The 57,671-nt window shown below is 41.3% G+C and carries 56 protein-coding genes, 1 tRNA gene and 3 pseudogenes (1 of these 60 only partly in view); 31 read left to right on the forward strand and 29 right to left on the reverse strand.

Going from position 1 to position 57,671, the window contains the following annotated elements; translation table 11 throughout:
- Positions 1-153: 153 nt before the first annotated feature.
- Positions 154-309, reverse strand: a complete 156-nt coding sequence (locus U2718_RS04400) for a hypothetical protein (protein ID WP_341995429.1) — start codon at positions 307-309, stop codon at positions 154-156.
- Positions 310-337: 28 nt separating this feature from the next.
- On the opposite strand from U2718_RS04400, the pseudogene U2718_RS04405 reads away from it, so the two are divergent.
- Positions 338-619, forward strand: a pseudogene (locus U2718_RS04405) (hypothetical protein); the annotation flags it as partial.
- Between the two features lie 395 nt (positions 620-1,014).
- On the opposite strand, the gene U2718_RS04410 reads toward U2718_RS04405, so the two are convergent.
- From U2718_RS04410 to U2718_RS04420, 3 genes are all read right to left on the reverse strand, one after another.
- Positions 1,015-1,087, reverse strand: a tRNA-Ala gene (locus U2718_RS04410).
- A 31-nt stretch (positions 1,088-1,118) separates the two neighbouring features.
- On the reverse strand, positions 1,119-1,847 hold the full coding sequence (locus U2718_RS04415; RefSeq protein WP_341995431.1) for an HAD family phosphatase: 729 nt from the start codon (positions 1,845-1,847) through the stop codon (positions 1,119-1,121).
- A complete protein-coding gene (locus tag U2718_RS04420; protein WP_341995433.1) occupies positions 1,844-2,761 on the reverse strand; it encodes a class I SAM-dependent methyltransferase in 918 nt (305 codons plus the stop codon). The genes U2718_RS04415 and U2718_RS04420 overlap by 4 nt, the downstream gene beginning before the upstream one ends.
- A 233-nt stretch (positions 2,762-2,994) precedes the next feature.
- Here U2718_RS04420 and U2718_RS04425 point away from each other — a divergent pair.
- From U2718_RS04425 to U2718_RS04440, 4 genes and pseudogenes are all read left to right on the forward strand, one after another.
- Positions 2,995-3,456: pseudogene (locus U2718_RS04425) on the forward strand (RtcB family protein); the annotation flags it as partial.
- A gap of 393 nt (positions 3,457-3,849) precedes the next feature.
- A pseudogene (locus tag U2718_RS04430) lies at positions 3,850-4,569 on the forward strand (RtcB family protein); the annotation flags it as partial.
- Between the two features lie 120 nt (positions 4,570-4,689).
- Entirely contained in the window at positions 4,690-5,451 is a 762-nt protein-coding gene (locus U2718_RS04435) for a class I SAM-dependent methyltransferase (protein WP_341995435.1), read from the forward strand.
- A 303-nt stretch (positions 5,452-5,754) separates the two neighbouring features.
- Positions 5,755-7,908 (forward strand): acylase, encoded by a 2,154-nt coding sequence (locus U2718_RS04440; protein ID WP_341995437.1) that lies wholly within the window; start codon positions 5,755-5,757, stop codon positions 7,906-7,908.
- A 49-nt stretch (positions 7,909-7,957) separates the two neighbouring features.
- Here U2718_RS04440 and U2718_RS04445 read toward each other — a convergent pair whose 3' ends face one another.
- Together U2718_RS04445 and U2718_RS04450 are read right to left on the reverse strand one after the other, a co-directional pair.
- The gene (locus tag U2718_RS04445; protein WP_341995439.1) at positions 7,958-8,098 is read right to left on the reverse strand and encodes a hypothetical protein; all 141 of its coding nucleotides are present in this window, start codon (positions 8,096-8,098) and stop codon (positions 7,958-7,960) included.
- A gap of 10 nt (positions 8,099-8,108) precedes the next feature.
- Complete coding sequence (locus U2718_RS04450; RefSeq protein ID WP_341995443.1) at positions 8,109-8,864, reverse strand: glucose 1-dehydrogenase; 756 nt, start codon at positions 8,862-8,864, stop codon at positions 8,109-8,111.
- Positions 8,865-8,953: 89 nt separating this feature from the next.
- Here U2718_RS04450 and U2718_RS04455 point away from each other — a divergent pair, with 89 nt between their 5' ends.
- On the forward strand, positions 8,954-9,328 hold the full coding sequence (locus U2718_RS04455) for a helix-turn-helix domain-containing protein (RefSeq protein WP_341995446.1): 375 nt from the start codon (positions 8,954-8,956) through the stop codon (positions 9,326-9,328).
- A gap of 470 nt (positions 9,329-9,798) precedes the next feature.
- Positions 9,799-10,194, forward strand: coding sequence for a hypothetical protein (locus tag U2718_RS04460; protein WP_341995448.1), 396 nt, complete (start codon positions 9,799-9,801; stop codon positions 10,192-10,194).
- Positions 10,195-10,308: 114 nt separating this feature from the next.
- On the opposite strand, the gene U2718_RS04465 is transcribed toward U2718_RS04460, so the two are convergent.
- From U2718_RS04465 to speB, 4 genes are all read right to left on the reverse strand, one after another.
- Positions 10,309-10,740 carry an ester cyclase gene (locus U2718_RS04465; RefSeq protein WP_341995449.1) on the reverse strand — a complete coding sequence of 144 codons (432 nt, stop codon included), beginning with the start codon at positions 10,738-10,740 and terminating at the stop codon, positions 10,309-10,311.
- A 102-nt stretch (positions 10,741-10,842) separates the two neighbouring features.
- The gene (locus tag U2718_RS04470; protein WP_341995451.1) at positions 10,843-11,904 is read right to left on the reverse strand and encodes a hypothetical protein; all 1,062 of its coding nucleotides are present in this window, start codon (positions 11,902-11,904) and stop codon (positions 10,843-10,845) included.
- A complete protein-coding gene (locus tag U2718_RS04475) occupies positions 11,888-13,165 on the reverse strand; it encodes a hypothetical protein (RefSeq protein ID WP_341995452.1) in 1,278 nt (425 codons plus the stop codon). The genes U2718_RS04470 and U2718_RS04475 overlap by 17 nt, the downstream gene beginning before the upstream one ends.
- Before the next feature lie 292 nt (positions 13,166-13,457).
- Positions 13,458-14,492 carry an agmatinase SpeB gene (speB, locus tag U2718_RS04480; protein ID WP_341995454.1) on the reverse strand — a complete coding sequence of 345 codons (1,035 nt, stop codon included), beginning with the start codon at positions 14,490-14,492 and terminating at the stop codon, positions 13,458-13,460.
- Positions 14,493-14,572: 80 nt separating this feature from the next.
- Here speB and U2718_RS04485 point away from each other — a divergent pair, with 80 nt between their 5' ends.
- Complete coding sequence (locus U2718_RS04485) at positions 14,573-14,746, forward strand: hypothetical protein (protein WP_341995455.1); 174 nt, start codon at positions 14,573-14,575, stop codon at positions 14,744-14,746.
- 182 nt (positions 14,747-14,928) lie between these two features.
- Here U2718_RS04485 and U2718_RS04490 read toward each other — a convergent pair whose 3' ends face one another.
- A complete protein-coding gene (locus U2718_RS04490) occupies positions 14,929-15,057 on the reverse strand; it encodes a hypothetical protein (protein ID WP_411813225.1) in 129 nt (42 codons plus the stop codon).
- Positions 15,058-15,182: 125 nt separating this feature from the next.
- Here U2718_RS04490 and U2718_RS04495 point away from each other — a divergent pair, with 125 nt between their 5' ends.
- From U2718_RS04495 to U2718_RS04505, 3 genes are all read left to right on the forward strand, one after another.
- Positions 15,183-17,216 carry an FAD-dependent oxidoreductase gene (locus tag U2718_RS04495; protein ID WP_341995458.1) on the forward strand — a complete coding sequence of 678 codons (2,034 nt, stop codon included), beginning with the start codon at positions 15,183-15,185 and terminating at the stop codon, positions 17,214-17,216.
- A gap of 203 nt (positions 17,217-17,419) precedes the next feature.
- Positions 17,420-17,746, forward strand: a complete 327-nt coding sequence (clpS, locus tag U2718_RS04500) for an ATP-dependent Clp protease adapter ClpS (RefSeq protein ID WP_341995460.1) — start codon at positions 17,420-17,422, stop codon at positions 17,744-17,746.
- 14 nt (positions 17,747-17,760) lie between these two features.
- Complete coding sequence (locus U2718_RS04505; protein ID WP_341995461.1) at positions 17,761-18,081, forward strand: DUF2103 domain-containing protein; 321 nt, start codon at positions 17,761-17,763, stop codon at positions 18,079-18,081.
- A 67-nt stretch (positions 18,082-18,148) separates the two neighbouring features.
- Here U2718_RS04505 and U2718_RS04510 read toward each other — a convergent pair whose 3' ends face one another.
- The 7 genes from U2718_RS04510 to U2718_RS04540 form a co-directional block, all read right to left on the reverse strand.
- Complete coding sequence (locus U2718_RS04510; RefSeq protein ID WP_341995462.1) at positions 18,149-18,469, reverse strand: hypothetical protein; 321 nt, start codon at positions 18,467-18,469, stop codon at positions 18,149-18,151.
- 189 nt (positions 18,470-18,658) lie between these two features.
- Positions 18,659-18,778: a hypothetical protein gene (locus U2718_RS04515; RefSeq protein ID WP_341995464.1), complete on the reverse strand. Its 120-nt coding sequence runs from the start codon at positions 18,776-18,778 to the stop codon at positions 18,659-18,661.
- A 92-nt stretch (positions 18,779-18,870) separates the two neighbouring features.
- Positions 18,871-21,228 (reverse strand): response regulator, encoded by a 2,358-nt coding sequence (locus U2718_RS04520; protein ID WP_341995465.1) that lies wholly within the window; start codon positions 21,226-21,228, stop codon positions 18,871-18,873.
- Positions 21,229-21,494: 266 nt separating this feature from the next.
- The gene (locus tag U2718_RS04525; RefSeq protein ID WP_341995467.1) at positions 21,495-22,457 is read right to left on the reverse strand and encodes a TIGR03885 family FMN-dependent LLM class oxidoreductase; all 963 of its coding nucleotides are present in this window, start codon (positions 22,455-22,457) and stop codon (positions 21,495-21,497) included.
- Positions 22,458-22,512: 55 nt separating this feature from the next.
- Entirely contained in the window at positions 22,513-23,910 is a 1,398-nt protein-coding gene (locus tag U2718_RS04530) for an Nramp family divalent metal transporter (RefSeq protein WP_341995737.1), read from the reverse strand.
- 212 nt (positions 23,911-24,122) lie between these two features.
- Positions 24,123-24,767, reverse strand: coding sequence for a pentapeptide repeat-containing protein (locus U2718_RS04535; protein WP_341995468.1), 645 nt, complete (start codon positions 24,765-24,767; stop codon positions 24,123-24,125).
- A gap of 146 nt (positions 24,768-24,913) precedes the next feature.
- Positions 24,914-25,219: a YkvA family protein gene (locus U2718_RS04540; protein WP_411813226.1), complete on the reverse strand. Its 306-nt coding sequence runs from the start codon at positions 25,217-25,219 to the stop codon at positions 24,914-24,916.
- A 487-nt stretch (positions 25,220-25,706) separates the two neighbouring features.
- Between U2718_RS04540 and U2718_RS04545 the strand changes: the two genes are divergently transcribed.
- Positions 25,707-27,395, forward strand: coding sequence for a phosphoenolpyruvate carboxykinase (locus U2718_RS04545; RefSeq protein ID WP_341995471.1), 1,689 nt, complete (start codon positions 25,707-25,709; stop codon positions 27,393-27,395).
- 611 nt (positions 27,396-28,006) lie between these two features.
- Complete coding sequence (locus tag U2718_RS04550; protein WP_341995472.1) at positions 28,007-28,615, forward strand: MBL fold metallo-hydrolase; 609 nt, start codon at positions 28,007-28,009, stop codon at positions 28,613-28,615.
- 150 nt (positions 28,616-28,765) lie between these two features.
- Here U2718_RS04550 and U2718_RS04555 read toward each other — a convergent pair whose 3' ends face one another.
- Together U2718_RS04555 and U2718_RS04560 are read right to left on the reverse strand one after the other, a co-directional pair.
- Entirely contained in the window at positions 28,766-30,043 is a 1,278-nt protein-coding gene (locus U2718_RS04555) for an MFS transporter (RefSeq protein WP_341995474.1), read from the reverse strand.
- Positions 30,044-30,130: 87 nt separating this feature from the next.
- On the reverse strand, positions 30,131-31,072 hold the full coding sequence (locus tag U2718_RS04560; protein ID WP_341995475.1) for a serine hydrolase: 942 nt from the start codon (positions 31,070-31,072) through the stop codon (positions 30,131-30,133).
- Positions 31,073-31,087: 15 nt separating this feature from the next.
- Here U2718_RS04560 and U2718_RS04565 point away from each other — a divergent pair, with 15 nt between their 5' ends.
- The 4 genes from U2718_RS04565 (at position 31,088) to galK (ending at position 35,401) form a co-directional block, all read left to right on the forward strand.
- Positions 31,088-31,831, forward strand: a complete 744-nt coding sequence (locus U2718_RS04565) for a C40 family peptidase (protein ID WP_341995477.1) — start codon at positions 31,088-31,090, stop codon at positions 31,829-31,831.
- Between the two features lie 123 nt (positions 31,832-31,954).
- A complete protein-coding gene (locus U2718_RS04570; protein WP_341995478.1) occupies positions 31,955-32,980 on the forward strand; it encodes a glycosyltransferase family 2 protein in 1,026 nt (341 codons plus the stop codon).
- Positions 32,981-33,190: 210 nt separating this feature from the next.
- On the forward strand, positions 33,191-33,802 hold the full coding sequence (ndhI, locus tag U2718_RS04575) for an NAD(P)H-quinone oxidoreductase subunit I (protein ID WP_341995480.1): 612 nt from the start codon (positions 33,191-33,193) through the stop codon (positions 33,800-33,802).
- 531 nt (positions 33,803-34,333) lie between these two features.
- Positions 34,334-35,401 carry a galactokinase gene (gene galK / locus U2718_RS04580; RefSeq protein ID WP_341995482.1) on the forward strand — a complete coding sequence of 356 codons (1,068 nt, stop codon included), beginning with the start codon at positions 34,334-34,336 and terminating at the stop codon, positions 35,399-35,401.
- A 41-nt stretch (positions 35,402-35,442) separates the two neighbouring features.
- Here the strand turns inward: galK and U2718_RS04585 are convergent, their stop codons facing one another.
- Positions 35,443-37,116, reverse strand: a complete 1,674-nt coding sequence (locus U2718_RS04585) for a glycosyltransferase family 39 protein (protein ID WP_341995484.1) — start codon at positions 37,114-37,116, stop codon at positions 35,443-35,445.
- Between the two features lie 559 nt (positions 37,117-37,675).
- On the opposite strand from U2718_RS04585, the gene U2718_RS04590 reads away from it, so the two are divergent.
- From U2718_RS04590 to U2718_RS04600, 3 genes are all read left to right on the forward strand, one after another.
- Positions 37,676-38,317 (forward strand): class I SAM-dependent methyltransferase, encoded by a 642-nt coding sequence (locus U2718_RS04590; RefSeq protein ID WP_341995485.1) that lies wholly within the window; start codon positions 37,676-37,678, stop codon positions 38,315-38,317.
- 258 nt (positions 38,318-38,575) lie between these two features.
- Positions 38,576-39,088 carry a hypothetical protein gene (locus U2718_RS04595; protein ID WP_341995486.1) on the forward strand — a complete coding sequence of 171 codons (513 nt, stop codon included), beginning with the start codon at positions 38,576-38,578 and terminating at the stop codon, positions 39,086-39,088.
- 94 nt (positions 39,089-39,182) lie between these two features.
- Positions 39,183-40,070, forward strand: coding sequence for a hypothetical protein (locus tag U2718_RS04600; RefSeq protein WP_341995488.1), 888 nt, complete (start codon positions 39,183-39,185; stop codon positions 40,068-40,070).
- A 166-nt stretch (positions 40,071-40,236) separates the two neighbouring features.
- Here U2718_RS04600 and U2718_RS04605 read toward each other — a convergent pair whose 3' ends face one another.
- The 4 genes from U2718_RS04605 to U2718_RS04620 all read right to left on the reverse strand — a co-directional run bounded on the left by U2718_RS04605 (position 40,237) and on the right by U2718_RS04620 (position 43,522).
- Positions 40,237-40,962 carry a hypothetical protein gene (locus U2718_RS04605; protein WP_341995489.1) on the reverse strand — a complete coding sequence of 242 codons (726 nt, stop codon included), beginning with the start codon at positions 40,960-40,962 and terminating at the stop codon, positions 40,237-40,239.
- A gap of 138 nt (positions 40,963-41,100) precedes the next feature.
- Positions 41,101-41,295, reverse strand: a complete 195-nt coding sequence (gene rpsU, locus U2718_RS04610; protein ID WP_341995490.1) for a 30S ribosomal protein S21 — start codon at positions 41,293-41,295, stop codon at positions 41,101-41,103.
- A gap of 128 nt (positions 41,296-41,423) precedes the next feature.
- On the reverse strand, positions 41,424-41,735 hold the full coding sequence (locus tag U2718_RS04615; RefSeq protein WP_341995491.1) for an RNA-binding protein: 312 nt from the start codon (positions 41,733-41,735) through the stop codon (positions 41,424-41,426).
- A gap of 164 nt (positions 41,736-41,899) precedes the next feature.
- Positions 41,900-43,522 (reverse strand): hypothetical protein, encoded by a 1,623-nt coding sequence (locus tag U2718_RS04620; protein WP_341995493.1) that lies wholly within the window; start codon positions 43,520-43,522, stop codon positions 41,900-41,902.
- Between the two features lie 376 nt (positions 43,523-43,898).
- Here U2718_RS04620 and phnC point away from each other — a divergent pair, with 376 nt between their 5' ends.
- The 6 genes from phnC (at position 43,899) to U2718_RS04650 (ending at position 49,191) form a co-directional block, all read left to right on the forward strand.
- Positions 43,899-44,669, forward strand: coding sequence for a phosphonate ABC transporter ATP-binding protein (gene phnC, locus U2718_RS04625; protein WP_341995497.1), 771 nt, complete (start codon positions 43,899-43,901; stop codon positions 44,667-44,669).
- Positions 44,670-44,716: 47 nt separating this feature from the next.
- On the forward strand, positions 44,717-45,655 hold the full coding sequence (phnD, locus tag U2718_RS04630; RefSeq protein ID WP_341995498.1) for a phosphate/phosphite/phosphonate ABC transporter substrate-binding protein: 939 nt from the start codon (positions 44,717-44,719) through the stop codon (positions 45,653-45,655).
- A 190-nt stretch (positions 45,656-45,845) separates the two neighbouring features.
- Positions 45,846-46,649 (forward strand): phosphonate ABC transporter, permease protein PhnE, encoded by an 804-nt coding sequence (phnE, locus tag U2718_RS04635; RefSeq protein WP_411813231.1) that lies wholly within the window; start codon positions 45,846-45,848, stop codon positions 46,647-46,649.
- Between the two features lie 9 nt (positions 46,650-46,658).
- Positions 46,659-47,660: a phosphonate dehydrogenase gene (locus U2718_RS04640; RefSeq protein ID WP_341995502.1), complete on the forward strand. Its 1,002-nt coding sequence runs from the start codon at positions 46,659-46,661 to the stop codon at positions 47,658-47,660.
- A gap of 17 nt (positions 47,661-47,677) precedes the next feature.
- On the forward strand, positions 47,678-48,565 hold the full coding sequence (locus tag U2718_RS04645; RefSeq protein ID WP_341995503.1) for a LysR family transcriptional regulator: 888 nt from the start codon (positions 47,678-47,680) through the stop codon (positions 48,563-48,565).
- Complete coding sequence (locus tag U2718_RS04650) at positions 48,562-49,191, forward strand: class I SAM-dependent methyltransferase (RefSeq protein WP_341995505.1); 630 nt, start codon at positions 48,562-48,564, stop codon at positions 49,189-49,191. The genes U2718_RS04645 and U2718_RS04650 overlap by 4 nt, the downstream gene beginning before the upstream one ends.
- A 3-nt stretch (positions 49,192-49,194) precedes the next feature.
- On the opposite strand, the gene U2718_RS04655 is transcribed toward U2718_RS04650, so the two are convergent.
- From U2718_RS04655 to U2718_RS04670, 4 genes are all read right to left on the reverse strand, one after another.
- Entirely contained in the window at positions 49,195-49,977 is a 783-nt protein-coding gene (locus U2718_RS04655) for a class I SAM-dependent methyltransferase (RefSeq protein ID WP_341995507.1), read from the reverse strand.
- A gap of 140 nt (positions 49,978-50,117) precedes the next feature.
- Positions 50,118-50,393 carry a hypothetical protein gene (locus U2718_RS04660; RefSeq protein ID WP_341995509.1) on the reverse strand — a complete coding sequence of 92 codons (276 nt, stop codon included), beginning with the start codon at positions 50,391-50,393 and terminating at the stop codon, positions 50,118-50,120.
- Between the two features lie 1,064 nt (positions 50,394-51,457).
- Entirely contained in the window at positions 51,458-52,297 is an 840-nt protein-coding gene (locus U2718_RS04665; RefSeq protein WP_341995511.1) for a phytanoyl-CoA dioxygenase, read from the reverse strand.
- Between the two features lie 30 nt (positions 52,298-52,327).
- A complete protein-coding gene (locus U2718_RS04670) occupies positions 52,328-53,395 on the reverse strand; it encodes a glycosyltransferase family 2 protein (protein WP_341995514.1) in 1,068 nt (355 codons plus the stop codon).
- A gap of 437 nt (positions 53,396-53,832) precedes the next feature.
- On the opposite strand from U2718_RS04670, the gene U2718_RS04675 reads away from it, so the two are divergent.
- From U2718_RS04675 to U2718_RS04695, 5 genes are all read left to right on the forward strand, one after another.
- On the forward strand, positions 53,833-54,546 hold the full coding sequence (locus U2718_RS04675) for a response regulator transcription factor (RefSeq protein WP_341995739.1): 714 nt from the start codon (positions 53,833-53,835) through the stop codon (positions 54,544-54,546).
- 54 nt (positions 54,547-54,600) lie between these two features.
- A complete protein-coding gene (locus U2718_RS04680) occupies positions 54,601-55,641 on the forward strand; it encodes a HAMP domain-containing sensor histidine kinase (RefSeq protein WP_341995741.1) in 1,041 nt (346 codons plus the stop codon).
- A 131-nt stretch (positions 55,642-55,772) separates the two neighbouring features.
- Complete coding sequence (locus tag U2718_RS04685) at positions 55,773-56,678, forward strand: S1C family serine protease (protein WP_341995516.1); 906 nt, start codon at positions 55,773-55,775, stop codon at positions 56,676-56,678.
- A gap of 121 nt (positions 56,679-56,799) precedes the next feature.
- Complete coding sequence (locus U2718_RS04690) at positions 56,800-57,408, forward strand: S1C family serine protease (protein ID WP_341995518.1); 609 nt, start codon at positions 56,800-56,802, stop codon at positions 57,406-57,408.
- Positions 57,405-57,671, forward strand: the 5' end (the start) of a protein-coding gene (locus U2718_RS04695) for a response regulator transcription factor (protein WP_341995519.1). It continues 381 nt past the right edge of the window; only the first 267 of its 648 coding nucleotides appear in the window; the start codon lies at positions 57,405-57,407; its stop codon lies off the right edge, out of view. The genes U2718_RS04690 and U2718_RS04695 overlap by 4 nt, the downstream gene beginning before the upstream one ends.

Raw genomic sequence — 57,671 nt, forward strand, 5'->3', positions numbered from 1 at the left:
GAGGCGAAATAAAAAATCTCCTTTAGGTATCGGGCGAGATATTCTTCGCTTGCAGTTCAGACTTACAGCCACCTTATAAACGTCCGTATACAGGATATGGAGTAGCGTGACAAAACACACACCCTGATGATGTAAAGATTACGCTACCCTCAACTATTCGTTACCGTGAATAATGGGAGCAACTTCAATACCAATCGGGTTAATTTCACCAACTGGCAATGGATTACCTTGCCAGTCACGTTGGGCATCCATATACTGCATCCGTCGCTTAGGTGGAATACAAGTCATAGCTAGCGCCATAGTCATCATCTTGGTTCCACCTGTAATGTCAGCAACTCGCTTTCAAGAACAACGAGATTTAATTTTGGTACAAAACCCAGACGATTTAAGCGAATGCTATCCTAAGATTCACGCTTTCATCCGCAATTTGCAGCAAGAAGCAAGCCATGAGATTATGGCTGACTACACTGGTGGAACTAAAACTTTATCGGCGGCGTTAGTAATGGCAGCATTTGATTGCGGGATTTCTCTGTACCTCACGATTGCAGCAAGGGATAACCTAGTGAAGGTAGAACGGGGAGAATTGACGCAAAGAGTAGACACGAGTTTTCGCCGCTAAAGTAATAAATGCGATCGCATTCTCACAGCCAGCATTCCGTTTTTGCAAAAAGCCCTGCATTCTAGAAGGGTGAGGCTATACAAACCAAACCCACATAGGCGGGCTGAAATATATTAGCCCACGAAGGTGGGCTTTGTCTGTGTAGCGATACCCTTCTAGGGTATCACGTCAAAATTGGGATGCTTCCTGCTTTTCAATTGAAAACTTAATGTTGATCTAATATGTAATTGTCAAGGTTCTAAATTTTATTCCCAGCAGTGTAATAGATTACTCCTTAACTTTCTACCAGCGATCGCATCCTAATGATTGTAGTGTGATGCACACCTTAACTGGTTCAATCCCAAAAAAATCCCTCGAATCGATAAAGTATTGTCGGCGTCAATTTAATGTACAAATGGAGAATACCGGATTTGAACCGGTGGCCTCTGCGGTGCGATCGCAGCGCTCTACCAACTGAGCTAATTCCCCAAACTGCCAGTGTTTTCCGCCATTAGCCATTCTAGCATTCACTTGCTGTAGGTTGGCACTGGCGCTGTAGGTAAACTTCCTGTACCCGTTCTAGTTCTAAGTCAGTTAGATAATCTACAGTCCAGTTTGCCTGACGCTGAAGCATATGAAAAGGGTAAGTATTCGCTATACCCACTACTTGCATCCCAGCTTGTTTTGCTGCTTGAATTCCTGCGGGAGTATCTTCTATTACTAAACATTCATTTGGTTGAAGATTTAGTTCGGGATCTGCTTGATTCAGGTATTCCACAGCTAATAAATAACCGTCTGGCTCTGGTTTACTAGCAGTAATATCATCTCCAGCTACGATTACACAAAAATGTTGAGCTAATTTAGCACGTTCCAGTACAAGTTCTATTTCTTTACGGATTGCACCACTGACTAAAGCTAGCTTTAAATTGCGCGATCGCACTTGAAATATCAAATCATCTAAACCAGGATACAAAGGCAGTTTTTCCAGCTTTTCTAATTCCTGCACGTACAGATGTGCCTTCTTTTGCAACAACTGAGTTAAATATTCTTCACTTACAACTCGACCGCGATTTTTGAGTATATCCCGCACACAGGCGCGATCGCTGCGTCCGAGGCAAATTTCTTTGTACTCACCCGGTTTGAGAGTAAGATTTTCTTCAATTAGGATTTGCTTAATCAGTTGTTCGTGGATCGACTCATCATTAATGATGACGCCATTAAAATCAAACAGAACTGCCTTTAGAGTCATGCCGTTGTATTGAAAGCTGGAGAGGGAAAGCCCTGCAAATCGTTGTTGTCTAATGTTTTGTTTGTTGGTGTAGAAGTGTACTGCCGCATATTCACTTCAGCAATTTCTTCTGCTGTTGGTATCGGTTTTATGCCGCTAGACACTTGATGTATCCACCATACATCCTGGGTTTGTACTGCTTCAAATCCTGCTGCACCCATCCATGCATCCATATTGCCAGCTGCATACTCACGAATATACGGCTCCTCAAACACATCATTGAGCCATTCTAACTGACTTAGGGCCTTTTGATTACCATCGAGAATCAGTACTTGTCCACCTACCTTCAGCAATCGGAAGCTTTCTTGCAGAATTGCTTGTGATACTCTTGACGGTGTTTCGTGAAATAACAAAGCAGCCGTCACTAAGTCAAAAGAATCGCCAGCAAAACCTGTCTTTTCGGCATTACCGTGTCGCCAGTGAATATTCAAAGCTGCACTTTCGGCTTTATGACTAGCTCTTACTAGCATATAAGGGGACAAATCTAAACCAATAACTTCTGCTTCCGGGAAAGTTTGCTTGAGCATTAATGTTGTCGATCCTGTACCGCACCCTAAATCCAGAATGCGACGTGGCTGTACTTTGACAGCATCAATTAAAGCCTGGCGTACCCAAACCTCATTTGGTGGTAGCACGTACTGAGTAACAGCGTCATAGGTAACCGCCGCACCAGATTTTAGATATCCGCCCTGAATGCCATGAAAGTTTTGAGTGCTGTAGTAAGCAGGAACTGTAACATCAGCACGTCGGAAGCGATCGCTTTCCTTCTCCCAATCCACACTCTCAGCGTAGCGCCGCAACCCCTCTTCATCGATGAAATAACGTACTACAGGAGACAAAAAACGCTCCCAAATTGTATCTTGACGAACTGCCATAGGATTGTTTCAGAATCGATGACTGTTTTTACTACAGTCATTTTCTTTACAGATTTTAATATATCTGTGCGAAAGATACTTTCCTCCTTTAGGGATAGGCTTGACATTTGTTATCTTTAGTAATACATTTGTAATACATAAACAATACATAAATTACTGCCTCTCAAAAAGAAGGAAGCGATTTAAATTGTTAATTGTGTTTTTATTAGTAGTTAACCACTAAAATCTTATATATGCCTTACGAAGAATTAGAAATTTCTACTCCATCTCCAGTTTTATCTTGGGCAAATCACCCCTTAGGCTCAGAAGAAATTAAGATGGCAAAAAATGTAGCATCACTGCCATTTGTATTTAAACACGTGGCATTAATGCCAGATGTTCACTTAGGAAAAGGAGCTTTAGTTGGTTCTGTAATTGCTACAAAAGAAGCTATTATCCCTGCGGCTGTGGGTGTAGATGTTGGTTGCGGTATGGGTGCAATTAAAACTCCATTCAAGGGTGAACAACTAGAAGGAAAATTAAAGAAAATTAGGCAAGATATTGAAGCAGCAATTCCTACTGGTTTCAATGAAAATAAAGATGTAGAAAAAAGTGTTACCAATTGGCAACGCTGGCGTGATTTCAAAGACTTGCATTCAGGAGTGCAAGACTTGCAAGGTAAAGCAATGAGACAAATGGGTTCTCTCGGTGGGGGTGAAAGATTGCCCCTTACTGTAGTAATACAGTAATCAAAACTCGTCCAAATCGGTGAAAGCTGAGATTGCTAATACCGAGGGAAGCGGTAAAACGCCCCGTAGAGAGCAGAGGGACTTGGGCATCCTAAAATCATTTAGGATGAAAGTGTGCTCCGAACTATACCGAATCGGAAGGTATAGAATCAAGCAGAAATGTCTTGGTCGATTGCAACTTTCATCTGTGATATTGGGGAGTAATGAAAACCACAAAAATTTTTGGACACCTGAAGAAGATAAATTTATTACTACCCATTCGGTTGAGCGTTCGATGAAAGTATTAGGTAGAAGTCGAAACAGTGTTGAACTGAGACTGTGGAGACTTGGCAAGCTTAACAAGCAATTAGTAACAAATTGAATCATTTTATTGAAGTTTGTCTCGATACAGAAAACCAAATTTGGCTGATGTTGCATTCCGGTTCCCGCAATATCGGTAATATGCTTGCTCAGTGCCACATTAGTACAGCCAAGGAATTGGCTAAGATGGCAGGTAATAAATTAGCCGATCCGGATTTAGCCTATTTTGTAGCTAATACGCCGGAATTCAAAGCATATTGGCGAGATTTGCAGTGGGCGCAGGATTATGCGCGTTTCAATCGCGATGTGATGATGGCGCGTTTCAAGTACATTATCGAAAAGCATTTGGCGGGTGGAAAGGCAACTAAACCCTTATTAGAAGTGAATTGCCATCACAATTACGCTGAAAAAGAAGTGCATTTTGGTGAGGAAGTATATGTAACTCGTAAAGGTGCAGTCCGCGCCCAACAGGAAGATTACGGCATTATTCCTGGTTCAATGGGGGCAAAATCTTATATCGTCACAGGTAAAGGTCATGCCCACAGTTTTTGTTCTTGTTCTCACGGTGCAGGACGTTTGCTATCAAGAAATAAAGCAAAAAATGTCTATACTCTTGATGATTTGATAGAGCAAACAAAAGGTGTTGAATGTCGAAAAGATACAGGTGTTTTAGATGAAATTCCTGGTGCTTATAAACCAATAGACCAAGTTATGGAAAACCAATCTGATTTGGTGGAAATTGTGGCAACTCTCAAGCAGGTTGTCTGCGTGAAGGGATGAATCAACGATTTTACTGAAGGCAAATTTCAAAAGTGAGAAGGCAGTAAGAAACTGGAAAAAGGTAACTTAGTGTCTTCTGACTGTTAATCATAAAATGAATAAAAATAAGGATTATAAAAGGTGAATGAAAAAACTCTGAAAGTCTTTTTTGAAATTCATCAGGGTATACCCAGGCAAGGGCCTGGTGATTCTGAATCCACAAAAAAAGCTTTTCTAAAATTGGTTGATTTGCCATTAAATATAAAGATACTGGATATTGGTTGTGGAGCGGGCTTTCAAACTTTAGATTTAGCCAATTTGATCAATGGAAAAATTATTGCGATCGACAATCATCCTTTGTATGTCGATGAACTTAAACAGAAAGTGCTGCAAAAAGGATTTTCAGACAAAATCGAAGTAGTAAATGCTGATATGTTTACCCTCGATTTTCCTCAGGCAAGTTTTGATATTATTTGGTCTGAAGGTGCAATATACATTATCGGTTTTGAAAATGGACTAGAGCAGTGGAAGTCTTTACTTAAACAGGGAGGTTACTTGGCGGCTACGGAAATTACATGGCTCAAACCTCATCCACCCAGCGAACTAGAGGAGTTTTGGAATGCGAATTATCCCGCAATGCAGGATGTTGAAGGTAATTTGAAGATTTTTCAAAAAACTAGTGGATACAAAATTATTGATTGGTTTGTACTACCGGAGTCAGCTTGGTGGAATTATTACTATAATCCCCTTGAAGAGAGAGTGCAGCTATTAAAAAAATATTACCAAGATGATGCAGAGGCTCTTGAAGTTATTAATATGACTCAATTAGAAATTGACCTTTATCGGAAATATTCTGAATATTACGGTTATGTCTTCTATATTATTCAAAAATTGTCAAATTAACTCACAGAAAAGTCTTTGAATTCCTTACCCGATAAAAACGCTAAGGGGCTTGGATATACAGATAGGGAAAGCGATCGCCTCACACAAGTACCACGATTGTGAATTGGTGATCAGAAGATTGAAGCAGTTGACAGCATCTTGATTTTATTTTATTGTTTATTGCAAATAAATATCATTTATTAAGTGTAGTGTGACTGCGATCGCAGGTGCTTTCACTACCTTAGTATTGGTTTTTGAAGACATGAGTGCAGAAGCACACTTTGTCTACTATTTGAGTTTTCTTTGCAATTTACAATAATTGTTATGTTTGTGATTTCGCAGTTAAATTTTATTAAAGGCATTTTCCCTTCTTGGCATAGGCGTTATACCAGTAAAGTTTTTCCTAAAACATATTTCCGCGTCTTATCCTTTATGCTTAGTGTTGTACTTGCCTTAGCTTGGGCAAGTCCAAGCCTAACTTTATCGCAACGAACCACAGAAATACTTTGGGATACTTATGGTGTTCCTCATATTTATGCCAAGGATGCTCCCAGCGCTTTTAAAGCCTTTGGCTGGGCACAGATGCAAAGTCACGGGAACTTGCTTTTGCGACTGTATGGGCAAGCACGGGGAAGGGCTGCCGAATACTGGGGAGAGAAATATTTAGAATCGGATCAATGGGTTCTGACGATGGGAGTTCCAGAGCGATCGCGCTCTTGGTATAAAGCACAAACTCCTGCATTTCGTCGTTATTTAGATGCGTTTGCTGCTGGTGTCAATGCTTATGCTAAAGAACATCCTGACTTAATTGATAATGAAGTAAAGGTAGTGCTACCAGTGAAGTCGGAAGATGTACTGGCGCACCTGCAAAGAGTACTTTATTTTACTTTTGTAGTCAGCCCAGAGCAGATAGCAGGTATTACTGACGCAGAGCAAAAACCGGGATCTAACGGTTGGGCGATCGCACCGAAAAAGTCTGCAAGTGGCAAGGCGATGTTGCTAGCAAATCCACACCTGCCTTGGGCAGATTTATTTCTATGGTACGAAGCACAAATTAACGCACCAGGAATTGATGCTTATGGAGCAACACTTGTAGGAATTCCAGTTTTAGCGATCGCCTTTAATGATAATTTGGGTTGGACACATACAGTCAATACTCATGATGGCTGGGATGCTTATGAACTCAAGTTGGCTGATCAAGGTTATCGCTTTGATGGACAAGTTCGCCCCTTTCAAACAAAAACCCTTTCCTTAAAAATTAAGCAAAAAGACGGCACTTTGCGCAAACAACCACTAGTAGTGAAAAGTTCTATTCACGGCCCTGTTGTTAGCGAGAAAGATGGTAAAGTTTTAGCGCTAAGAGTTGTCGGGCTGGATCGTCCAGGCGTACTAGAGCAATGGTGGGACATGGCACGAGCAAAAAACCTGTCTCAGTTTGAAACTGCGCTCCAGCGTTTGCAACTGCCAATGTTTACAGTGATGTACGCAGATAGAACCGGAAACATCATGCATCTATTCAATGGTCAAGTACCAGTGCGTCAAGAAGGTGATTTTGAATATTGGCAAGGTATAATTCCGGGCGACACCTCTAAAACTTTATGGACAAAGATTCACCCTTACCAAGATTTACCCCGCGTACTCAACCCAAAAAGTGGTTGGTTGCAAAATGCCAACGATCCACCTTGGACAACAACATTTCCACCTGCTATTAAAGCAGATAATTTTCCGCCCTACATGGCACCACGTCATATGTATTTTCGGGCGCAGCGATCGGCGAGGATGTTGGCGGAAGATCCCAAAATAACTTTCGACGAAATGGTTGCATACAAACATTCAACTCGCATGGAACTTGCCGATCGCATCCTAGATGATTTAATTCCCGCAGCACAAAAGCAGGGAAGTGAGTTAGCAAAACGAGCCGCGAAGGTACTGACAACTTGGGATAGGCAAGCCAATGCAGATAGTAAGGGTGCAGTTCTTTTTGCTACTTGGGTAGAGGAAATGGATCTAGATCAGGCGTTTAGCCAACCTTGGAATGAAAACTCTCCACGCACTACTCCCAAAGGTTTGGCAAATCCTGCAAGTGCAGTAGCAACACTCCAAGCAGCAGCAGCCAAGGTTGAGAAAGCTTACGGCAAGCTAGATGTACCTTGGGGAGAAGTTTTTCGGGTTAAGTATGGAAATGTAGATTTACCAGCCAACGGAGGAGAAGGAAAATTAGGCATCTTTCGTGTACTCAACTTCGTTCCAAATTCTGATGGGCGCTTCCAATCTTTTGCAGGCGATTCTTATATTGCTGCAATTGAATTTTCTAATCCTGTACGAGCAATGGCACTTACTAGCTACGGTAATGCTAGTCAGCCGAATTCACCTCACAACGGTGATCAATTGCAGATGTTTGCCCAGCAACAGTTGCATCCAGTTTGGCGCAATATGAAAGATATCAAAGCTCATTTAGCAGAACGTAAGGAGTTGTAAGCAAAATGTCCCCCAGAACTTCAGTTCTGGGCTAACAGCATAAGTCCACTCACCAGTCTTTGCTAATAAATTCCCGAACTGCTGTCAAATAGGCGATCGCTTCTCCATAGGGGCGCACAAAAGCTAGCTCATGCTGTTTGTATTTGTATCCGAGTTTTATGAAACGGTATAACAAAAATTCCTGTATCAAGATAGCTTTGTTAAGCTGCCAGCACTCCTCCATCAACAGCAAGGGTGTGTCCGTTCACATAATCGGCACTATCAGAACACAGCCAAACAACAGCATTGGCTATGTCATCAGGCTTGCCCAAACGCCCAGCAGGAACAAAATTCTCGAAAGCTTTGGAATTACCACCAGTTGCTTGATTCAGCATATCAGTTTCAATCGGCCCTGGTGCGATCGCATTAATCCGGATTTTTTGTGATGCGTATTCCAGTGCTGCTGTTTTTGTCAGCATAATCACAGCTGTCTTGGAAGCGTTATAGATAGAAAAGCCAGGTGCTAGGGGACGGAAACCATTGATAGACGATGTATTAACAATCGTTCCACCATTATCTTGAGCCAACATCTGGGAAATTTCGTACTTCATACATAGAAAAACCCCCTTCACATTAACTGCAAAGATGCGGTCGTAAGCTTGCTCTGTTTGCTCTGCTAAGGAGGCATTTTGACCAAGCATACCTGCATTATTAAATGCGATGTCAAGACTGCCAAACTTATTTACAGCTGCCGCAACAGTTGCTTCTACATCTGCTTCTTTGGCTACATCTGCTTGAACAAACAAGCCATCGCTTCCTGCCTCACGAATCAGACGAACAGTCTCATTACCTTCTTGTTCACGTCGTCCGACAACAACAACCTTAGCACCAGCACAAGCAAAGGCGATCGCTGTAGTGCGCCCAATCCCAGAAGTACCACCTGTAACTAGAGCAACTTTATTCTCTAACGTTGTCATCTTATTCACACTCTATCAACCAATAAAGCAGTGTGACTGATTTAGACTCTTTTCCACAAGTAGGCACCTTCTGGTGATATAGTTACCTCATGGTTCCCAAAAATGACCGAAAACTTCTTCTCACCCCAGATTGCCCGATGCGGCAAATGCTCGATTTGGTAGGAGATAAATGGACACCACCAGTGTTGTATATTTTGTCTTCTGGTACGAGTCGATATAGTGATTTTCAACGTCAAATTCCTGGAGTTTCCAAGAAAATGCTGACACAAACCCTGAGAAGATTGGAAGCCGCAGGTATCATTCAAAGAACTGTGTATCCAGTTGTGCCGCCAAAAGTGGAATATAATCTCACTCCCTTTGGTGAAAAGCTGATTGAACCCATAGCAGCTTTGGCAAATTGGGCTAGGCAGCACCAAGAAGAATTGAGGCTTGTTTCCGAACGTCAACAGAGGAAGATAGATTAATGCCAAATGTATGATCAATTAATGTTGTTTTATCTAAGTGAAACACTCAGGAACTTAAAGATTAACAATCTAAAATCCAAAATTAGTATGAGGCGATCGCCCACGCTACCTCAACAAGAACACAAGCTTAATTTCGTCACCACAGTTTAAAAGTAAGCGTGAGAGTGCTCCTTGATCAAAAATAACTTAGCTCACTGATGCTAGATATTCTCTAAGACAGAGCTGAAGCTCTAACCAACTGTCCAAAGATGCCTTTATTTTCCCTAACCAAGCTATGACTTTTGTTAGAGGGATAATTACTTTGTTTGCAGTTAATCTTATATTTGTGTTCAAAAGAGTCAATTGGCTTGAGAATAGGTTGAAATCTTACTATATCTTATCGCTAACCTATAACTCCATTCGTTATTTGGAGTAAGCCAAAGATACCTCAAAACTGGGAAAAGACAAGAATTAACTAATGGAGTATTGGCATGACAAGTTTATTTTCTAAGGCGATCGCTAGCATTAATTCCTTATTTCAGGGACTTCAAGTAAAGCGTTTTTTGTCCATTGTTCTAGTTGGCTGTCTGCTGCTAACAACCAATGTTGCTTTTGGTAATGATAACCAAAACTTGACTGAGAAAGTTCGCGAAAAGGTACAGCAGAATGATGCTCAAAGACCGAAAACAGTAGGACAATGGAATCGGGAAGCTCGCGAAACAGAAGGCAATCCTGGGGAAAGACTTCAAAGAATTGGGCAGCAATCAGGAGAAGCTTTTAAAGAATTTGGTTCAGGCTACGCAGAGGGCGCTAAAGAAACTGCCCGTGACGTAGGAGAAGGTACAGCAAATGCAGGCAAAGATATCTCTAACCAAGTTCGCCGTTAGGCATGTGATGATACTGGGTTGAGATTGAGTCTCGGTTTCTAATACTTGCCTAAATTCCTAAATCTGCACTGTCCCTACACAGTGCAGATTTATTTTGAATGCAAATTATATAGTTTATAAGTGACCAAGTTGCTTTAGTCCGTTCAGATTGTCCCATTCTACCCACGCTTCCACAATTTGATTATTCTGCACGCAGTAGATGGCAATGTATTCTGCTTTCAGTTTTTTCCCGCTCGGTGAAGATGCCATCCAACCTAGTTGTGTTCCCTCAAATCGTTGCCTTATTGCTACTTTATCTCCTTCAGCAAGGATATCTTCGATACTTTCAAATCCATCAGGAAATGTTTCCACCTCACGGCGAAGAAACTCTTTTAGTTGATCTCGATTGCAAATTCCAGGTTTGCCAGTAGCATCGCTAAGTCGCACGAAATCGATGGCAACCAGTTCATCAAGCTTATTCCAGTTTTGTGCGTTGATTGCGTCAATGAATTCTCGAACCAAAGCCTTATGGCGATCAACTCTTTCTTTTTCCTCGCTTGGAATCATCTTAGTTACTCTTGCTGTTTTACAGCAAACATCGATCGAGCCGCTTTATTGTGTTTTCTGCCTAACTGTTTATTCAACAAGAGTGTGTTAAGTAATGCTGCTTTAGTTTGCTTCTTCAATACTGAAGTTAATTAACCACTTTAGCTTTGTTTTATTGCCATTTAGATATGCTTTGACAACTTCTGCAACTTGAGAAACGCGGGTTAATGGTGTGACATAATCAAAGATATTTGCCATGACACGAAGAGTTTCTCTTGTCCAAGGGCCATCCACGACCAGAATTCCCATAAGCATTTGATTTTTTCCTTTCCAATTAATTGCAGAAAACATCTTGTCTTTAGCATATAACGAAGCGTGGCGTGTAGAACTTTTTCGTACCTCAATGAACGCTACTGGATTTTGAGCATTTGGGATCACAAAATCAGCACGAAAATCATACACTACTCCTTTAAGACTTTCATACTCTGATTCACGCATAAAGGGTACTTGCAAATCAGATAGTGCATCAGCAACTATATTCTCTAATAAAACTTTCCCTACAAGGTCGCGAACTATTCCTTCTAAAGTAGGTTCAATAGCCTGCAAGAGCCTCTCTTTTGAAAATAAGCGGTTTCTCAAGTTGTGATTAATCCGCTCTATTATTTTCTGTGCGACAACTTTAGAAATATTCTTATCCGATGCAGTACCTACTTCCCGCTTTAGTTCTGATTTACTTCTAATTCCTGCTAATTGTTGAAAAAATGGCAACAATTCTGGTTTAGAAGATATATAATCTGCTGATAATGCTCTAAGTTGATCAGTATCTTCAAACAAAGAATCAACTAAAGAATTTGCAAAAACACGCATTCGTTCATAAACTCCTGCTGTGATTGCTGACTCTGTATCAAGAGTCACTGCTAACATACGCTCAACTTCATGTTTAATTTCTTCTGAAGTTGATGTGTCTGGATCTAAGTCTAACGAAAGACCGTGAATGACAACTAAACGACTTTCACGAGAATCTAAATTAAGATTTTGAATATTTGAAAAGCCATCAGAACTTTTACTAAGAGCAAGATAAATTTCAATATATGATTCCATCGCGTTAAACGCTACTTTATAGAGAGTAGTAGATTCTGTGACTGCAAGTTCACTATTCTCAGAAAGTTCAAGGTCTTCTTCCATAAATCCAATACTCTCCAATTGGTGTACCTGCCCCCTCACGCTTCGACAATATCCAACGATTTCCCCTAGTTCTTAAAAGCTTAATTTGAGTTTTTTCAAAACCTATTTCTTGAAGTAGTAATAGAGTCAATTTTCCTGTGGGGATGTGTACTCCATATAGATAAGCATCACCAATAATTACATGAATATCAGTATTTGATTTTAGAAGTCTAAAGCATTCAGCAAAAATTTTCTTAACTTCAGCAAAATAGGGAAAAACAAGAGAATAATAATCCTTTTTACCTGCTCTTTGTGTTCTACGTATTTTTAGTTCATCAACGAGTGGATTAACATATTTTAAAAAATCAAAACTTAACTGTTTTGCATAAAATTCGTGATTTTTCTTAATGCTTGTTGGAATAGTTGTTGTGTTTGGAATCAGAACACTTCGCACCTTATCAGTAACCTCTCTCCATGAGGTTGCATATTCCCAAAAGTACAATTCCATTCGACTCATCTCTGCATAATCAAAATTATTAAGATAGGGTGGAGAAGTGATACAAAGAGATGCTATTGAAGCAGGCTGTGATGATAAAACATGAGCTGAATCTTTGATAAAATCACAATGAAGATTTTGTTTTTTAGGTAATGAATAAAAATCTTCTATCACTTGTGCCTCAATTCGCAATAGAGCATCACAAAAGGAATATGATTTCTTTTTCGTTGTAGGTGCTTTATAAATGCCGTCAGTTTGGGATTTACTGGTTAATTCAAGAATAGTAGAGACTACCAATCTGTAAAAAAGCTTGTTATTTGTAGTAATTTCTGATTCTCTGATTTTTGCACTCACAAGAACCCTAAGCTCTGTTTCGGGAATAATTTTCTTCAGAAAAGTTAATGCATCAACTGAGTAGATATCTGTCAATTCTCCTTCATATGGAACTAGTTGATGTAATATGGAGAAAACTTCATCAGGATTGACAGTACCCAGTACAGCTTGACATTTTGCTGTTGCAAGATCGGCAAAGTAAGGATTGGCTTCGCAAGAAATAGTGCTAAAACTATCAAGCAGACTTTGAACTGGGGTGGTTCCTAAACCGCCAAATGGATCTAGCACAGTATCTCCTGGAGATAAGTTAGCTTCTTGGATACATAAAGATACAAATTCGGGTGAGTATCCTGCTATGAAATTTGCCCATCTATGAACAGGATGACGGGAGCTTGTTAGATTTGTCGGTGCAATAGCTGGGTGTATTGGTTCGGTGAAAAGCGAAAGCTGCATTATGTACTGCTGATTTTTGGAATCCAAGATTATTTATTATAAGCAAATAACTCCGACGGCGCTCAGTTTGCTAAATTTTGCTTGCGTTTTTATATCGCTTTGGGCATACTATGACGTAGTGTTAGGTTGTCGCCCGGAGGGCGTTTACCAGGCTTAGAGTTCAAGTCAGTTTTAACTGACTGAAAACTTTACCTAGTCTGATTTATCAGACTTTAGCTTTCAGCCAAGAAATTCATTTCTTGACGGACGATGCTTGGCGATCGCATCTAGAAGCGCTATCCTAAGTCTTATATTATTGCTGCGATAAATCCATCAAATTTGCCAATTTATAAACAATTCGCGCACCAACATTGCCATCCCACTCAGCGTCACCGACTTCGCAAACATCAAAGCCAATTATTTTTTTACCACTATTTACTAATTCACGAAACAAACAAAAAGCTTGCTCTAATTCCAGTCCACCAGGAACAGGAGTACCTGTATTTGGACATAGTTTTGGATCTAGTCCATCTACATCAAAGCTAATGTAAACATACTCTGGCAAATGGTCGATAATTTCTCGACATAACTCAATCCAAGTTATTCCAGAGTAAAGCTTTTGTTTAAGAATAGGATCGTAATAAGCAACAATTCGACTATTTGATTCGCCAATCATTTGCACTTCATCATGAGAAATATCACGCAAACCCACCTGCACTAACTTAGAAATCTGGGGTATTTTCATGGCATTAAACATAATGGATGCATGAGAAAATTCAAATCCCTCATAGGCATCGCGTAAATCTGCGTGCGCATCGATGTGTAAAATGCCGTAGTTTGTGTATTTAGTTGCTAATGCCTGGAAATAACCTAACGGTGAACTGTGATCGCCACCAATGACAGCAACTCGCTTACCGTTGTTCATTGCTTGCTGACACTGTTCAAATAACCATTGACTCACTAGTTGACAAGCTTGATTAATTTCTGTAAGGACAGGTGTTAAATCTGGTGTGTCTGTTAGCGGATTTCCTTGCTCAAGTCGCTCGATGATTTTTGCCGCTAAGGCACGATAATACTTATTCTTCTCTAGAAAGTCTTGGGGAATTTCCACCATAAAAATTCCCTGTTTCCATCCATCAGGATGATCAAAATCGAACAAATCTAGTTGAGGTGAAGCATCCAGAACCCGCTGCGCCCCTTTGGCAGTACCTGCGCCATAAGAAACGGTGACTTCCCAAGGTACACCAAAAACAATTAAGTTTGCAGACTCGTAATCAAACGGTAAACCAAAGAGATTATCATTGAGTTGACCGATGCCACTGGGATCATAATCTTGGAGATTAGTCATAGTACTTGAGAGAACTTCACTATTACCATGTTATGGATTAAATGGAGTGCTAACATCTCAGGTTTGTAATCAGCACTTTAGTGCTGCAAAATCAAGGACTAAACACTTATAATTCATGCGATGAACCACTAGTCCTATTTTTGGAGGATGGAAAAGTATCTCAAAAGTCGTTTTTGACGGAACGGGTTAGTCGAGTCAGCGATCGCGTGATGTTGCTAGTTGAAGAAGGTATTCGGATGGTTCTTGGACTGTAAGCTTTATTTACACTTTTAAATAATGTGAATTAACGTGAAAAGAACATTTTAGGGGTGTTAGCGTCTCAAAGAACTGATAAAGTACCTAACAAAAGCAAAAATATTAGCTTTTTACGTATATAAACCCGTATGGTTGCTTTTTCTGCCATCTATACAAGGGCGTAAGGTAGTCATGTGATAAATCACACAACGAAGGAATGAAAACGGTCTTCCTTCTGCCTACTGCCCCACCGAACTTCAGAGCCTCCTTGTGGAGGAGCTTGCGCTAACGCCGTGCGACGGTGAATCAGTCCTGAAGGCGGGTTTCCCACGCCCAGGGAACTGTGAACCCGGAGGGCGCTCTGAGTTCTCTCTGACCTCTGCCTTATTTTCAAGACAGATGGCTGAAATCACAACCCTAAGTTCTGATCTAGGAGTTGAACGGAATCATATCTATATGAAGGGCCAATACTTAGTTAGTTTTCGTCTATCATCCTTAATTAGTTTCACTCTCATCTCTAGTTTTATTGCACCTCACTCTGTAGTCGCTGCATCACCGAGAACACCCGATAAAACGGTAAACTGTGACATTCTCGTTGTGGGTGGAGGACTTTCTGGTGCCGCCACAGCATATGAAGGCTTGCTGGCAGGTAGAACGGTTTGCCTCACAGAAATTACTGATTGGCTGGGAGGACAAATTTCTTCTCAAGGAACTTCTGCACTTGATGAACGACCAACTCAACGTGCCAAGCTATATTACTCTCGTGGTTACTTAGAGTTGCGAAAGCGGATTGAGCGTAAGTACGGGAAGCTCAATCCTGGTGATTGCTGGGTAAGCGATTCTTGCTATCTACCCCGTGACGGGCATGAAATTTTGAGATCTATGCTCAGAGATGCCGAAAAACAAGGTAGAGGCAAGTTGCAATGGCTTCCGAACACAGTCGTTAAGGAGTTGAATATTAGTCCCGATCGCAAAATTATAAATAGCGCGATCGCGATCCAACACAAGCCAGCACCCAATGCCCCACCCCTAAACACTTTTACTTTATCCCAAAGCATCGAAGACGCCTATCGCTATCAAAACTCTTCTCGCTTTACCAAAAACATTATCCGCTTGGTTCCCAAACAAGCACAAAAAGGTAATGCTCCTAACTGGTATGTTATAGACGCTAGTGAAACTGGGGAAATTATTGCCTTGGCAGATGTTCCCTATCGCCTGGGTATTGATGCTCGTTCTTACTTAGAGCCTTCAGCCTCTAGTGCCAACAACGATCCCTACTGTACTCAAGGCTTTACTTATACCTTTGCGATGGAGGCAACCCAACAACCGCAACCCCAAAAAATGCCTCCTTTTTATCCAAATTATGCACCTTATTACAGTTATGAATTGTCCCGTTTGGCAAACTTTCCTTTAGTTTTTACCTATCGCCGCATCTGGAGTCCCCAGACAGGAGAAACAACGAAATTTGGAGGCATAACTTTTACAGTTCCTACCCCAGGCGATATTTCCATGCAAAACTGGACTTGGGGTAATGACTACCGTCCTGGAACCTCCAAAGATAATCTAATTTACACTCGCCAACAGCTCCAAGCTACCGGACAGTTAAAACCAGGCGGTTGGATGGGCGGACTGCGGACAGAAACTTTGCGTAGAGGCGAAGAAAATGCTTTGGGTTTTTATTACTGGTTAGTAGCAGGTACTACTGATTCCCAATTAGGAGATGGTGTCAAAAAACCACAACCAAACAATCGCTTTCTTTCGGGGCTAGATTCGCCAATGGGGACAGCACATGGCTTGTCGAAGTATCCGTATATGCGCGAAGGACGGCGTATTATTGGACGCCCAAGTTGGGGCGCTCCCGATGGTTTTGCGATTTGGGAAATTGATATTTCTCGCCGCAACTACGACGATGAATATTATCGTCAAACTCTACCACCAGGAGAATATCGCCGTTTGAAAGCAGCGTTATCTGGCTTAGAAGCCTTATCAGTCCTTTCTGGACAACAGCGACCAGAAAATGTCGCTCGGCGGACTCGTTCTACTATCTTCCCTGATGCTGTGGGTATTGGTCACTATGCGATTGACTTCCATCCTTGTATGACTAAAAGCCCACCAGAAACACCTGGAAATACAGAGCGTGCAGGTGAAAGGCGTGGGGCAGGACAAGCTTACCCCTTCCAAATTGCGCTCAGAGCTATGATTCCGCAAAAAATAGATAATTTGTTGGTAGGAGGTAAAAGTATTGCTACCAGTCATATCGCAGCAGCAGCATATCGGGTACATTCCTTTGAGTGGTCATCTGGTGCGGCAGCGGGAACTACAGCGGCTTTTGCGCTAAAAAATAATATCGCACCTTATCAACTCGTAGATAATTTACCCAGACCAGAACCCCAACTAGAAGTCCTAAAGCGTTTGCTAGAGAAAAACGGTAACCCTACCGCTTTCCCTGATACCTCGATTTTTAACCAAAATTGGGAAGATTGGAAGTAATTAGATAGTAGTTAGTAGGTAGTAGGGGCGGGTTTATTTATGTATCTTCGCCATCTTCGAGAGATTACTGTTAAAACCCGCCCGTACAGTAGTTAGTAGGAAGTTCTTTACCAATAACCGCTATCCACTAACCACTAACCTCTAACCATGAACTAAACTAATAATTTGTAGTGTAGTTTTGGAAAAACTTGGGTTAAGTATTTATGGTTACCAGACTTTCAGCAGCTTTTTACGGGATGGCAACGGCACCAACTGTAGCTCCTGAACGGTCTAGTCAAGTTACCCGCAAGACCTATCCAAATTACAAAGTCATTGTTTTGAATGATGACTTTAATACTTTTCAGCACGTAGCTGAATGCTTGATAAAGTATATTCCGGGTATGACTAGCAATCGCGCTTGGGAACTCACTAACCAAGTACACTACGAGGGTCAAGCCATTGTCTGGGTTGGGCCTCAAGAACCAGCTGAACTCTACCATCAGCAGTTACGTCGAGCCGGTCTGACAATGGCTCCTCTGGAAGCTGCATAACTAAACTAAATAATATGAAAAAACCTACCCCAGACACTCGTAAGGCAAGCTCTCCTAAAAATGGCAGATTAGTTTGGAATCACTCAACCCACATCCCTGGTCTGATCCCCATTCTTGAACGTCTCTGTAAACAGGGTGGCATTCAAACTATAACCCCAGGACAGATTGGACGAGTAAAAGGTCATTGCCCAAACTTGCAATTGCGGGTGTCTGTACCCATTCGGGGAGGTTTTAAAGCGATCGCGCGTCAGGGCAAAACAGTGCAAGAGGTATTTATCCTTACTACTTTGCAGCAGAATCAACTTGAAGAAGCGATTGCGATCGCGATGAAATAGTTGTTAATAGTCAAAAGTCTAGATTTCTTTTGCTATTGATTTTTGACTAGTGACTATTAAGCGTTGACTACTCCTGAACATGCCGTACAGCAAATTTATGTAGAGGCAAACTGACAATACAAGAAAATGTTAAAAAATATGATAAAGCAGTGGTGATTCTTAAAGTCATATGTATTGCTTCCCAGTGTGGTAAAGCAATTTTTTCAATACCAAAAGCAACACAGTAAACTAGCCAATATGAAAAGCTCATTCTAAACAGTATTTGTTCTGTGATTTCAGCTTCATCATTTTGTTGTTTGTTATTCCAAAGTAAAGCCAAACCAAGAATACAAGCTACAAATGAAACAGCAACTACAAAATCATGACAAAGAAAACTCACTAAATACATTTGTGCTGATCCCCAAAGTTTTCCATTGCAAGAATCAGTCTAAAGGAATATTTATTCGAGTTAAGCAAATAGTTACAAACTGAAATAGATTACAGCAAAAAATGTAAATAAATACTACGAATTTATAAATTTAGTTATGGAATACAAAAGTCAGAAGCCAGAATTCAGAATAGCAGCACAATTAAGCTGTCAGCAATTTGCTAACTTCTTGCAGCCGTTATAGAAATAGCTGCTGTTGGTAATTGCGAAGTTAACCCATATATCTTTAGTTTTGGGAAATTCATTACTAAATTTATGAACAGACAACACAAATTGATGTGCCTTCTGCCAAACACCTAAATCTTGAAAAGTTTTTGCTGTTTCTGTTCTGATTATTACTCCTAAATTCTGACTTCTGTCTTCTACTTAATCTTCAGGATAGAACTGGCAGCCTGGTACAAAGATGCCACATTTAAGCCATCTGTTGGATACTCAACTACAGCAAAGTTACATACAGCTTGATATCGAGTTCCATCAGCAGCTATGAATATTTGTTGGCGGAGGGTAGTTAAAAGATCCGAGAGGCGATCGCTCATTTCAGCCTTTGTTAAACCTGGTATGCCTACCACAAATTCTCCACTTCCCCAGTAACCCACAACTTCACCGCCGCGAAACGTGGATTGAAAAAGGCGGCCCCATTTTTGTAATACTTGATTACCTGCTTCGTGACCGTACCGAATATTTATTTGTCGTAAGTCAACCACATTGAAGATTGCCAGGCAAACCAATTGGTTGTGTTTCTGAGCATGGATAATCAACTGTTGCAAATCTCGATCAGAATGAGGCTGATTTGCAACTCCCGTGATCAAGTCTTTGGTAAAGAAAGCTTGTAATAAGTGAGCGCGTTCTAGGCGATGAGTAATCCGCGCTAGCAATTCTGCACCTACTACAGGTTTGACAACATAATCATCAGCACCAGCAGCAAATACCTGTTGTACCGTTTCCATCTCCCGATGAGCAGTGAGAAACAAAATTGGTAATTCCTGCCAATTGGGATCGGTACGAACTGCCTGGCAAAGCTCAATCCCGCTCAACTGAGGCATATCCACATCTAGAATTAACAAATCTGGCATGACAGCTTGGAGTACCTCCCAAAAACGTAGTGGATCTTCTAGTTCTGCCATCCGTATGCCCCAAGGTTCTAACATCGGGCGTAGTATCCCTAGCATGACTGGATCGTCATCTACAACCAGTATATTTATTACTTGAGAACGGCTGCGCTGTAATATCTGTAATGCAGTATTCCAAATTTGAGTAGCTGTGACGGGTTTAGCCAGAAATCCCCGTGCTCCAGCACGAGCTACTGTGACGCGATCTACCAATCCATCACCAGTAGCAAGTATCAGTACTGCCAGAGGTGGAGTACGATTAGCTAAGTCTAATAGTAGTGCCAAACTTTCTTCTCGCCACCCCGCCTCATCTATACTGAGTATCACCAAATCGGGTGATGTATTTTGCAGGTAGTGTTTAGCATCCTCTAACTTGGTAATTTGTTTCCAGTAAATATCCCCTGTCTGTACTAATTGTTGCAATTGTAATCCTAATTGCAAATCAGGATCGATGAGCAGTAAACGGGCATTAGGAAGGGGAGAGAGTGGAGGAGTGGAAGACGCGGAGAAATTATTAAATTTATTCCCCGCGTCCCCTTGTCTGGGTGTCCCCCTATCCTCTTTCCCCTGTTCTTTCAGATTTAATAAATTGTCTAATTTCTCTATCAGTGACAGTAATTGTCGCTGTTGATCTGTCGATAACTTAGCGTCACCCTCTAGAATTTGTTCTATTTCTCGTGCCGTCTGGGTACCAGTTTCTTTACCAAACATTCCCAACACACCAGCTAGTTTGTGTGCTGCTCGCCCCGCAGACTGGCGTAAATCAGAACCTAATTTTCCAGTGCGCAATTCTCCTGCGGCTTGTTGCAGTAGTTGTATCCGTTCTGCCATTAGTCCTTGATACTGATTCCACATTCCACTCATCGCTTGATTGAACTGCTGTTCAACATCTGGATTGGGAATTTTGGTTGGGGAGGTTGAGATTTGAGATTTTTCCTGGGAATGTGGTTTCAGCCGATATCCTACACCATAGACATTTTCAATCCAGTCTACTGCTCCTGCTGCTTTTAACTTTTGCCGCAAGCCTTTGATGTGCGACTTTACACTTTCTTCTTGAGGAGGATCGTCAAATGTCCACAGATGCTCAATAATATCACCCCGACTATAAACTCGCGCTGGATTCCGCAAGAATAGCTCCAATAGGCTGTATTCTTTGGGTGTTAATTCTACTGCCTGATCTTCGTACTTAGCCTCACAAATACTTGGATCTAGTCGTAGTGAGCCTACTTGTAATACGGGAGTACGAGGAACATCTCCCCGACGCAACAGCGCTCTTACCCGTGCTTGAAGTTCGCCAACCTCAAAAGGTTTAATTAGGTAATCATCTGCACCTGCATCCAGTCCGCGAATACGATCGCTACTGGCATCTTTAGCTGTCATTAATAAAATCGGAGTGAAAAAGCCTTTGGAGCGCAATCGCTGGCACAAGGTAATACCGTCTACTTTTGGTAGTCCTACATCCATCAGAAGCAGGTCATATTTAGTACTTTCGGCATATTCCCAGCCAGCTTGCCCATCCGCGACGATATCTACAACATAATTGTGCTTGTGGAGCGATCGCGACAAGATATCGGCTAAAACCTCGTCATCCTCGATGAGCAAGATTCTCATTCCTCGTTTCTCCCATCTCTCACTGCTGTCAATATATGAGGAGAATCGCCTGTTTTTAGTAAGTATGTCAACTGAATATAAAAGTGCGAAAAATTACTAATAATTTGGCTATTTTCTCATAGGTTATAAATTAAAAATTATTTTGTTCAAACTGGCATTAACTAGCAAATACTATCTATAAATACTTGAATCCTCTATCAATGCGATCGCGGCGAAAAACTCTAAGTATGAAAATTTTGTATTTTCTGTTACTAGCCCCTTGCATTTTACACCAAAGCTGGCAAAACCTTTTCGCTAAAAACCTCAATAAACTGCTGCTGCTCACGGTTAACATTGTGCAGAATTAGTTCATCAAAACCCAATTCAATGTAATTTTGCAACCACTCAATATGCTGGTTGCAGTCAGCTGAGATGCGGATGTGTTCGTAGAGTTCCTCTGGTTTGACAAACTCTCCAGCGGCATCAAACTGCTGGGGAGTTCGCAGTTCTGTCATGACGATATTCTTGAAAATGTTGTTGCGCCACTGTTGATGTGCTTTTTGTTTTGCAGTTTCTTCGTCGCGATCATAAGAAAGTTGAACTTTTAAGATCATTGGCTTTCCTTCTCCACCTCCACGGCGAAAAGCATCAACCACTTTTTGCAATTCTTCTAGTGGGTGAGAGATTGTAATTAATCCATCAGCCCAACTCCCCAACCATTCTGCCGTTTTTGCAGTAACAGCAGCACCAATAATTAGAGGAGGAGTTTGTGGACGAGTATAAAGTTTTGCCTCTTCAACACAAACCAAACCGTGATGAGTAACGGTTTCCCCAGCCCAAAGAGCGCGGATAATATCAACACACTCTTTGAGGCGGGTATTGCGATCGCTTTTACAAGGCCATTTATCTGCTGTGATTTGTTCATTCACTGCCTGACCGCTACCTACTGTTAGCCAAAAGCGGTTGGGGAACATTTCTGCTAGGGTTGCCGCGGCTTGAGCTATAATCGCAGGATGATAGCGTTGTCCAGGAGCGCAGACAACACGGTAGGAAAGCTGGGGAGTTGCTTGCATTGCCGCACCCAGCCACGACCAAGCAAAGCCGCTTTGTCCTTGTTCTTCACTCCAAGGGTGGAAGTGATCAGAAGACAGAGCAAGGCCAAAGCCTGCTTGTTCTGCCATCTGCACATATCTCAACAGTTCGCTGGGTTTGAATTGTTCGTGGGAAGCGTGATAGCCAATTTTAACCATAAATTTTTCTCCGTATCAGTTGCAGTCCCTGTTGATTGCGTGTTGTGTAATGTCTTCAGAATGCTCCAAGTAGTTGTAAAAGATAGATCAATGCAAATACCGCAAAAAATATTCCCGCGATCGCTGTACCAGCAAAAATTACTTTCGATGGTTGTAGTTCCTTTGGCAGCATTCGCTGGTTGAGGAAGAGCGTAAGTCCGGTAACAATGGGAATATGAGCAGCTTCAATTGCGCCTGCTGTTTGCAGCAAACCAACAGGTTGACCGAAGAACAAATAAACAGCAATTGGTAAAATCACCAGTAGAACTACAATGTAAACACGCTGCAAGAACTTCTCGTTAGTCCACCATCCCCGCACACCAAAACCTTGAAGAATAATCTGCGTACCATCGGCAAACATCCGTCCAAAACCATCTTCTACTGAGAGAACAGTACTACAAAAGGTGATAAAAACAATCGCCACCATAAACCAGAAGCCAAACGGCCCCCAAAGGTCGCCTAGTAGTCTTCCCAGAGTTTCTGCTACCTGATTTTCTTGTGGTACAATTCCCAGTGGACGCAGCAATTCACCACCAAGAATCAGGAAAGATAATGCTGCTAAAAGCGCACCAACTACAGCTAAGGTGTTGGATATAGCCATTAGATTTAACCAGCCACGTAATTTCTTTTTTTGCTCCTGGTTGAGTTGTTTGGGGTTTATACTTTCTTTTCCTTTAACACTAGCAGCACCGTAACCTCTGGCTTCAACCCAGTAGGAATACCACATTAACCCGGCTGCTCCAGCTAGCATAAAGCCCAACCAAGGTAGTATTTCTTGATACTGTATATTTTGAGGTATTTGCGGTATTAATCCGGCTACTAGTTGACGAACACTAGGAAAAACAAGAATAGCAGCTGTTACCACTGCCACCGTGCGAGCAATTCCTACATAAGAAGAAATCTTCTCTACTACGTTGTATTGTCCAAACAAAACAATTGCCGCCGTGACAACGATGATGATTACTGTCCATAGTTGGACACCTCCTCCAGTAACCAAAATCATTGCCGTAGCAGCGGCTCCTGCCAGCCCAGCAACAGTAGAAATCGCTACCACTAACTGCGGTAGCAATATCAGCCAAATAGCCCAGTTTTTTGGCCCAGGAAGTTGCTTGAAACCTTCTAGGATAGTTGCACCAGTACAAACTGAAAAGCGGCCTACCTCACCATTAATAAACCATTTCAGGATCACAGCAGCAAGTAACGCCCACAGTAGAGAGTAACCATAGAATGCGGCAATTCTAGGTGTAAATAGCAATTCACCAGAACCCGCAGCCGAAAGCATCCATAAAAAACTTGGCCCAAGCCACTTCAGGTTTTCCCATCCATGTGGTGACTCTGGTATATTTTCTATATTTTGTTCTTGCTGAATTTTAGCGGCTTGTGCTGATAAATCGCGATCGCTTCTTTTATTCATTTCCTGGAGAAGATGAACCTTTGTGGCTACAGCCAGATTTTGTCGAATATCTGCAAAAGGCTCATCAATCAAAAGTAAAGTTTCTATTTCTACCTTAAGATTACTCTTATTTACTGAAAACTCTGCCAATTAACCTGTCTGCGGTAGGATGCACCTGTACTAAAAACACAGATCCCCGACTTCTTATTAAAAAGTCGGGGATCTTAGACTTATCAACAATTATCAAAAAGCACCCCACTCAAATTCGCCCCTTTTAAGTCTACTTGGGAGAGATTTGCCCCTCTCAAATCTGCCTCACTTAAATTGGCGTTACTTAAGCAAGCATGACTTAAATTTGCTCCTCTTAGATTTGCCCGTGATAAATTTGCTGAGATTAAATTAGCTCTAACCAACTGTGACTGACTCAAGTTAGTATCGCTTAAATTAGCATCTTGTATATCTGCTGCTGTTAAGTCTGCCTGACTAAGATTAGTTCCACTGAAATTAGCCAAATTTAATTTCGCTCTACTTAAATTTACTTCACTCAAAACAAGCGAACAGAGCTTGGCAGATCTCAAATTAGCATTAATAAAATGTCTTTCTCCGATTGCATAACGACGCAAAAGTTCATCTGTTGTCAATCGCTGTGAAACAGCAACCCAAGCACCTTGATAACACCATGTAGCTTCCATCAGATTAGTAGCAGTATTAATAGCTACCTCATCACATTTAGAAACGATCACACCATTGCAGCCATCCCAATCACCTTTGAGCATAAAGGCAATTTCATTAGCGGCAGCAATTGAATCGAACAGCAAAACAGATTTTTGAGGGCTTTTTAACCAGCAATTTAAAGCTGTTGATATTATGTTTTTCATTCTTTGATAACCTAATTTAAAAAAACAATCGGAGCTAGAGATAATCCAACTCCGTGCTATTTACTTATATTTTGTGCAAAAAGCTCAGTGACTGTAATTTTCAACAAGTTGGATATTTTGCTTCTAGTCTTGATATCCACTACTGATTAGTTTAAAGATACAGCGTTGGCATCAATTACAGTAGATGTTTGAGTGGAATGTGAGGTCGCAGAATTGTCTTTTTGACGATTTTTACGTTTTTCTGCAATAATTTGGGAAACTTCTGCAACAATTAAGCTAGCAACCAGCCCATCATCAATCCATCCCAAAAAAGGGACAACATCCGGTGAAATGTCCAACGGGCTGATTAAGTATACTAAGCCAGCAATGACTGCAAACCAGCGATATTTAGTGTTACGGAAAACTTTACGAATATTGTCTACTAAGAGCTGAGTAAAAAATCTCTTGCCCATTGAGAATGTCCTATAACTAACAATATTAATCATGACAAATTTGCACATAAAAGTCTTGTGTTGATAACCCTTAGCTTTGTAGTGAAAACTCACCGCCCAAACTTATGTACGGTTAACCGTATCTTATCAGTGCAAGAATTTTGCTGTAGTTTCTATCATCACCAGTAAGCAGATGTATTGTAGTGCGATCGCTCTTTTGAGCCTTATATCCATAAAACTTTATATAAAGAATTACTCCTTTCTCACAACTTCCTCACATTTTTTTCTTAGCGTAGTAGTAGTAGCCAATCAAAAAATAAAATTAAAAATAATTTCCTCTATTTTGGATGGAGATAAGCATAATTTTCTGTTGCATTGCGATATTGGAAAACACCGCTGCAATGGTAGAAATGTTATGTCGCTATCAAACAAGAAGGTACAGAAGCAAGTTTGTGAAGGAAGGGCTATCTTTGGCTTAGTACAGCATTGAATAACGAAAAATCGGGCAATGACAGAAAATATATTTGTACAGACCTGGCTTGACGGTGTGCCGTTACTAAATGGCAATTCTATGGAATCGGCAATGCCTGGAAATGTGATGCACAGCAACTATGCTCTAGAAGAGCAAGATATCCTCAACCCTGGTAATGTCTACTGGAATCTTTCGACTCCAGCCCTCTATGAAGAAGCGATTCGACGGCAAGAGGGAGTGATGGCAGCTGAAGGGCCATTTGTTGTGCGTACCGGTCAACATACAGGGCGATCGCCAAATGACAAATTCATTGTTCGTGAATCTAGCAGTGCAAATGAGATTTGGTGGGGAAAGGTAAATTATCCCATCAGCGAGCATCGTTTTGAGGCTCTACACGCAAGAATGTTGGCATATATGCAAGGACGAGATCTGTTTATTCAAGATTACTATGCTGGTGCTGACCCCAACTATCAGCTGTCGGTTCGCTTCATTACCGAGACAGCATGGCATAGTATCTTTGTCCGCAATCTATTTATTGAACCATCGCGGCAAGATCTCGCCAGTTTTTTGCCTGATTTTACTGTCATTGCTTTGCCCAACTTCCATGCCAAACCAGAAATTGATGGCACCCATTCGGATGTCTTTATTGTCTTAAATTTCGCCCGTAAATTAATTTTGATTGGTGGCACCAGTTATGCTGGTGAGATTAAAAAATCTATATTTACAACCCTTAATTATCTGCTACCTCACCATCACGTCCTGCCGATGCATTGTGCTGCCAACGTTGGGCAAAGTGGGGATGTGGCTTTGTTTTTTGGATTGTCTGGTACGGGTAAAACAACTCTTTCTGCTGACTCAAAGCGCACGCTGATTGGTGATGATGAACATGGTTGGAGCGATCGCGGCATCTTCAATTTTGAGGGTGGCTGTTATGCCAAGTTAATTCGCTTATCTAGGGAAGCAGAACCGGAAATTTATCAAACAACGCAACGCTTTGGCAGCATTCTAGAAAATGTTGTGATTAACCCTATCACCAGGCATTTAGATTTAAATGATGCCAGTCTTACAGAAAATACCCGTGGAGCTTACCCAATTGAATATATTAGCAACGCCAGCTCCACTGGAATGACTGGTCATCCGCGGAACATTATTTTCCTCACAGCTGACGCTCTGGGAGTATTGCCACCAATCGCCCGATTGACTAATGAACAGGCGATGTATCACTTTTTAAGTGGCTATACAGCGAAGGTAGCCGGAACAGAAAAAGGGTTGGGACACGAGCCTCAAGCTGTCTTCAGTGCCTGCTTCGGCGCACCTTTTATGGCTTTGCACCCCAGTGTTTATGCGGCTTTGTTGGGGCAAAAAATTGAACATCATAAAGTAAAAGTGTGGCTCGTCAATACAGGTTGGACAGGTGGCTCTTATGGTGTAGGAGAGCGCATCCCCATCAAACAGACTCGCGCTATGTTAACAGCAGCCCTCAGTGGCGCATTAGACGAAATACCCACGAAAGTTGATCCGGTGTTTGGTTTCCATGTCCCAGTTCGCTGTCCTGGGGTATCTGAGAAGTTACTGACTCCTCGCTTGACTTGGAGTGATCCTGATACTTACGATATCCAGGCTTATAAACTTGCAGAAATGTTTATGGAAAATTTTAAGCAATTTGCAGATGGAGTTCCTCCTCAAGTGCGATTGGGCGGGCCTTTACTAGGAAAAGAAAATTAACTAATTTCTTAATAAAAAAGCCAGTAGAAGAAATACTACTGACTAACAGTAAAGCCAATTGGAAGTTATTGAGGAATCATGGTCTAAAAATTAGAATTCCAGAGACTAAAATTTATGTAAAGTGATATGCAATTTTCATGCAACACCTGGTAATTTGTCTTTGGCATCAAAAAATTTCCGCTGAAGTTGCAAAGAAAAAAGCTAGTGGGACACACACCACTAGCACAAAGCAAGCCAAAATGTAAAGTCAATCTCATGAACTAAAATTGATAATTTCAAAAAACGATCATCTCGTAAAGTTATATGCAACTTTCATGCAACAAGATACCTCTTATACAATTTCCCTAAATTTTGGCTACGGATGGAAATAAGGTTTGTAATTGCGCTTAAGCGCTACTACAAACTATGTGTAGCCTTAATTTGGAGAATTGGTATTATTTAGTAATTTGTAGGGTGTTTTGAAGCGGTGCGTTACGGCTAGTTCTCGCTCTTTCAAACTCTCAAATCTTTAATCTAGCCGTAACTCAGCCCACAAAATTTCCACAAACTGCCCGCTCCAATATGCCATTGCAGTGTATGCTGGCAAAGGAGCGATTCAAAAATCTATGTTTATGAAATTACTACACCGTTCTGACTTATATGGATGGTCGAGCTTCGATGAAGAACGCAATGTAGATTTCAATAGCGTTGCTTGGATTCGTCCCCAGGGAAATATTGTTATAGATCCATTACGTTTATCGAGCTATGACTGGAAACATCTTAATTCCTTGGGTGGTGCGAGTTGGATCGTTATTACCAACTCCGATCATGTACGTGCTGCCAAGCAAATCGCTAATTCTTTTAGTGCCAAAATAGCAGGCCCCATCGCTGAAAAAGACTATTTTCCGATTAAGTGCGATCGCTGGCTTGCTGAAGGTGATGAGTTAGTACCAGGATTGCAGGTACTGGAGTTACATGGCTCAAAGACCCCAGGTGAGTTAGCATTGCTTTTAGAAAAAACAACCCTAATTACTGGTGACTTGGTACGAGCACATCAAGGGGGCAGTTTAATGATTTTACCAGATGGGAAACTTTCTAATCGAGCAAAAGCTGTTGCTTCAGTTCAGAGATTAGCAAAGATAAAGGAAATAGAGGCTGTACTGGTAGGTGATGGCTGGTCGGTATTTCGAGATGGTAATCTGGTTTTACAAGAACTTATAGATAACATCAGCAAATCTTGAGGAACTAGCACAACAAAACAGTCGTAATGAACTCACTAAATATGAAAAAGGGCATTGGGCATTGCTATAAAAATTTCTTCCCTACACCCTTTTTTAAGAGAAACTGTCATGCGATAAATCATACAAATAGCCAATAAGAATCTCTTTTCTCTAGCCCCTCGTCTTTCTACCACAATGAACCGATGATTTGAGACTCAGGGCAAATCCTGCTGTTAACAGTGTGAGAACCCCAGTTACCCAAAAAGGAGTGCTATAGCTAATACTGACGAGTAAACCTGCCACAGCAGGGCCCATCGCAGTAGAGATACTTAAGTAAGATGCATTGATTCCTTGAACTTCACCTTGTTCGCGATCGCTGCTATTGATAGATAAGATAGCACTGATCAGTGGGATCGGAAACGAATTGGTGATACCCAAAAGACACACTAAGACAACGAACGCAGGAAAAACAGGAAAGAGGGGAATTAGTAGAAAAACTGCGGCTCGTCCAGCAATTGCCACAGCCAGAATATTGGCAAGATTGAACCTTTTTGTCAGGGGTTCGACAGCAAAAATTTGTGTAAGCACGCCCACTACGCCAATGAGTGTAAATACGATCGCCAAAGTTTGGGCATCTTGATTGAGAACCTTGAGGAAGAAGGGTTGAAAGGCAAAGGTGAAGAGTGTAAATGTAAAGCCGCTAAAAAACGTTAGCACAAATGCCTGACCAAGCTTTGGATGCAATGCAGACTGAAAGATTTTACTGAAACCAAACATTTGCCAACTCAGTTGCAATTTCTGTTTTTGTGGTAAGGTTTCTGGCAGTAGTAACCAAGTTAGAACAACAGCTAAAAAGGCAATAATGGCTCCGGCAAAAAAGCTCATCCCTAGTGAAGAAACTCCCGGAAAAGTCGGTAACAATTGAGCAAAGTAACTAATAGCAGGCCCTGTAACAAATCCTAAGCGAAAAGCAGCATCAAGTAAGCCAAATGCTTTAGCGCGATCGCCTGGTGCAGTCGTGTCAGTAATAATAGCTCTAGTAATGGAAGTGTTTCCTCCTGTCAAACCATCGAAAATCCTAGCGGCAAAAAGTAACCAGGCAACAGGTGCAAAGCTGGCGAGCAAATTCGCGATCACGGTTCCCACGAGACTGATGACAAGAAGCGGCTTGCGTCCCATCAAGTCAGAAAAGCGCCCTAAAACAGGAGTAGCTATGAATTGAGCGATCGCGTAACCTGTAGTGAGCAAACTGGCTTGAAAATCGCTCAATCCAAATTGTTTGGCGTAGGGATAAAGAATGGGAATAATAATTGTGAAACTGACTGAGTTAATAAAGGCAATCAGAGCAATAATCCAAAATTTTAGAGGGAGATCGAACTTCGCTTTTAGGACTTTCAAAAGACGCATGATGAAAAAGGAACGGGGAACAGTAAGGTGTTTTGTTGCCAAGCGCAACGCACCTCTTATATTTACTAAAAATCAGATCCCCGACTTCTTAAAGGAAGTCGGGGATCTAGGCAAAAAACTAGCTCTTCACTATGCCATATTGGCAACGGTTTCTACAAAACTCTGAGAAATAAAAGGCAGGATGTCGTGGTTCTTAGCGTTTGCTTTGCCTTCAATGAATACTACTAAGAGGTAGGGGCGGCAATCTGGTATTTCAATATACGCTACATCATGGCGAACTTGACTAGTCCAACCTGCCTTTGACCAAATTTGTGCTGTTTGGGGAAGTCCACCGCCTAGAAAACCTGTAACCTGATCTTCTTCAACATCCTTGGGCAATTCATCAGGGTTCAGACTGCGTTTGAGTAGAGCCATCATTGATTGCGATCGCCCACCAGACACTGCCACTCCCCCGACAATACTGTGCAATAATCTAGCGGTAGCATTTGTTGTCAGCATATTGCGATTTTCTAGTAACTGACCGTAAAATACGCGTTCGCGTCCGTATGGCCCATCACACCAGGTTTTTTGGCAGGCGTTAATCGTTTCCATTTCCGCCCACCCCAAAGACTGATAATAACGGTTAACAAGATTGCGTTGTAGTTTCCATGTCTCAAAAGGCCCTGATGGTAATTCTGGCCCTGATGTTGTGCCAGTTAGCACATCTATTACTAAACTGGTAGCATCATTGCTAGAGTCCACAATCATATCACGCATGGCTCTTTCTAACTCAGTGGAAGTCTGCAACATTCCTGACTCTAGCCATTCTTGTATCGCTACTAAATAAAACAACTTCACCACGCTTGCTGGGTAAATTCGCTCAACACCTCTATAAGTGAAACCACGGATGGGATGATTCCAAAAGGCATCTGGAGTGAGAGCGCCACCAGTATTTACTAGTACAGGTGGATCGTAGACAATCCAAGTTAGGGCAATTTGGTTACGGGCTAAGGTCGGAAATTTTGTCCAAGTAGCCTCTAAAATAGCATTGCCTAACCGTTCGAGTTGTTCGTCTTTATTGAAGAAAGCCATTGTTATTCTTGTAGGATGTCCCTTAATCTCAGATCCAAAATCCAAAATCTCATCTTAGGTGAGTACGAGTGTCTCGCTAACATAAACATATACGATTCTCCCGAATGTACGCGCCTAGCAACACAAGCTGCATCAGGACGACATTTACAGGTGACATCAACTGAAACGGATGCACAGACGGGTAATAAAACATCTGTACAGGTATGTTTGTGTGAGGATGATTATCCAGGGTGGTTATCGGTTGCAGATTTAAATTTATTACAGACTGCTACTGTACTCTATCAGGCTAAATCTTTTTCTGAATCTGAAGTTAGAAAAATGCTACCAGAGGTAATAGCTTTTGCCCATCAAGCGATGGAACAGCCTAATTATTACCTTTGGGGTGGTACAGTTGGGCCAAATTACGATTGTTCTGGTTTGATGCAAGCAGCTTTTTGTTCAGTTGGTATTTGGTTACCGAGAGACGCTTACCAGCAGGAAGCTTTCACCCAGCCAGTTACAATTTCCAACTTAGAAATAGGCGATCTCATATTCTTTGGGACTCCCCAAAAAGCCACTCATGTGGGACTCTATTTAGGGGATGGTCGTTACATCCATAGTTCTGGGAAAGATAAAGGACGTAACGGTATTGGGATTGACATTCTCTCGGAACAAGGCGATGAGGTTAGTCAGTCATACTACCAGCAGCTACGTGGTGCTGGCAGAGTGGTGAAGAGTTACGAAACGCATAGTCACAAAAGAAAGGGTTTAAGGGTGTGAGGGTATCTGGGTGTAAGGAAAAATTATGTGGGTACATGAAAACCCAGATGGGTGAATTTAAATCGTTCCCCCATACCCCTATACCCTTCCCTATACCCCTAGCAAAAAAGGACACAAGTAGGTATGAGGAGTGAATTAATTGCTAACGGGATGGCTGGACAATCTGAAACAAAGTCCTTATCCATCCCTGATGTCTCTGTAGTGGTGCCTGTGCGTGATGAAGTGGAAAGTTTGCCTCACTTGTTGGAGGCGATCGCTTCTACGTTAAAAAGTAGTCACTTAAGTTACGAAATTATCTGTGTCGATGATGGTTCCACGGATGGTTCAGATCGGTTTCTCAAGGAACAAGCGCAAATTCGTAATGACTTAAAAGCCGTGATTTTACGTCGTAACTACGGTCAAACTGCGGCAATGGCAGCTGGATTTTATTACGCCCACGGCAAAGCAGTTGTAACTTTAGATGCCGATTTACAAAATGATCCTGCGGATATACCCATGCTATTAGCAAAGTTGGAGGAAGGCTACGATTTAGTGAGCGGTTGGCGGCAAGCACGCCAAGATGCTGCGGTAACGCGCTTACTCCCTTCTAAAATTGCTAATTGGCTAATTCGGCGCGTCACTAGCGTGAATATTCATGACTATGGTTGTTCGCTCAAAGCCTATCGTGCCGAACTGGTGGCTGATATGAACCTCTACGGAGAACTGCACCGCTTCTTGCCAGCCTTAGCCTATATCGAAGGCGCGAGAATTACAGAAATACCTGTGCGCCATCATGCCCGTCGATTTGGGCGTAGTAAGTACGGTTTGTCGCGGACATTTCGAGTCTTGATGGATTTATTAACCATTGCTTTTATGAAAAAATTCCTCACCCGCCCAATGCACGTTTTTGGACTGTGGGGCTTAATTAGCATAATTTCAGGAGGTGCGATCGGCATTTACTTGACTTGGGTAAAATTTGCTTTGCATCAAGATATTGGCGATCGCCCTTTATTGATTTTGGCAGTACTCCTTTTGGTAACTGGAGTACAGTTATTTTGCTTCGGTTTGTTGGCTGAGTTATTGATGCGTACTTACCACGAATCTCAAGGACGCCCGATTTATCGCGTGCGTGAGGTAATAACAAATAAGCAATTGACAACTGAAAGCTAAATTTCACTGCTTATGAAGGCAAGGGTCAATTATGGCCCAGCCATTATCTCCGAAAATTTTTCTGCAAAACACTTTAGCTAAAAAAATTTTAACAATATTTTGTCATCCTAATAACAAATAACCTTAACTTTAAGTCTTTCATTCGACAGAGGAAGCTATTAATCACAAAGATTACTGTGCTCATTAACGGCTCTGAAAATGGAGGACTTAATGTTTAACTTCCTAAAGCAAGTTGCCGACTACACGAAAGAAACTGTTCAAGCAGCTAGATATATTGGGCAAGGACTGTCAGTTACTTTCGATCATATGCAACGTCGTCCGATTACGGTGCAGTATCCTTACGAAAAACTGATTCCTTCAGAACGATTTCGAGGCCGAATTCACTTTGAATTTGATAAATGTATTTCATGTGAGGTTTGCGTTCGCGTCTGCCCGATTAACCTACCAGTAGTAGATTGGGAATTTGACAAAGCAGCTAAAAAGAAAACACTCAAGCATTACAGCATTGACTTTGGTGTTTGTATTTTCTGTGGTAACTGCGTTGAATATTGCCCTACCAACTGTCTATCAATGACAGAAGAATACGAACTTAGCACCTACGATCGCCATGAATTGAACCACGATAATGTGGCGATGGGAAGGCTCCCTTATAAAGTGAACCTAGATCCAATGGTGACTCCGTTGCCAGAATTAGTTTACTTACCCAAAGGTATGATGGAGCCTCACGGGCTACCGTCAGACGCTCGTCGTACAGGTTTAGTGCCATCTGAAATTGTGGAGCAAACGGCACAAAAGAGCAAAAATAACCGCAGTGAGCCTTAAACTTTGTTCTTGTTGCTATTACTATGGTGGAGGAAAAGTTTGAGCGATCGCTCAATTCTTGCTCTTGAAAAGTAATTACCTCCATCAAGCTACACATCTACCAGCGGTCAAGCCAAATCGCTTTTAGAATAAGATGATGTCGGATTGTGAAGAATATTAATTTAATGAGTTTGTGACACTCATATCACCAAACAATTGCAAACAAATAAATTCATTTAATATCAAGAATCTACTTTATTTTACACCCATCCCAAGGTAATCTTGGGTGCGTTACATTACGTTAAGTTATTCTAGAAATTTAAGATTAATTTTAGAAACAAGCCTTTATCTTTATTTACTATATCTGCTGTGCTGTGGTGAAATTTTAGATGATGTTCTTCTGCAAATCCTCCTATAAACTTAAGCTAGACTTTAGAAATTAGCTCTAAGAGTTTAAAGTGCAAATTAAGAAAATATGCAATTGTATGTCTCCTAAATTTAATTGATTAATGGAGGTTCAACATTTGCTGATTTCACCATCACAAAGTGGTTATGAATTTCCAACAACTATTTGCTAAACCACCAGAAGCCGAAGCTAGCGCCCCTGGAAGAGTAAACTTATTAGGCGAACATACAGATTACAATGATGGTTTTGTTCTGCCAACAGTAATTCCGCAAAGAACTACGGTACAGGTGGGTTTTAGTACTGATGGACAACACCATTTCTATTCGGAAAATTTAGATGAACGAGTAGATATTTTAGAAATTAAGTATACGCCATCGGGATTTACAAGTTATATTTTTGGGTGCATCCAAGTTTTACAACAAAAAGGTCACACAATACCATCGCTAAATTTATACGTCAAATCATCGGTTCCGATCGGTTCAGGTTTGTCTAGCAGTGCGGCTTTGGAAGTTGCAACCCTGCGAGCATTACGCCAACTCCTCAATCTTGCGATCGATGATGTAGAAATTGCTCAATTTGCACAGCAAGCAGAAATTCATTACGCTGGCGTGCAATGCGGCATCATGGATCAGATGGCTGCGAGCCTTGGTGACACGGAACATATTTTATTTTTAGATAGCCGTACTTTGGAACGCCGGATGCTACCTTTCCCTTCTGGAGCAGAAATTGTGGTGATAGATAGTGGTATACCTCGCACGCTAGCAAGTAGCGGATATAACCACAGAAGAACGGAGTGCCAAGAGGCAGCGCGATTACTAAAAGTTAAGGCATTGCGAGATGTTACTAACAGTAGCGCAGTGAAAGCTTTACCCGAACCTTTGCAACGTCGCGCTCATCATGTGGTGACGGAAAATAATCGTGTATTGGAGGTTTTGCATGGTGTATCATCTGAACACTTTGGCAAATTAATGAATGCTTCCCACGCCAGCTTACGGGATAATTACGAAGTTTCTGTACCTGCACTTGATACTTTAGTCGAAATGTTGCAGAAAACTCTAGGAGTGTTTGGCGCAAAATTAACAGGCGCGGGTTTTGGTGGTGCTTGTGTGGCTTTAGTTGCAGCAGGTGAAGGGAAAAATATTGCGACAAAAGTGCTTGAACAATATAACAATTTAGGTAACACTGGACGAGTTTTAATTCCTGCTGGCATTTAGCTAAGATGTAGCAAAAATTATCCTTTGAAATGGAAAGTCTTCTACGGCAGCACTTGAACCAATTGGTATTGTTGTATCTTTCCAAGCACCTGATGAGGTGTGGTTGACTCAGACGCTTGTTTGGCAGAGATCCAAGCATAGCTAGAAGTTGGCAATTCAGAAATTTTATCTACTCGTTTTCCGATGTGGGGAGTGTAGAAATTGAGCAATACTCCAGTTTTGCCTCCAACTTGAACAAAGTGGATGGGATGATGCTGTAAAACTTGAGCGATCGCAGGTTGTGCCAAAAAAGTTCTGACATCGGGATTGTAATCACTCAAAAAGCCGTAACTACCAGCCACAGCCAAAGCCAGCCATGCCGGAATCAACCACCCAGCCAGCCAATAACTAGAAGTGAGAGACTGCTTGCCAAAGCGGTAACGACAAATCCACACAACAGGCAAAATCAACCAACCACCACCTAAAGCCAAAGCCAGGATTGCATACTTGCGGAACTCGCCACTACCTAAAGCCAAAGCGATCGCACCCGCTAATAATAATAAAATAGCTAATACACCAAAAATATAGCTGAGATTGCGAGGATAAGAGGACACGGAGGCACGGAGATACGGAGACACGGAGAAAGTTTCTGAGAAATTCTCTGCGTCTTTCATTTCAAATGATTTGAATTTGGTATCATACACCCAACCTAGCCAATCTAACCCTACGGCTGCAAGCAAGGCAATGAACGGATAAAGCAAAAGACTGTAATGAGGTAGACGAGTAGAAAAAAGACTAAGTTCAACAAATAAAACTAGGGGAAAGCCAATTAGTATGGAATTGTAGCGGGGTAGGGGACGACGAGAAGCTAAAAATAAGCCTAAAAGACTGAAAAAAAACCAAGGAAACGCTTTAATCGGGACATTCCATACATAGAAGAAAATTCCGTGATCCCGGCGATCGTTAGAACCGAGTCTAAACACAAAGTTGAGTAACTCTGCACCACTATCATTGCCAAAGCGTAAAAAACTCAACCACAGCCAAACAAATGTAGGAATTAAGCCGACTGTCAACCCTAAATACAACATAGGGTTTTTCAGGTGCCGATGACGGCGATGTTCGCCAATAAGGTAAGGGAACAAAGCGATCGCCGGCAAGAAAATCATAAAGCTTCTAATTAAAAAGCCTAAACCAAAACAAGCACCAGCAATAAAGCTATAAAAATTGCCATATTTTGAATGTAATTCTGCTTTTAGTAAAGACCAAATTGCTAAAAGAACTAAAAAAATCATCGGCACATCTGGTGTGCCTAAACGACAATATTGCAACCAGAGAAATTCTACGCTCAAAATTGCAGCAGCAAGCCAACCAACTTTTTTACCAAGTAGAATTTTCCCAACTTCGTATAGAATTAGCACGCTCAGAACACCGAAAACCATACTTGGCAGGCGCACGCTAGTTTCACTAATACCAAACAAATTGTAAGAAGTGGCTATTAACCAATAGGGGCCAGGGGTTTTATGATGGGGTTCTGACCAAGGATTGATCCAATCACCAGACTCAAACATTCGGCGCGATCGCCAAGCATACAATCCTTCATCATGCGCCATCAAGCTACTTTGCCCAGAACCCAATAGTAATAATGGTAGTAGCCAAATTAGCAGACTAATGTAAGGGAAACCCGCCCAGACGAGTAAGCGCTGCAAAATTGAGGGAGAAAGTAATCTAAATAACATTTGGCGTTACTGAATAAGGGGATGATTGAGGCTGACGCGGGGACGCAAATACAACTAGACGCAGGGATTATGGTTGATGCAAATTCCAAAATCATCCCGCAATTATGCAACGCCCAACATTTAATTAAATATAGGCATTATTAATTGCATACACTAAAAGGGAATTGGTGAGTGGTTTATCTAAATAGAATACCCTGCGGGAAGCCGTACCTATGCTCTTGCGCGTTCACCGTCAGGCGTTGCGTTAGCTAGCGACTTCTGTTCCCCGTAGGGGTTCGGTGCAGGGTAAGTAGCTGTACTTACGGAAGCTGCTCCGCATCTACCGCATCTACCGCGTCTGTGCGTCTACAGGAGCCAGACGCCAGAATATTCTGTATTCTTCTTCTATACTCCCCTTGTCCCCGTGTCTCCTTGTCCTCTTCTTTGTCCCCAGTCCCTATTTTTTCAGACTTTTTCTAATATTTTCTAATATATGTATTGTGAGTTATAAATTTTTCTCACGACACAATACCTGTTAATACAACAAATATAGGCAAAAATTCTCTTAAAATCGAGTTTTATGCTGCTAAGACCGGATCAACGTAATAAAATAGACGCAGGTGACGATAAGCTGTTTTATTCTTTTCCACGCTTTGTTACTCATGTAGATGAAGGGTTTATTCAACAGCTTACAGATTTATATCGCCAGCGTCTGCAACCAAACACTCGTATTCTTGATATGATGAGCAGTTGGGTATCTCATCTACCAGAAGAAATAGAGTTTGCCCATGTGGAAGGACACGGACTTAATGCTGAAGAACTGGCACGTAATCCCCGCTTAAATCATTATTTTGTACAAGATCTCAACGCAAATCCCAAGTTGCCACTCCCAGATCAAGATTTTGATGCCGTTCTTAACTGTGTCTCTGTACAATATTTGCAATATCCTGAGGCAGTCTTTTCCGAGATTTACCGTGTTCTGAAACCGGGTGGTGTGGCGATCATCAGCTTCTCTAACCGAATGTTTTTTCAAAAGGCGATTCAAGCGTGGCGCAATAGTTCAGAAGCAACTAGAGTTGAATTAGTCAAAAGCTATTTCCAGTCACATCCTGGATTTACTACCCCAGAAGTGATTGTTCATACAAGTCAGCTTCCTAATTTTCTCCAGTGGTTTGGTGGAGGAGATCCATTCTATGCTGTGATTGCTGATCGCAGTCAGTGAGAGTAAGGGTTTGGCAGCATTATCAATAGCTTCTAATTCTGACTTTTGCTCTAAATTAGTAGCCAACCAAAGAAAATTAGTAATCTCCACGCAACTGTTATTAAAAAGTGAATTTTCTGGTATTGACCAATCAAAACGCTGATAATTGCCTTGAAGAGAATCTGAAGGATGCAAAAAAGTGTGAAATAATTTTTACTGATTCCCTTCAGTATAGCTGACTTCATCCTTTATTCATTTCAGCATTAAGAGGAGCCAAGCATGAATTTTCTTCGTGTTCGTAAGATTGTTGCAGTTGTTTTATTGTCAGTATTAGTACTGACTACAGCTTGCACTCCCAAAGAACCTGGGCGCTTTGATCAAGTGCAGCAAGAAAGTAGCCGACAAAAAGCAGGACAAGCCGTTGCTAAAAATGCTACTCAGGGTGGCGAATTTAACAAATTTTTTCCACCTGCGGGAAATGGTTATGAACGTGTATTCACTCAAGAGAAGAAAGGTTTTGCTGAAGCCAAATTGAAAAAAGACGGCAAAGATATGGCAATGCTGGCTATTTCTGATACCACAAGCACACCAACAACAGCAGCGAGCTATGCAAACAGCACTAAAAAAATTGCAGGTTATCCAGCGCGGGAAATTGGCAATACGCAAACAGCAGTACTGGTAAACAATCGCTACCAAGTGAAAGTGCTTTCCCGCTCACCATCATTTACAGCCAGCGATCGCGAAGCTTGGCTCCAAAAATTTAATCTCAACGGGCTAGCACGACTGAAATAAAAGATTGTCCTCAGTCATCAGTCATTTGTCATTAGCGAAGAACACATGACCAATGACCAATGACAAATGACTAAATATAAATAAGGAGATTTTTGTGAGTAAACCAATATTTGAGTTGGTTGATGAGTTGCCAACCAGTGGCTTAACTGTTTCAATGCTTAACTCTCTAGATTTTGTCGCTCCTGGTGAGTGGCAAAACGTAGTTGGTTTTGTCAACACAATTAAAACCGTGACTGGCGAAACCGACGATAGTCTCATTCAGGCGATCGGTGAACGGGCAATATATCTCTATAATGATCGCTCTCAAGGATATCAACGGGCAATGTGGCTGTACCAAACCGTTGATAGTACAGATAAAGCTCTTGGTGCAGCAGCTTTAGCTAACAAGGTAGGAGAAAAAATTCCTCTGCTGGGCTTTCTCAACGCTGTTACTCCCAAACCAGACAAAGCCCAAACTATTGACTTATGCTTGAAATTAGTAGCGGAGTTGGTAGCATTTTGTCATATTAACGGTATTCCTGGAGATAGCATTGGAGACTTCGTTGCTTCCTTGGGTGAGTATAGCGGCGAGTCATTAATCCGCATGGTAGCGCTAGTTTGTGTTGATGGTTTGATACCCCTTGGCCCTGACTTTATCAGCAAAGGTCTATCTTTGATCAGCCAGACAAGCCCACAAGAGTTAGAGCAAAACTCGACTTTTAAGAGCATTCAAGATGCAATTCCAGGAAACAATCCTGCTGGCAAATTGAATTTTATCGGTGAAAGCTTTGACTCAGTTAAAGGTTGGATGAGCGGTTTAGTTGCCTCACGCAATTTAACGCCTCAAAAGGTAGTTCACCATTTGCAAAACTTTGTCGAAGTTAGCGATGACAAATTAGACTACCTCGCAGGATTCTTAGATGTGGCAACCAATTACTACGAACATACAGGTACACAAACCCTCGCACGTCGATTAATTGAACGAGCCGTAGCTGAAATTTAGCTTATTCATAAAGGCACGGCTACCTTCCGTGCTTTTATGAATGAGTTAATAATCTATCTTTCACAAACACTCACTTGTAAATTTGGGAAAACTCTGCGTACCTCTGCGCTTCCTTGGCGTGCCTCCGTGTTTAAGAAAACTACACAATCAAGACTCTTAACTTTGATTATGGCAATCGCAAATTTGCAGCGATCGCACGCAGATAAGGTTCAAAAATCGCCAAATTTTCCAGTTTATCGAACTTGCCTGTTTTTAAACTTGGATTAAAGGCAGTTCTAATCATATAAAGGTTTTTACCATCAAAGGCTACATAACCAAGATGGTGTTCCTGTACTCCGCCTTGTACCTTTAGCCCAGTAAAACCATAACTCAGTCCTTGGATTTTACCAATCTGAGCTGGTTGCGGGGGATGGGTTGAAAAACCAATGCGATTACCGTAACTACCTTGACGTTGTTTTGATAAGAATGTGTAATAGTCATTAACCCAAGCATTCAAAGCTGTCGATACCTGAGTTTTGTATTGAGGATTTTGGTAATCTATATTTTTGCCAGGTTCAATCCCTGCCTGACGCAGTAGATTTTGAAAGTTCTGCTGTTTATCTAGTGGATAAACTCCTATCTCCACTGTACCCAAATGTTTTCCGTTAGCAGATACACACATTAGAGGCGCATTTCCATCACAAGCAGCAACTTGCCAACCTGGAGGAGAATTCGTTTGCTCCAAAATACTCTTCCAAATATTACCCTGATTTGATTTTGGTGCTAAAGAAGAAGTATGAGGTTGTTCTGGCATCCCATTAGTTCTGGATAAACGCGGACTCACAACCTTAATTCCTAACGGTAGCAACACTAGTAAAACACCACCGAGTAAAACATGATAAAGTCGTAGCATTTTCCCGTCAACAGCACAGCAAGAGTTTAGTAATTAACAGTATCAGCAAAACTTTATGAGCACACTCCTTCATACATCCTGTATTGCTGTAATTCCGTAAAGGAAATCTTGTTGCTACCGAACTGTTCTTGTCGTGTTTTATCTGTAGCGAGAACCGCTTCTCGAACGTTGCTTGCGTCTAGCAACAGCTTTACGCTTTTCTTTTTGCAATGGAGTTTCAAAGTGACGATTTTTTCTCAGATCTTGGAAGATACCTGCTTGAGAAACTTGGCGCTTAAATCTTCGCAAAGCTGACTCAATCCCTTCGTTCTCTCCCAGCACTACTTGCGTCATTACTTATTACTCCTTTACGGCTAAACAGTGGAAGTTACATAACATATAAGCAAAAACTCCAGCAGAGCCAAGCAATTTGATTTATTTGATCTGCTGGAGACTCTTAATGTAAATTTTTATTAGAAATTTTAATAGCGGCGATTATTGCGGTTATTATTACCGAAGTTCCCGCCTGAATAGCTTCTTTGATTTCTATCCTGGCGTGGTCTAGCTTGATTAACCTTCATATTACGCCCCATCCATTCAGCACCATCAAGTGCCTCAATCGCTGCTGTTTCTTGTGCTTCTGTATCCATTTCTACAAAAGCAAAACCGCGTGGGCGTCCAGTTACCCGATCCATTGGTACTTGAACACTTTTAACGTTACCATACTCACCAAAAACCCCCTTAAGGTCTTCTTCTGTAACCTCATAGGATAAGTTACCAATATAAATCGACATAGCTCATCTCCGAAATCAGCAAAATGTAGAGTTAGATTCGGAGAGACGCTTTATAATTGCTAAAATCAATTTCTCAACCGAAAATAAATCCTGTAATTAGGAGTATAGCAAAAAATCTCAATCAGCACATTCAAGAGTAGCAGTAGCTTCTAGCAGAGAGCGGACTATTCAGCGCTTTGATGAACAGTGCTTTTTACAGGAGGTTTACCTGAGTTGCGAACATTAATGATCTTGCCGAGTAGCTCAAACCAAAAAGGCGCACCCATTGCGATCGCCAATCCACTGACAACCCAACCCAAAAAGCTTCTCAGCGGCGGGAACAACCAATTCTTACTTTCTTGAGCTTGCTGCTTGAGGTTAGTTGCATCTCGCCCAATTGGCAATGGGATTGTCTGGTTTACTTCCTGTCGGAAACATTCCAATGTAGCTGAATTAGTTTTGGAAACAGGGCAGGCTTGGGTAGCTAATTCTCCATTTTTAACCAGCATATCCCTTAGAGCAGAGTCTGTTCTGAGGCGACTGACAATATGAAAAGTATCTGCATTCAAAATAATGGCAAGCAAAAAACCGATCGCAAAAGCAACTCCTTTGGCATTGCGTTTGTAAACACCCGATGCTCGCTCCATCGAGCTATCAAACCAAACTTGAATTTCGGTTTGGAATTGATGAATTTCTTCTGCTATGGCTTGTTCGTGAGCCTGAGTACGCTTGAGATTAACTTGAGCACGTCTTGCCAAAGCCGCAAAGCTCTCTCGTACTGAATCAGGTAGGCGATCGCGAATGTTGATAATTTCTTGTTCGATTGCCTGGTATGCTTTATAGATTTCATCGTTGTTGTCGAGGTTGCAAAACTCCTCTTTGAAGGATTTGTAAGCCTCGCTCATCCGATCCACTTTGCTCTGTTTATTTTTAACCTCACCCACCAACAGATCTAGAACTTGGGCAAGACTTGGCTGCAACCGCCGGATCAACTCATCCGTATTGTTGTAAGAATCGTTGTGGTAGCTAGGATTACCCTGATAGAAAATAGCGTTTTTAAGAGATTTAAGTTGGGTAATAAACGTTGCAACTTCAGGATCGCCTGTTTGCTCGTAAGTAGCATAATTTTGAACTGAGTTTGGTGCAAGCAGTTGAGATATGCTAATGAATGAATCTAGTTCATCTCGGAGTCGGTTTACACTCGTCAGTAAAGTTGCTTTTGAACTGCAAAAATCTGCACGAATGCTATTAATTCTCTGCTTCAAACTCTCAGCCTCGTTTTTTAAGGTGTAGCGAGTTTCATCGGCGATTTGCAGATTTCTATCACTGATGTAACTCTCTATTTTAAGAATTATTTCCTCTTTCATCATTTTCTGAAGATTAAGAGCTGTCATATTCTGAGCTAATTGAGGGAGATTGAGCCTCTCTAGCAAGGTAGTTGCGAAGGTTTCGGATGGCATATACGAAGGCTCATTGCCCTTGAGAGTAATTTGGTGGCTTTTTCTACCAAAGATGACAATAGATCGAGTCAAATGACGCAACCATGCCTCAACACCCTCTTTAGATTCTTGACTGATATTTTTGATTAAAGGGTTCTCGTAAAGCTCTTGAACTATTTCCTTGACTTGGTGAGCGTTTTTGGTTCCCTCGCCACCAGTCAGCAGAATTTCAATTGACTTTTTCAGATGAGCTGCCCGCCATTGCAACACAGTAGCTAACAACTCTTGAATTTCAGAAGCTAATAAGCTCAAGATTAGATAGATGAAAATTAAGGCGATCGCAACATCTAGAACAAAAGATATATTCATCTATCAACCACTCCACTATGTATAAGCGTATAAGCTCTTTTTTTACGCTAATATACTGAGCTTAAATATATTTTTTTATACTTTTAATTAAACTTAAAGTTTTAAGAACGATTGTTTCAGCTTGGCGACTTCATGCTTGGTGTTGTTTTTAATCTGACAACAATCAAAACTTAACTCAGCCTTTAAGAGAGTGTGAGAATTTATTGTTATCAAAGTTCTTTTTTGATTGTGTTTTTAAATCAAACTCTCTTCTCTATTTAAGTGCCCGCTCGCACTTGTAGACATTTATGACTAGCTTTGGGCTTTTCCAACCGGAACAGTCGTAAAGCTGGAGATTGCAATTTATTACCCCAACTATCGTAATTTTCTAAGAATTATGATTGAGCTTGACGGCTTGAGCGTAACTTACTCTGGCGGAATTCAAGCCCTGAAATCAATTTCTCTGGACTTTTACCAAGGGCAGTTTACAGTGATTTTGGGAGCTTCTGGCTCAGGTAAATCAACGTTACTTCGGTGTCTAAATGGACTCAGGCAGGTGAGTGCAGGGCGCATAACTATTAAAGGTTTGGGAAAGCTACAGGAACCCAAGGTGTTGCATCAGCACCGAAAACGCACAGGCATGATTTTTCAGCAGCACCAGTTAATTGGACGACAGACTGCACTAGAGAATGTACTTATTGGTCGTTTAGCTTATCATTCTATATTGCGGAGCTTATTGCCATTACCAAAAGCAGACAAATACATTGCCTTAGAGTGTTTAGACAGAGTTGGGCTTTTGAGTAAGGCTTTAGTACGAGTGGATAACTTAAGTGGCGGGCAGCAGCAACGGGTAGGAATTGCTCGTGCTTTGGCGCAGCAGCCACAGTTAATTCTGGCAGATGAACCAGTCGCCAGTCTCGATCCTGCCAGTGCTCATAAAGTTCTTTCTTTTCTGCGTCAGATTTGTGAAGAAGATGGCATCTCCGTGATCGTTAGCCTGCATCAAGTTGATTTAGCAAGAGCTTATGCTGATCGCATCGTTGGGCTATCTCAGGGTTGTGTAGTTTTTGATGGCAGTGCGGCGGAGATTGGGGAGAGCGAACTTGATGGGATTTACGACAACACTGATGATACAGCCCCCAATCAATTAGAAGAAGTTGCCAGTTGAAATTTCAAGCAATTCATCATACTGTCTCAACTATCAGGAGAATATCAATGGCGATTGCAATCAATAAACAAGTACTTGCCTCTGTCGCATTAGCCGTGTTTGCGCTAGTTGGCTGTCAAGCCTCCGAAAATAAAACTACTACTAATGCTTCTTCTCTGAGTGCTAGCCCTGCGGCTGTAGTCGATCCCGATGTCGCCGATCCCAAAACTTTAAAAGTCGCCCTGCTACCTGATGAAACTCCTTCAACAATTATCAAAAATAATCAGGGGCTAGAAAAGTATCTAGAAGAAAAGTTGGGTAAAAATGTTGAATTAGTAGTAACTACCGACTATTCTTCTATGATTGAAGCTGCAAGTAATGGTCGCTTAGACTTAGCATACTTCGGCCCGTTGTCCTATGTATTGGCTAAAACGAAAAGTAATATTGAACCATTTGCAGCTTTAAAAAAAGATGGTGACACAACCTACCAGTCAGTAATTATTGCCAATACTACTAGCGGTATTGATTCCATTGAAAAAGCTGCGGGTAAAACAGTAGCATTTGGCGATCAAGCTTCAACTTCCAGTCATTTAATTCCCAAATCAATGCTGGCTGAGAAAGGCTTGCAACCCAAACAAGACTATCAGGAAGCCTTTGTCGGTTCTCATGATGCAGTTGCAGTTGCAGTTCAAAATAACAATGCTCAAGTTGGTGGATTAAGCAAACCAATTTTTGAAACCCTAATTGAGCGCAAAGTGATTGATAATAATAAAGTTAAGGTGATAGCAGAATCTAAACCATATCCTCAATACCCCTGGACAATGCGCTCTGACTTAAATCCAGAACTAAAGGCAAAAATTCGCTTGGCATTTCTCGATCTCAAAGATGAAAAAGTTTTGAAACCTTTCAAAGCAGATGGGTTTGGTGCAATTGACGATCAAGACTATGACGTAGTGCGTGATTTGGGCAAAACTTTAAATCTTGATTTAGCTAAATTGAATCAGTAAGCAACTTGTTGGGAGAATCGTTTGTAGAGTGCAAATCTAGATTCTCCAACAATCTTACAGCGGTTTTCTGTAAGGTGGGCATTGCTCTCCAATATTTAAAAGGTTTACTAAATAGTTTTGAATCTCATACCATTTCATAATTTACCCATCACTACTGACTCACCTGATTTTTATATCAAGTTTCATGACAATAAAAACTTACCAAAAATTTGAGACGCTGCTGAGAGAACAACGGCGACAGAGATATCGCTATTTGTTACAAGGGGCTATAGTTGTTGTTATTGTAGCGATATCTTTTTTTCTAGTTGGTCTTTTGGATACGGAACGATTGGCAAAAGGAGTACCGAGTGGTATTAACCTAATTCGCCAGATGCTTCCGCCTGACTTTAGTGAAGCCGCAAGTTGGATCGAGCCTCTATTTGACACATTGGCAATGAGTATTGCCGCAACAGCGATCGCAGTAGGCTTTTCTTTGCCACTATCATTGTTGGCTGCTGCCAATACTACACCTCATCCAGTGGTATTTCAATTTGCCCGTCTGCTCTTTAATGGTTTAAGAGCCGTACCAGAATTGATTATGGGTATTATTTTGGTTGCTGCGGTTGGCTTTGGAGCGCTGCCAGGTGCATTAGCAGTGGGGCTGCACTCGATTGGGATGGTAGGCAAGTTCTTTGCTGAATATATAGAACATGTCAATGAAGCTCCGATTGAAGCTGCACGCGCTGCTGGTGCAAACAATTTTCAAGTCATTTACCATAGCGTTTTGCCTCAGGTGCTGCCACAGATGCTAGATGTTACTCTTTACCGTTGGGAATACAATTTCCGCGCCTCCACCGTGATGGGAGCAGTTGGTGCAGGTGGAATTGGTTTTGAATTGATTGGAGCTTTACGTATTCTTAACTACAAGGAAGTCTCGGCGATATTACTTGTAATCTTAGCAATGGTAACGCTGGTAGATGGATTTAGTGGATATTTGCGTCGGCGTTTGGTTTGAGGATTGCTTATGAAGCCCAAAGTTGTGATTACTCACTGGGTGCATCCAGAAGTGATTGAATATCTTAGCGGTTGCTGCGAGGTAATTGCCAATCCCAGCCGGGAGACTTTACCCCGTGAGGAAATCCTGAACCTGGCAAAAAATGCGGATGCGTTAATGGTATTCATGCCCGATCGCATTGATGAAGCATTTCTCCAAGTCTGCCCCAAGCTCAAAGTTATTGCTGCTGCCCTCAAAGGCTACGATAATTTTGATGTTGATGCCTGCACGCGTCGAGGTGTCTGGTTTACAATCGTTCCTTCCCTGCTTGCTGCCCCTACGGCTGAACTCACAGTTGGGTTAATAATTGGATTAGCACGTCGGATGCTAGAAGGCGATCGCCTGATTCGCGCCAATCGCTTTGTTGGTTGGCAACCTCAGTTATATGGAATGGGATTGGCAAATCGCACACTGGGAATTGTAGGCATGGGTATATTGGGAAAAGCCCTTGCCCAACGCCTGTCAGGATTTGAAATGCAACTGCTCTACTGCGATCCTGTTACTTTACCTGAGGAGCAAGAGCTAGCTTGGGGTTTATCAAAGGTATCTTTTGAGATTCTACTAACTACCAGTGATTTTGTCGTCTTGATGGTACCAATACAACCAGAAACATTTCATCTCATGAATCCCAATACTTTAGCAAAAATGAAACCAGGCAGCTTTCTAATTAATCCCTGTCGCGGTTCTGTAGTAGACGAGCAGGCTGTAAGTGAAGCACTAGCCTCTGGGCATTTGGCAGGCTATGCTGCTGATGTGTTTGAAATGGAAGATTGGCATCGTAGCGATCGCCCCCATAATATTCCCCAGTATTTACTGGAAAATCAAAATCAAACTTTTCTGACGCCCCATCTCGGCTCTGCTGTTGACGATTTGCGCCGCAACATAGCACTAGAAGCTGCCGCAAATATTCTGCAAGTTTTACAGGGTAAATCTCCCCAAGGTGCAATTAACTGCCCCGCTCAATCTAATTAGTTATGATATTGACGTGAATGAATTTGGATTATGTACAAACTTTTTTAGCAGTTGTGCGCACGGGGAGTTTTCGTGAAGCTGCCAAACAACTGGGAATTTCTCAGCCTGCTGTCTCCCAACACATCAAAAAGCTAGAAGAAATCCTCAAATCTCAATTAATAGTTCGCGATCGCAAAGGCAACCAATTGACTTCTGCCGCCCAAATATTTCTTCCCTATGCCGAGAGCTTGGTTTTGACAACAGAGCGAGCAGTGTCTGCCCTCAAACTCTCGAAACTCACAATTGGAGCAAGTTCTAACATTGGTATTTACCTTTTACCCTCCTATGTAAAACATTATTTGGAGCAATATGGAAATTCCTGCCATGTTGATTTAGCAATTGAACCAAATCCGGCGATCGCTCAAAAGCTGGAAACTGGAGTAGTAGATTTAGCGCTGATGGAATGGTGGGATCATCGCCCTGGCTTTACAGTTCAACTCTGGCAAAGTGAAGAACTAGTATTGATAGTGCCACCACATCATCCTTGGTGTAATTTGCCCAGTCTGCCCAAAGCCTATCTAGAAACTATCGAAATGCTAGGTGGTGAACGAGGTACAGGTACAGGGCGTTTGCTCCAACAGTACTTTGGCGAGCAATTTGCAAAAAAGATGCGAATTTCTATGCAATTAGGTAGCACTGAAGCCGTTAAACGAGCAGTGCAAGCAGGGCTGGGAGTTTCAATAGTACTGTCAAAATCAATTACTCAAGAAGTTCAAGCAGGTATACTACAAGCAATTCCGATTCATGTGGATGGCAAGCCTTTACGCAAAGAACTGTTTGTGATTTGGCGCAGTGGTTTATCCGCTAATCATCCATCTCATCGATTTGCACAGATGTTGTTACATGAAGCGAAAAACTCATCATGATCGAAACTAAAGTTAGCCAGCAATATAACCAGATGGCGAGCGTCTACGATCGCCGTTGGAGTGGGTATATTTTAAATACGCTATTGTTCCTCAAAAATTGGGCAGAGATTCCACCATCGGCAACTGTGTTAGATGTTGGCTGTGGAACTGGGGAGTTTGAAAAGATTGTACTAGCTGAAAATCCAACTCAACATATGGTTGGGGTGGATATTTCCCAGAAAATGTTAGCAATAGCTCAAAAAAAGTGTCATGAGTACAATAACGTCTGTTTTCAAACTGCTTCTGCCTTACAACTCCCTTTTGCAGATGATAGTTTTGATGTCATTGTCTCAGCCAGTGCCTTTCACTACTTTGTTGCCCCCGATGCAGCGCTGACAGAAATGAAACGAGTTCTCAAACCTGATGGTTGCGTGGTAATTTTGGATTGGTGCAGAGATTATTTTTTGTGTCAGGTTTGTGATATCTTACTTAAAATTTTCGATCCTGCCTACAAGCAGTGCTACTCTCAAGCTGAATTTCATCGTTTGCTGACGGCGGCAGGATTTGAAATTCGTCGCGCGAGTCAAGTCAGATTTGGTATTTTGTGGGGAATGATGATTGTTACAGCTACACCTCAGCCAAAATAACCATCAGACACGCTCCCCCACTACCCAAATAAAGGTGTTACGAAAAGTAATTGCGCCAGAAGCATCTGTATATTTCTTTGCTGTATCTTCGACTTTCTCCCGTACCGCAGTTTCTCCAACTGCATTCATGGCTGCTTGCAAAGAACCTGCCGAAGACAAAGCACGCCAGCATATATCTATGTTAGGGTAACTAAAATCACAACGAGTTTCACCCTGTTCTACAAAACGCAATCCCGAATTTTCAATCAGTGCTGGCAATACTCCGGGTGCAGAGAGCGCAAAAGGGCCACCTCCCGACGGTTTAGAAGGTAAAATATTGACTATTCTACTAAAGACATCTCTCATTTCGCAGTCTTCTGGTTTGCCCCAAGAAGCGATCGCCACTCTTTTGTGCAAGCGAGTTACTCTTGCCAATTCTTTAATCGCTTGCTCCATATCGCTAGCATACATAACTGAGTTGAGTGCGATCGCACCATCAAATTCCTCATTACCTAAGGGCAGTGATTCCAAATCGCCTTGTTCAAACCGTGCTTGAGGTAATCGTTGACGTGCGATCGCCAACAGCAAAGCACTAGCATCAACACCTGTCACCTCACATCCAAGCTTGGCAGCTTCCATGCACGCACCACCCGCACCGCATCCAGCATCGAGAATCTTCATGCCTTCTCCAGCACGAATAGCATACAAAACATCTTGCCAAAGTGGAACAGAGGTAGCTTCTTGATAATTAGCCCAATCTTCGGCTGCTGCTCCCCATAATTTTCCCTGTATGTCAGCAGATCCCATGACTTACCTCTTCCATGATTTGTAATCACCTAGCATTTTAAAATGCTCAGAGAGGCTTGAATGTCAAATAAGGCTGATTTGATTTAAACTTAGACACCAATAAATTAATGTATATACATCAAACTACATAATAAACCCAGCTATGCCATGTGAAGCACAAGGCCAAATGCAGATATGGCTACAAGCACGGGAACTACTGTGCTGAATTTAAATTCCTTGAGTTTAAATGTTTGTACCAAAGATATGGGAATCAATAAGGGCCATAAAATGGTTGTCAGCACAAACATTACTAGAGATAGAAAACTTTCTTCTGGAGAACAAGTAGGATGACGTAGAGAAAATCTTAAGTAAGTGAGAGAAAAGTAGCCAGTTGTGACTAAATAACTAACAACTAGAGCTAATTGTATCCTATCCACTGCCAACACTCCTTAAGTTTTTATTCTTCAGTAAAATAACTTATATTACCCGATTTCAAGCTTCAATAGTTGCTAATACTAAAGTTGTGAGCTTCTTGGCAGCTAACAACCACATATTTTGGTCATTATTTATTGCTCACGGGATTTTGTATATAAGCCGTACAAGGCTCTGGGTATTGTACTTAGCCCAAATATAGCCATAGCTAATAATTCTGGTAGAACCATTATGTATGTCACTCTTTATCCAAGGCTGATCTATTTGAGATAAATGCTAATGGAATTCAGAAGCACGCTACAACAGTACTTTCACTTAATTAAAATTTATTTTAATGAGAGTATTGATTAGAAGATTGGAATAGGAGTATCTTCGCAAAATTATTCCAGTTGCGGTTCAAGTATAAATTTTTAAAAATAAAATGAAATAAGCAATAGAAAATTTATATATTTGTAGCAAATTTTACTTTTTCTTAATTTGGATATACAAATATCTATACATGAGTATATAATAGTAGAGTTTAGTCTTGAGAATGGCTGTTAGGAAACAAGTAGGCGATCGCAGCCCAACCAGACAAAGCTATTAAGCCGATAAAAACCATAGCAAAGAAAAAAGCAGGCATAGTTATAACTGAATTTATAAATCTTTTTTTAAGTGTGCTAATTTATGTTCTATTTTTTCAGGTTTAACTGAAAAATCATAAACAATAATACTTTCACGCTATTAATTTCATATGACGTAGATATGTCTAACTTATGTCAGTGCCTTTGAGCAAAAATTAAAGATACTATCTTTTTTCTAGTTAGCTTTTGATTTTCATGTGAGCGCTGCTATCTCAAACGGCAGCATTTTTTGCAAACGCAGGGTAGATAGTTTATTAGGTTTATAGTTTATACCACTATAAATTTATATTAGCTAACTACGCCAGTTGTTTATCTAGTAAATATTCGCAGTTGTATGTAAGTGTAGCAATAGTGAGTTTATCCATATTTAAAATTTTTAATGAAGCATGATATTAATTCTCACTTTTGCTCATGTATTGAAAGTAGAGTTAGAAAAATTGAAAAATTTAAGTTAAATCAGGTTCTAGATGTAACTCTGGTTTAGCAAAAGTATTATCCCAGTATTGGGTACATAATTCTGGTCGTTTGGGGGGATTAGCAGTATAAACAAAAAAGAGCGCTGATCTGTCGTGTGTCCGTAGAGTTCCATGATGCAAGGCTCTTTTTGTATCTACAAAAATGACTGTACCTGCTGCTCCCACACATGATTTCCAGTTTTTTTCAGGAATAATGTCCTTCAACTGCTCATTGTTAATGCCTAAATAACCAGATTGCCGAAGCTTGTGGTAAATCCGGTAATAATTCAAGCTAAATAATGAGGTTAAAGGTGGGGGTACGTATTCAAAAGGCCCATGATGTGCTTCTACATCACTTAAATATATAATAATTTTAAGAATCCGTCGGTCTTCTGAGTCTTTGTGCCAAAGGAGTATACCAAACTGATTTTTGTTGGGAAAGTCTTTGCGTAAATGCACTCCATGAAAGGCAATAGGAAGTCCGATGTAGTTTTCAACGATAGAGAGTAGTCTTGGTTCTCGTCCCCACTGAGAAAATTCTAGTAAATCCGTCACTGTGTAAATCTGTGGTAACTTTTCAGCTATATGGTTGTTATTTACCGCCGACATTCTAGATAATTGAGTATGTGCTGCTTGCAGAAGACTATTAGTAGAGTCTAATCCCAACTCTTCCAAGGAAGTAACATAAGCTCCGTCTCGTTTGAGAGCTTCAACTATTAGGTGATCACGCTCTTCCAAAGTAGGCAATTTTCGTGCATATTTGGAGAGCGCGACTCTATAATCTAACTCAGATCTTAATTCAGATAGTTTACTCAAAATCTTGTTAATCATATGTAAATAATACTAATTATGATTGTTGCTCTAATAAATTAATCCTTTTTTCTGTTCTAAACCGATGGCTCTGTGATGCAATTTTGAGTTACTGAATAGTCCCACATCAAAAATAGATAAAATAACTAAAGTTAAAAAAGGAACTATCGTTTTGATAGTGAATATAGGCCATCTCCTAAATGCACCGAAGAAAACCCTCAAATTAACTTCTTGGAAGTTCTTTAAAATCATCCACCTGCAAAATTGCTTAGAATAACCATTTTTCTCTAGTTTTAGCAGAACATCAGATATGTGTTTGTACTGCATTAATAATGCAGATTTTGGCTCTTTCTGCCAATAACTCATACCGACAATACATTCTATATATGTATTTTTAGTGACAACTACTCTCCCATTTGCAGCACAGTAACCTGCTAAATATGCCAAAGATATCCAATTATTTGCAGCATTTTCCCAGCTTTGAAGAGCGCTTTGTACTAGATCTGTTCGGTATATAGAAGCAGTAAGAAAAATCACTGCACCCACGCTTTTTGAAAAACAGTATTCAAATATAGCTTTGCCATCAATATGACTATCTTCACTATCAACATCAAACCAACGGTTCCCAACTATTTTTGGTGGGTGAACAGGTTCATTAGTAAATTTATTACGACCAGAAAAATTGAGAAAAATCAGTGATAAATTATCGTATTTTTTCAGTTTACTAATAATATATGAAATCGTTTGATTCTGAATATGATCATCATCACCGATGACCCAAATAAATTTTGTTTGCGCAGATTTTAAGCAATGAATAATATTTGGCATTACACCAAGATTTTCTAAATTTATATTGGTTCTAAATGTAATGCCTCTAGAACTTTTCTGCCATTTTTGTATAACTTCTTGAGTATTATCAGTTGAACAGTTATCAGAAACAAAAATTTCGCATTCTTCTTCAAATCCATTAATATCTTGAATCAACCATGCTAACTGTTGGTCAAGTAATTCGGCACGATTATAGGTGGGAATAGCAATAGTGAGTAATTTATTTTTGGCATTCACGACAGAGAGGGCTTTCTGTTGCTCTGTCTGTTGGTTGAGTTGCTCCAATTTCATTTGCCTCTAAGAAGAGTGAATTATTTTTAAATTCAATGAAAAAGTAAGATTAGAACCTAATGAGAACTCTAAAGCACAGAAAATTAAAAACTTGAGTATAATAGTGTAAAAATGAAGAAAAGCGAATCTAATTTACTATAGAAATTATTAGTTATTTTGTTATCTGTGAATCTACACTTTCCTTTTTACATTCATGTGTAATTTCTGTGACGATATTGTGACATATTTATTAGCTTTAATATGAGATTAAAACTGGGTTAGCGTTTATATAAATTAATGAAAGCTACAGGATATTACTGGCTATTAAGTAATTATTTGATGTCACTGTAAATTAGCTTTTGTAATTTCTTTGTAGTTATCATTGTGTTCTTTGCGAAATCTTCAAAGAATCCATGCTTTACTGTATGATTATCGACAGAAAAACTTTCATCAGGCTAATGGAGATTTTGATTGTTGAGGATGAGCTTGAGATTGCTCAGTTAATTCAACTTTATTTGGAAAGAGAGGGATTTTCTTGTCGCCATTGTCGAGATGGAGCAACTGCAATTGAGATGTTTCAGGAGCAAAAACCTGACTTGATTATTCTGGATTTGATGATTCCTCGTTTGGACGGATTAGAAGTTTGCGCACGTATTCGACAGCAACCAAGTTCCAAAGATCCTTATATCCTTATGTTGACAGCTAAAGGTGAGGAAATTGATCGCGTTATTGGTTTGTCCACTGGAGCAGATGACTACGTGATCAAGCCCTTCAGCCCAAAAGAACTAGTAGCTCGTGTGCGAGCGCTCCTACGACGGACACTACGTCACGGTAACCAAAGTCAAATTTACCAGACTCAACACTTTATCATTGATCTCGAACAACGCTCGGCAAGACGGATTATAAATACAAATCAATCAACTCCTTTGGATCTAACAAACTTGGAGTTTGAACTGTTAGCAACATTTATGAGTTACCCCGGTCGGGTTTGGAATCGAACTCAACTAATTGACAAACTTTGGGGCAGTAACTTTTATGGCGAAGATCGAGTTGTTGATACCCACATCGCACGTCTTAGGAAAAAAATAGAACCTGATCCGGCTAATCCAACTTTTGTTAAAACTGTAATTGGAGTGGGTTATAAGTTTGAAGACCCAGTTATTTTAGGATAAATTGTGAGTAAACTCAGCTTGCGATCGCGATTACTGCTTTCCCACATTGTTGTAATGTTAGTTGGGTTGGCAACCCTTGTTATAGTGGGCAGAGTATTCTCGCCTCATCTGTTTGACCTACATTTAAAGCGTTTAGAAGGACGAGGATTTGACCTCAGTGAAATTCGCAGCGATCTGATTTGGAAGTTTGAGTCAGCTTGGAGCCGGGGAGCTTTGTGGTCACTGCTGATGGGTGCAACGGTGTCAGGTGGTTTGAGTTACATTGTTGCCAAGCGCGTCGTACAACCCTTAGTTCAGATGGAGAAAATTACTCAGCAATTTGCTCAGGGAAACTTAAAAGCGCGTGTCACTGATAGTGAAATTTTAGAGTTGAACCGCCTTGCTAACAGCTTTAACCGAATGGCATCAAACCTTGAAGATGTAGAACAGCGCCGTCGAGAACTTATAGTAGATTTAACCCACGAGCTACGTACACCATTAACAGTTTTAGAGGGTTATCTGGAGGGTTTGGCAGATGGCACCATCGAATCCTCATCAGAAGTATTTCAGCGATTAGCTGCAGAGACAACTCGATTACGTCGCTTGGTTCATAATGTTCAAGAACTATCTAAAGCGGAGGCAGGGTATTTACCCATCAATATTCAACCTATCGATCTATCTCCACTCCTGCTATCCCTGATTCAGCGATTCGCTGATCAACTAGTAGAAGATGGCCCTGTACTGCGTTTGGAGTGTCTGCCCAATTTGCCTCTGGTGTCTGCTGATCCTGAGCGAGTTGAGCAAATTATGGTCAATCTACTTGGCAATGCGTTGCGCTACACTGTTAAGGGATCTATTACAGTACGAGTTTGGAGTGAACCTCCCAAGTTATGGATTGCAGTTATTGATACAGGTCATGGTATTAAGGCGAAAGATTTACCCTTTGTCTTTGACCGATTTTGGCGATCAGAACGCTCCCGCGCCCGCAGTCCTGGCGGTACTGGGGTTGGTCTGGCCATCACACGTAGTTTAGTTGAGTTGCAGGGAGGTGAGATTCAAGTAGAAAGTGAGCTAGACAAAGGAAGTACGTTTCGGTTTTCGCTGCCATTAGCATAATATAGAGTCTATTTGTATTTTTTGCTATCCCTACCCATTTTTCTAGGTGAAATTCTGCCCAATTTTCCGATGCCATTTTTGGAGACAAAACGGGACAATTTGAGCATCTAGGAAAATTTGTGGAAAAATTTATGTCTTCATTACTAGATTTATCTAATAGTGTCGCTGCCATCGTAGAGCAGGTAGAAAAAACAGTAGTAGCAGTCAATGCTGGTACCCGCATCTCTCCTAGTGGTATCCACTGGCGTAATGGTATTATTGTCACCTCAGATGAGTCACTTCAACGCTATGACGAAATCACCGTAACTTTGGCAGGCGATCGCAAGCTACCAGTAACACTCCTGGGTCACGATCCTAGTACTGATATCGCCGTCTTTAAACTAGAAAATGCAGACATCCCAGTGGCACAAATTGGCGATGCTAAAACCCTCAAAGTTGGACATCTAGTACTGGGATTGGCAAGAAGCAGCGACGGAGACATTAGGGCTGCAATGGGTACTGTAAGTGCGGTTAGTGGTGCTTGGCGGAGTATGAGTGGCGGTAATATCGACCAGTTTATCCGCCCAGATATCACCCTTTACCCAGGTTTTGCAGGTGGGCCGCTTGTAGATGCAACTGGTTCTGTGGTAGGTATGAACACGTCAGGACGGCGGGGTACAACTCTGACTATTCCTGCTACGACAGTGAATCGAGTAGTACAGCAGTTGCTTTCTGCTGGAAGGATTGCACGCGGTTACTTGGGTGTAGGAATGCAGCCAGTACAGTTACCAAAAAATTTGCAAGTCGCGCTCAACTTATCTGCTACGACTGGGGTAATTGTGGTCAATGTTGAGCCAAATAGTCCTGCTGACAAAGCTAGTGTCACAATCGGAGATGTCTTAGTAGCGTTTGATGGCAATCCTATAACCGATACGGCTGATGTGCTAGCACTGCTAAATTATAGCGATCGCATTGGCAAAACTGTGAAAATGCAACTTGTCAGAGGTGGAGTGTTGATGGAATTAGTGATCGTTGTAGGCGAACGAGCAACAGAGTAAGTAGAGGGCTAGGGGGGATAGGAGACAGATGAGTTTAATTGTCCTGTTCCCTGCCTTTAGTGTACGCACTTCAAAAAGAGCTACTTAATTGCCAATTGACCACTAAACATTCAAGACACATATGAATACCACAACATTGACTAACATCGCTGATGAACTTGCACATTTGGGAAATAAGCTACGTGATATCACTGTGAAGGTGCATAGCAGTTATTTTTCTGGAGGTTCCGGTGTAATTTGGCAGTCTTCCCCGCTTTTTCCAGGTAGCCTGATCATTACAAACGCCCATGTTGCTTTTAGTAGACGTGCGATTGTTGAACTTGCAGATGGACGAGTATTTACGGCTATACGTAGCAAAATTGACCCAGAGTTGGATTTAGCTGCCCTCACAATTACTGCCAACAATCTACCCACTGCAACTATTGGGAATACAGATGAATTGCGCGTAGGAGAATTGGTTGTAGCGGTGGGAAATCCATTTGCAGACAAAGGTGCAGTCACTACAGGGATTGTTTCTGCGAAGAAGGAACGATTACTGATGGCGGATATTCACTTGTTTCCTGGCAATTCTGGCGGGCTTCTTGCCAACTGTCTCGGTCATGTTGTTGGAATTAATACCATGATTGTGAATGGTTTGGGTGTAGCAATTCCCAGTTCAACAGTTAAGCGTTTTCTTCGTAGTGAAAGCCATCCACAGCCTGATGCTAAAAATCCTGTGGAGAAAAGATGATTCGGGTACTGGTAGTTGCTGCATCACCTTTGGTGCGGGCAGGGTTGTCAGCAATGTTGGTAACTGATTCCAAAATCATGGTGGTAGACAGCATAGCTGACTTAAATGTACTAACAAGAGAAATTGAACAATTACAACCTGATGTGGTGCTGCTAGATTTGAGTGGCTATCTACAGAAATGGGATTGGGAAACATTGTTTCCTAACCAAGAGGAAACGTATTCCTGTGCTTGGCTATTAATTGCTGATGAACTCGACAGCCTT

Source organism: Chlorogloeopsis sp. ULAP02 (assembly GCF_038404745.2).
Taxonomy (GTDB): domain Bacteria; phylum Cyanobacteriota; class Cyanobacteriia; order Cyanobacteriales; family Nostocaceae; genus Chlorogloeopsis.

Bases quoted from the DNA above. Each gene is read 5' to 3' on its own strand.
- U2718_RS04440 (WP_341995437.1), top strand. From the start codon at position 5,755: ATGTTTGTGATTTCGCAGTTAAATTTTATTAAAGGCATTTTCCCTTCT.
- U2718_RS04465 (WP_341995449.1), bottom strand. From the start codon at position 10,740: ATGATTCCAAGCGAGGAAAAAGAAAGAGTTGATCGCCATAAGGCTTTG.
- U2718_RS04690 (WP_341995518.1), top strand. From the start codon at position 56,800: ATGAATACCACAACATTGACTAACATCGCTGATGAACTTGCACATTTG.
- U2718_RS04565 (WP_341995477.1), top strand. From the start codon at position 31,088: ATGTCCCTTAATCTCAGATCCAAAATCCAAAATCTCATCTTAGGTGAG.
- U2718_RS04680 (WP_341995741.1), top strand. From the start codon at position 54,601: ATGTTAGTTGGGTTGGCAACCCTTGTTATAGTGGGCAGAGTATTCTCG.
- U2718_RS04545 (WP_341995471.1), top strand. From the start codon at position 25,707: ATGACAGAAAATATATTTGTACAGACCTGGCTTGACGGTGTGCCGTTA.
- U2718_RS04505 (WP_341995461.1), top strand. From the start codon at position 17,761: ATGAAAAAACCTACCCCAGACACTCGTAAGGCAAGCTCTCCTAAAAAT.
- U2718_RS04495 (WP_341995458.1), top strand. From the start codon at position 15,183: ATGAAGGGCCAATACTTAGTTAGTTTTCGTCTATCATCCTTAATTAGT.
- U2718_RS04665 (WP_341995511.1), bottom strand. From the start codon at position 52,297: ATGATTAACAAGATTTTGAGTAAACTATCTGAATTAAGATCTGAGTTA.
- U2718_RS04620 (WP_341995493.1), bottom strand. From the start codon at position 43,522: ATGAATATATCTTTTGTTCTAGATGTTGCGATCGCCTTAATTTTCATC.
- U2718_RS04525 (WP_341995467.1), bottom strand. From the start codon at position 22,457: ATGGTTAAAATTGGCTATCACGCTTCCCACGAACAATTCAAACCCAGC.
- U2718_RS04650 (WP_341995505.1), top strand. From the start codon at position 48,562: ATGATCGAAACTAAAGTTAGCCAGCAATATAACCAGATGGCGAGCGTC.
- U2718_RS04675 (WP_341995739.1), top strand. From the start codon at position 53,833: ATGGAGATTTTGATTGTTGAGGATGAGCTTGAGATTGCTCAGTTAATT.
- U2718_RS04595 (WP_341995486.1), top strand. From the start codon at position 38,576: ATGAATTTTCTTCGTGTTCGTAAGATTGTTGCAGTTGTTTTATTGTCA.
- speB (WP_341995454.1), bottom strand. From the start codon at position 14,492: ATGACTAATCTCCAAGATTATGATCCCAGTGGCATCGGTCAACTCAAT.
- U2718_RS04475 (WP_341995452.1), bottom strand. From the start codon at position 13,165: ATGCAGCTTTCGCTTTTCACCGAACCAATACACCCAGCTATTGCACCG.
- U2718_RS04560 (WP_341995475.1), bottom strand. From the start codon at position 31,072: ATGGCTTTCTTCAATAAAGACGAACAACTCGAACGGTTAGGCAATGCT.
- U2718_RS04460 (WP_341995448.1), top strand. From the start codon at position 9,799: ATGACAAGTTTATTTTCTAAGGCGATCGCTAGCATTAATTCCTTATTT.
- U2718_RS04570 (WP_341995478.1), top strand. From the start codon at position 31,955: ATGAGGAGTGAATTAATTGCTAACGGGATGGCTGGACAATCTGAAACA.
- U2718_RS04535 (WP_341995468.1), bottom strand. From the start codon at position 24,767: ATGAAAAACATAATATCAACAGCTTTAAATTGCTGGTTAAAAAGCCCT.
- U2718_RS04615 (WP_341995491.1), bottom strand. From the start codon at position 41,735: ATGTCGATTTATATTGGTAACTTATCCTATGAGGTTACAGAAGAAGAC.
- U2718_RS04540 (WP_411813226.1), bottom strand. From the start codon at position 25,219: ATGGGCAAGAGATTTTTTACTCAGCTCTTAGTAGACAATATTCGTAAA.
- U2718_RS04510 (WP_341995462.1), bottom strand. From the start codon at position 18,469: ATGTATTTAGTGAGTTTTCTTTGTCATGATTTTGTAGTTGCTGTTTCA.
- rpsU (WP_341995490.1), bottom strand. From the start codon at position 41,295: ATGACGCAAGTAGTGCTGGGAGAGAACGAAGGGATTGAGTCAGCTTTG.
- ndhI (WP_341995480.1), top strand. From the start codon at position 33,191: ATGTTTAACTTCCTAAAGCAAGTTGCCGACTACACGAAAGAAACTGTT.
- U2718_RS04655 (WP_341995507.1), bottom strand. From the start codon at position 49,977: ATGGGATCTGCTGACATACAGGGAAAATTATGGGGAGCAGCAGCCGAA.
- U2718_RS04415 (WP_341995431.1), bottom strand. From the start codon at position 1,847: ATGACTCTAAAGGCAGTTCTGTTTGATTTTAATGGCGTCATCATTAAT.
- U2718_RS04400 (WP_341995429.1), bottom strand. From the start codon at position 309: ATGATGACTATGGCGCTAGCTATGACTTGTATTCCACCTAAGCGACGG.
- U2718_RS04670 (WP_341995514.1), bottom strand. From the start codon at position 53,395: ATGAAATTGGAGCAACTCAACCAACAGACAGAGCAACAGAAAGCCCTC.
- U2718_RS04450 (WP_341995443.1), bottom strand. From the start codon at position 8,864: ATGACAACGTTAGAGAATAAAGTTGCTCTAGTTACAGGTGGTACTTCT.
- U2718_RS04640 (WP_341995502.1), top strand. From the start codon at position 46,659: ATGAAGCCCAAAGTTGTGATTACTCACTGGGTGCATCCAGAAGTGATT.
- clpS (WP_341995460.1), top strand. From the start codon at position 17,420: ATGGTTACCAGACTTTCAGCAGCTTTTTACGGGATGGCAACGGCACCA.
- galK (WP_341995482.1), top strand. From the start codon at position 34,334: ATGAATTTCCAACAACTATTTGCTAAACCACCAGAAGCCGAAGCTAGC.
- U2718_RS04605 (WP_341995489.1), bottom strand. From the start codon at position 40,962: ATGCTACGACTTTATCATGTTTTACTCGGTGGTGTTTTACTAGTGTTG.
- U2718_RS04470 (WP_341995451.1), bottom strand. From the start codon at position 11,904: ATGGAAGAAGACCTTGAACTTTCTGAGAATAGTGAACTTGCAGTCACA.
- phnD (WP_341995498.1), top strand. From the start codon at position 44,717: ATGGCGATTGCAATCAATAAACAAGTACTTGCCTCTGTCGCATTAGCC.
- U2718_RS04455 (WP_341995446.1), top strand. From the start codon at position 8,954: ATGGTTCCCAAAAATGACCGAAAACTTCTTCTCACCCCAGATTGCCCG.
- U2718_RS04530 (WP_341995737.1), bottom strand. From the start codon at position 23,910: ATGAATAAAAGAAGCGATCGCGATTTATCAGCACAAGCCGCTAAAATT.
- U2718_RS04520 (WP_341995465.1), bottom strand. From the start codon at position 21,228: ATGAGAATCTTGCTCATCGAGGATGACGAGGTTTTAGCCGATATCTTG.
- U2718_RS04590 (WP_341995485.1), top strand. From the start codon at position 37,676: ATGCTGCTAAGACCGGATCAACGTAATAAAATAGACGCAGGTGACGAT.
- U2718_RS04585 (WP_341995484.1), bottom strand. From the start codon at position 37,116: ATGTTATTTAGATTACTTTCTCCCTCAATTTTGCAGCGCTTACTCGTC.
- U2718_RS04550 (WP_341995472.1), top strand. From the start codon at position 28,007: ATGAAATTACTACACCGTTCTGACTTATATGGATGGTCGAGCTTCGAT.
- phnC (WP_341995497.1), top strand. From the start codon at position 43,899: ATGATTGAGCTTGACGGCTTGAGCGTAACTTACTCTGGCGGAATTCAA.
- U2718_RS04420 (WP_341995433.1), bottom strand. From the start codon at position 2,761: ATGGCAGTTCGTCAAGATACAATTTGGGAGCGTTTTTTGTCTCCTGTA.
- U2718_RS04645 (WP_341995503.1), top strand. From the start codon at position 47,678: ATGAATTTGGATTATGTACAAACTTTTTTAGCAGTTGTGCGCACGGGG.
- U2718_RS04685 (WP_341995516.1), top strand. From the start codon at position 55,773: ATGTCTTCATTACTAGATTTATCTAATAGTGTCGCTGCCATCGTAGAG.